A 56,720-nucleotide genomic window follows, 5' to 3' on the forward strand; every position below is an offset into this window, starting at 1 on the left:
ACCCCCACCCCCTCGTCTTCGGCACCCCTCACCGCCCAACAGATCGAGGATCAGCAATCGAACTCCGCCGCAGCAGCGAACGCCGACGCCGCCTATCGTGCGGGCGTGACCGGTCGCGGCGTCAAGATCGCGATCATCGACACAGGCATCACCCCAGGTCTGTCCGAATTCAGCGGCCGGATCGATCCTGCCAGCGCCGACATGGCCGGGACGCGCGGTCTGACCGATTCCAGTGGTCACGGCACGCTGATGGCGTCCGTGGCGCTGGCGGCACGTGACGGCCGCGGCATGCATGGCGTCGCTCCCGAAGCAATGCTCGTGTCTCTGAACGCTTCGGACCCGGCGACCTGTCGTTCCGCCACCGATTGCCCGGCCTCAGCCGAGTTGCTCATCCGCGCGATCGATGCGGCCATCAATGCGAAGGTCCGGGTCATCAACATCTCGGCGACCGCGGACGTGACGCACGAGACCCTCATCGCAGCCGTCCGCCGCGCGGCGGCTGCCGGCATCGTCACGGTGATCAGCGCAGGCAACAATGGTGGGGATGCACGCCAGCCGCTTCTCCTTTCGCGGTCATTCGCGGAGGCTGCTCCGGGATGGGTCATCATCGCAGGCGGTCACGATGTGTCTGGAGCTTTCGACTATCAGCTGGCGAACCGGGCCGGGAGCGGTCCTTCCGCCGCTTGGTACCTGACGGCATTGTCACGGGACGTCGTTATGACTGATAGAAGCGGGGCTCTTGCCCGCGACAGTGGCACTTCACCGGCCGCCGCTGCGATAAGTGGCGCGGTGGCACTGGTTGCACAAGCACGGCCGAATCTGACTGGAGCCCAGATCGTCACATTGCTGCTCGCTAACGCCACGGACGCCGGGACCCCGGGGCCCGATGCCGTATTCGGTAACGGGATCCTCAACGTTGCTGCGACCTTCGCCGCTCTACCACCAACTGAATGAAAATCCTGCCGGCGCACATAATCGAGGCAATCGGCGTTTACTTTCCCATCAACGAACGGGTCGCGAGACGGCGCAGGCGTTCTCGAAATCGATCGAGTTTCGAGAATGCGAGCAGTCTTGCACATCCCGCGCGGTGCAGGCGCTAAATACTGCTGCTAACGCCCCCCATCAAAGCCGTTGAAGCCTTCATCAGGAACCCAGCTCCACGTCGATCCTTCGACACACTTGCCAGACGCGCAATCCAACGTGCGACGCATCAAATTACGTATGGCGGTGACGTTCGAACAGGTTGCGCCGGGGTCATGCCTAAGAAGCACGGTTGGTGACGCGGACATTTGAGACTTGAGATGCAGATGGTCCGATAACCGGTCAATATCGACAATTTCTCCGTTATAAACAAATGTACCTCTCGCCTTTACAACGATGACATCTATTACCGGTTCGGCGCTATGAGGCTTTGTCGGCCAATTTAGGTCTTGGCCTTCGCATGATGGGTTTCGCGCAGAGGTCGGCTGAACGCGTTGTACTGGCGAACCTGCACTTACGGGAACCGCGCTCACCGATCCATTTTTCTGCGGAATGAACATCATACTGGTGCCGCCCGCCGTCACTGGCGTTCGTGTACCACTCTGCCATTCGACCATGTTGCACGCTGCCAACGCAGCTATTGAGCCGAGAATGAGGACTGCATGGCATCGGCGAGCGCAAGGTGTGTGCATTCACGTATCGTCACTCATAGATGTGACGGCTGCAAGGTGTTCTCGCTCCCTTCCCAAATGGGAAGGTCGGGTGAGATTCCGGGCCACCGACCGTCTGGGCCGCGCGCTTCCAAGACGAATTTCCCGAAATCTGTTCCCGATTGCCTTTTCCCGAAATGCGCCATCGGACATGGAGTTTCGGGAAAGGGCGGGTCGTCTGAAAACCGGCGTGAGCATCAGCGGGGGCAGCGCTGCGCTGCTTGGATGGCTCCACGCTGCCCCCGCTGCTACCAGACGGTGTCATTTCTATCTGGCGACGATTATGTCTTTTCTAAATTGCGGGAACAAGGAGTAAGGTCCGGTGGATCGCCTGCTGACTATCATGAAGCGCCTGCGCGACCCCCAAACGGGCTGCGAATGGGACGTTGCCCAGAGCTTCGAGAGCATCGCGCCCTATACGATCGAGGAAGCACATGAAGTCGCGGACGCGATTGCGCGTGGCGACATGGCGGACTTGAAGGACGAACTCGGCGATCTGCTCCTGCAAGTCGTCTTCCATGCCCAGATCGCCGCCGACCTCGGCCATTTCTCCTTCCCGGATGTCGTGACCGCGATCAGCGACAAGATGGAGCGACGCCATCCGCATATCTTCGGCGACGTCGCCGAAGGCGGTCATCATCTTTGGGAGCAGATCAAGGCCGAGGAGCGACGCGCCAAGGCGGCGAGCGGTACGCTCGACGGTGTGGCGCTCGGCCTACCTGCGCTCATGCGGGCCGAGAAGCTGCAAAACCGTGCCGCCAGGGTCGGCTTCGACTGGCCCGATCCGCATGGCGCGCGCGCCAAGATCGACGAGGAATTGCAGGAAATCGCCGAAGCGCCGCCGGAGACGCTCGAAGAGGAATTTGGCGATCTGCTGTTCGCCGTGGTCAACTGGGCGCGCCACCATGGCATCGACGCCGAGGCGGCGTTGCGTAACGGCAACCTCAAGTTCGAGCGTCGCTTTCGTGCAATGGAGCAGGAGGCCGGCGAAGGCTTTGCGGCGCTCGACCTGGAAGGCAAGGAAGCCCTGTGGCAGAGGGTCAAGCGCCGCGACGGGTGAACCGGTCATAATCGGGCGGCGACAGGCGAACGTCATAAACCGCCTGTTCGCCCTCGATCGCCTGATCCAGCACTTCGCCATGGGCATGCAGCCATGCCGCCCCCGCCCCGTCGCCTGCGTCGAGCGTCACGCGGTAGCGGCGGTGGCCGGAGGTCAGCGCCTGCGCAACCTGCTCGATCAGGCCATCGATGCCCTCCCCCGTCATCGCCGATACGGCAACGATGTTGGAACGCCGCTCGGCCTCCGCGAGGAGGTCGTCTCGCAGATCGCCTTCGACGAGATCCATCTTGTTCCACGCCTCGAAGCGCGGGGTTTCGGGATCGACACCGATCTCGGTTAGCACCGCCTCGACATCCGCTCGCTGGGCTTCGTTATCGGGATGCGCGATATCGCGGACATGGATCAGCAGGTCTGCGGACACCACCTCTTCCAGCGTCGCCTTGAACGCGGCGACCAACTGGGTCGGCAGGTCGGAAACGAAGCCCACCGTGTCCGACAGGATCGCCTTATCGATGCCCGGCAACTGGATCTGCCGCAAGGTCGGGTCGAGCGTCGCGAACAACAGGTCTTTCGCCATGACATGAGCGCCAGTCAGGCGATTGAAAAGTGTCGATTTTCCGGCGTTGGTATAGCCGACCAGCGCGATGATCGGCCAAGGTGCGCGCTGACGCCGATCGCGGTGGAGGCCCCGCGTCCGGCTGACTTGATCCAATTCGCGACGCAGGCGCGCCATGCGGTCGCGGATCATCCGGCGGTCGGCCTCGATCTGCGTTTCGCCGGGGCCGCCCAGGAAGCCGAAACCGCCGCGCTGACGCTCAAGGTGGGTCCAGCTACGAACCAATCGACCGGCCTGATAATCCAGATGCGCCAGTTCGACTTGCAACCGCCCCTCGGCGGTCGCGGCGCGCTCACCGAAAATCTCCAGGATCAAGCCGGTTCGGTCGATGACCTTGGCCTCCAGCGCGGTTTCGAGATTGCGCTGCTGAACGGGCGTAAGCGCTCCGTCGAACACGACGAGTTGCGCCTCCTCCATCCGGATCTGCTGGGCGACCTGTTCGACCTGGCCGCTGCCGATCAGGGTCGCGGGTTTGGGGGCCCTGACCCGCAGTGCGATGCGCTCGACCACATCCAGGCCGATCGCCATGGCCAGGCCAGCGGTCTCGTCCAGACGCGCATCGGCATCCCGCGCCGCATCGCCCTGATCCGGCAGGACGATGACGGTGCGGGCACCCCGCGTGAATTCACCGCGATCGCGATCGAAACCGGTACTCAATCCTCGGCCGATCCCGCCTGCTCTTCGGCCAGATTCAGCGGCCGGGCGGGCTGAATGGTCGAGACGGCATGCTTATAGACCAACTGCGCCATGCCCTCACGCTGGAGCAGCATGCAGAACAGGTCGAAGCCCGCAATCTGACCCTGCAGCATGACGCCGTTGATCAGGAACATGGTGACGGGGTCTTCCGATTTGCGCACCGCGTTGAGAAAGATTTCCTGCAACAGCGGGTTCTTGCGCTGCTGTTCGTTCACGCCGTCGACGATCGCGGCCACGTCCAGCGGACCGGACGGCATAATGGTGGAGATGGCATGCTTGTAGATCAGCTGCGACTGTCCGTCCCGGCGCAGCAGCACCGAGAAATTGTCGAACCAGGTCACGATGCCCTGGAGCTTCACACCCTTGACGAGGAACATGGTAACCGGCGCCTTGGAGCGGCGCAGCGCATTCAGAAAGAGGTCCTGAAGCGAACCTGATTTGTCGGCCATGGTCGAGCCCTTATTCTTGGCGGGTCCGTGCCCGCGAATAGCGCCGTTTCCCGGCGTCGGAACCGCGCCCGTGTGCCGGGCGCGGCCAATATCTATGGTTTCGAGGGGCATTCGTCCAGAGGCGAGCGCATGACCATTGCGTCACTCGTCGCGCGTCTCGCTGATCCCCAGCAGCTTCAGCTTGCGGTGGAGCGCGGACCGTTCCATCCCGATGAAGCTGGCGGTGCGGGAGATATTGCCCGAAAAACGCCGGATCTGGACGCGCAGATATTCGCGCTCCCAACTCTCACGCGCCTCGCGCAAGGGAGCCCCCATGATGGCGGTGGCGCCCCCGCCCCCCATATCGGCCCCCTCGCCCAGCACTTCGGCGGGCAACAGGTCCAGGTCGATGCGGCCGACGCGGTCGCCCGGTGCCAGGATGATGGTCCGCTCGACCACGTTGCGAAGCTGGCGGACATTGCCCGGCCAGTCATAGGATTGCATCGCGACCATCGCATCGGGCGCGATCTCGGGCGTGCGGACGCGGCGTTCGGTGGCGTAATGCGCCATGAAATGCTCGACCAGCGGCGGGATGTCTTCCCGCCGTTCGGACAGCGAAGGGATAGTCACCGGCACGACGTTGAGGCGATAATAGAGGTCCTCGCGGAACCGGCCCTCGGCGATCTCCTGCGTCAGGTCGCGCGCCGTGGCAGAGACGACGCGGACATCGACCTTCACCACCCGCGTACCGCCGACGCGCGTGAAGCTCTGGTCGGTCAATACGCGCAGGATACGCGCCTGGGTCGCGATCGGCATGTCCGCGATCTCGTCCAGGAACAAGGTGCCGCCATGCGCCTGTTCGAGCAGCCCGGTGCGGACGAGGTCCCCCCCCTCCTCTACCCCGAACAATTCCTCGTCGACGCGCTCGGGCGTCATGCGCGCCGCACTGACGACCACGAAGGGCGCGCTCGACCGGTTGCTCCAGCCGTGGAGCAGCCGCGCCGCGACTTCCTTGCCCACGCCCGCCGCGCCCATGATCAGCACGCGGCTTCCGGTCGCGGCAACACGCTTCAGGGTGGCGCGGATGCCGTTGATCGCGCTGGAGGAACCGGTGAGATCGGTTTCCCGCCCGGCACTGGCGCGCAGCGAGGCGTTCTCGCGCCGCAACCGCTCGGTCTCGGTCGCGCGCCCGACCATCAGCAACAGGCGTTCGGCCTCGAACGGCTTTTCGATGAAGTCCGCGGCCCCTTTCCGGATCGCCGCCACCGCCGTGTCGAGGTTGCCGTGGCCCGAAATGACCAGCACAGGGATCGAGGGGTCGCGCCGCTTGATCTCATCGAGCAGTTCCAGACCGTCGAGCTTCGAGCCCTGCAACCAGACGTCGAGCAGTACCAGCGACGGTCGCCGCACGGCCACAGCCTCCAGCGCGGCATCGCTGTCGGCGGCGACTCGGGCGTCATAGCCCTCATCCTCCAGCACGCCGGCGACCAGTTCGCGGATATCGAGTTCGTCATCGACGACGAGAATGTCCAAAGCCATGATTCTTTACGTCCGAGTACGAGTCAAAGCGGTGAGCTGGCCCTCCTCAGCCAGTTCGGGTTCGGCGCCACCCTGATCCAGCGCCGCCAGGGCGCCGGCATCGAACATCATCGAAACGATGGTGCCGCCGGTAGGATTGTCGGAAAAGCCGATCGTGCCGGCATGTTCCGCAATGATCTTGTTGACGATGGCGAGGCCCAGGCCGGTGCCGCGCGCGCGCGTCGTCATATAGGGCTCGATGATCCTGTCGCGTTCGGGCGGCAGGCCTACGCCGTTGTCGGCAACGGTAATCGTCACCATGCCCCCCTGCTGCCCGACGGTCAGCATGACATGGCCGCCCTTCATCCCGTCCGGCCGCGCCTCGATCGCCTCCACCGCATTCTTGACGATGTTGGTCAGCGCCTGGCTCATCTGCCGCCGGTCACAAACCATCATCGGCGCGGGCTCGTCCTGCTCCATTTCGAAGCGGATCTCGGGATGGGCGACCTCATGGAGGAACATCGCCTGGGCACAGATGTCCGCGATCGCTTCCTCGCGAAAGACCGGCTTGGGCATACGCGCGAAGGAGGAGAATTCGTCGACCATCCGGCGCAGGTCGCCAACCTGACGGACGATCGTCTCGGTCAGGCGGCCGAAGGTTTCGTCCTGCGGATCGATGACCTTGCCATAGCGGCGCTGGAGCCTCTCCGCCGCCAACTGGATGGGGGTCAGCGGGTTCTTGATCTCATGCGCGATGCGCCGTGCGACATCCGACCAGGCGGCCCGGCGCTGATCGAGCAATTGCTGCGTGATGTCGTCGAAGGTCAGGATCGGTCCGTCCGCCGTCTGCGCGATCCGCACCGCCAGGGTCCGCATGTCGCCGTGCAGCGCGACCTGCACCGTCGCCTCCCGCCGCCCCTGGTCGAGCAGTGCGTCCAGTTCGGGGGCAACCTCGATCAGGCGATGGCCGATCAACCCGCCCGGCTCCACGCCGAGCAGCATGTCGGCGGAGTTGTTGGCGATGCGGACCTGGCGATCGGCACCGATCGCGACGACGCCCGCCGAAACCCCCGCCATCACCGCCTCGATGAGCGCACGGCGATTGTCGAGCTGGGCGTTGGCGGTGACCAGTTCGGTATTCTGCTGTTCCAACTGGCCGGTCATCTGGTTGAACGCATTGGCCAGCGTGCCGACCTCGTCGCGGGTGCGGGGATCGGGCACGCGGGCGGTCAGGTCACCGCCCGCGATGCGCCGGGCCGCATCGACCAGTTCGCCCACCGGTCGCACCAGTCGATCGGCCACCGCCAGCGCGATCCACACCGCGATCCCGACGATCAGCAGGGCGACGAAGAACAAAGCGATGTTGAACTTCAGCTGGAGAGACCGGGCCCGGCCCTGCAACGCGCGATAGCCCTCGACCACATCTTCGGCGGCGAAATGCTGCTTGCTCAGGAACGCGGCGTTCACGCTGGTCCCGACGTAGAGCATGATCCCGCTGCTGTCCGGCAGGGGCGTGACGACCCAGACGCGTTGTTCGTTGATACCGACTTCGGGCCGGTTCGACCGGCTGGCCTGGCCCATCATTTCGGGCGTCACCAACTCTCGGAAGCTCGCATCGGTCGGCTGATTGAAGAAGTCGTAGAATTTGAAGCCCTGTTTGGGATCATAGGAGAAGAGGACCGCCTCCTCCATGTCGCGCACGATCGTCTGCTGGACCAGATAATCGTGGAAGTCGCGCCGGTTCTCGCGCAGCACCGGCAGGTTGCGCCCCAGGTCCTGCGACATGGCGCGCCCGGCAAAGACCCAGCGGTTGATGATCTGCTGCTGCGACTGGCGGGCGATGTCCATCGCGTCGCTGAACGCCTTGCGGGCGCGGTCGGAAATCCAGAATTCCGCCGACGACTGGAACATCACCGACGCTGTCACGACGGTCAGCAGGATGGGTACGCTGGCAGTGAGCGAGAAGATCGCCACCAGTCGGACATGAAGCCGCCCGCCCCCGCCGACCGCAGACTCCGCCGCGCGCCGCATGGCGACCCGCCGCCCGAGCAACATCAGCAACAATATGCCCGGCACCAGATTGAGTGCCAGCAAACCGGCGATGACCGGGGGCGCGATCAGACCCTGAGCGTCATGCCGCTGGTCGATGAACCAATAGGTTCCGGCGGCGATGGCAATCGCTCCAATGACGATCGCCACCTCCACCGCCGGTGTCACCGCGAAGCGGGATCGCGGCGGTTCGATGGGACCGGCAGGCTTCAGGGACGCCAACATCGTTGCAATCGTACAACGTGAAGCGTGACCTGCAAGCCACAATTCGTAAAAATTTCGTTAGTCAGTCCGCCGACTCGTCATCACCGCTGACCGGAATGCGAAGTGTGTCGAGGCGTTTGCGCAGGGTATTGCGATTGATCCCCATCGCGCGGGCGGTTCGCAACTGATTGCCGCCGTGTCGCGCCAGCATCGCTTCGATCAAGGGGCGTTCGACCTCGCCGATGATACGGTCATAAAGCGAGCCGTCATCCAGCGATGCGGGGCGCTCCACGGCAAGCCGCGCGAGATAGCTGCGGACCGCAGCCGCCAGATCGCCGCCATGCGCGTCGTCCGGACCATGAGGCGACTGACGCGCTTCGCCCATCATGGCGCGGATCGCCTCCGCATCGATCACCTCGTCGCGCGCCAGGACGGCGAGGCGCCGCATCATATTCTCCAGTTCGCGCACATTGCCGGGCCAGTCATGCGCCACCAGCACATCGACCGCCTGACTGTCGATCCGCCGCCTCGGCAGACCCTGCAACGCGGCGTTCTCCAGGAAATGCCGGGCCAGCAAGGGGATATCCTGTCGCCGCTCCCGCAGGGCGGGAAGTGCGATGGGGACGACGTTGAGACGGTAGAACAGGTCTTCGCGGAACTGGCCGGATACGACCTGTTGGCCGAGATCGCGGTTCGTCGCCGCGACGATGCGGACATCGGTACGGATCGTCCGCGCGCCGCCCACGGTGGTGAACTCGCCCGACTGGAGGACCCGCAGCAACCGGGTCTGCGCCTCCATCGGCATGTCGCCGATTTCGTCGAGGAACAGGGTACCGCCGGCCGCCTGCTCGAACCGGCCTGCATTGCGCTGTGCCGCGCCGGTGAACGCGCCGCGTTCATGGCCGAACAACTCGGCCTCGATCAATTCGCGCGGGATCGCGGCCATGTTGATCGCCAGGAACGGGGCCGCGCGGCGCGGGCCCAGATCGTGGATCGCCCGCGCGACCAGTTCCTTGCCGGTTCCCGACTCGCCGGAGATCAGCACGGTGAGGTCGGTCGCGACCACGCGCGCGATGATGCGATACACGCTTTGCATCGCCTGCGAGCGACCGATCAGCGGAAGCGCGCGATCGTCGTCCGGCAAGGCGTCCTCGACCAGCACCCCCCGCCGCGCCAGCGCCCCCGCCACCGCATTGGTCAGCGCGTCGAGGTCGAAGGGCTTCGGCAGATATTCATAGGCGCCCACCTCCGCCGCGCGCACCGCCGTGGTCAGGGTATTCTGCGCTGACAGGATGATGATGGGCAGGGTTGGAAAACGCTGGGCGACGCTTCGGATATGGTCGATCCCGTCACCGTCGGGCAGGATGACGTCCGTCACCAATATGTCCGGCGCGCCGCCCGCCAGCATCTTGTCGAGCCGGGCCAGCGTCTCCACCGTCGTGACCTCATGCCCCGCGCGGCGCAGCGCCTGCCCGACCACGGTGCGGATCGCGGCGTCGTCATCGACGACCAGGACATGGCTCATGCGGCGGCCCGGGGCAGCAACAGACGCAGGACGGTCATTTCGGGCGAGCCCTCTCTTGCATATTGAATGATGCCGCTCATGTCGCGGACCAGCTTGTCGACAAGGGCAAGGCCGAGCCCCTGCCCCTCGCGGCGGCTGGAGACGAAGGGATCGAACATGTGGTCCGCGATGTCCGGGGGCGCGCCCGGGCCATTGTCGATCACGCAGATTTCGATGGGCAGAGGCAGGCGGGTCCGTCCATCGTCCGTGCTGACCGACATGCCATGACGATAGGCGGTCGTCAGGATGATCCGGGGGTTGCGCACGGACCGAACCGCTTCGCGCGCGTTCTTCAACAGGTTGATGACGATCTGAAGCAAGGCGTCGCGATTGATCCGTGCGGGCGGCAACGAAGGGTCGAACCGCTCCTCGATCTGGATACCACGCGCGAAACCGGCCAGCGCCACCCCCCGCGCATGGGCGAGCAGCGGATAGATATTCTCCGATGCCAGCGGCAAGGGCCGGGTATCGCTGAAATCCTGCATCCGATCGATGAGCGCGGCGATGCGGTCCACCTCGGTCGTGATCAGCGTGGTCAACTCGCCACCGTTCAGGAGTTGCGCAGCGCCCCGAATGCCGGACAGTGGGTTCTTGATCTCGTGCGCGAGCATCGCGGCGGCGCCTATGGCGGCCCGCGCCCCGGCGCTGCGTTCCGAGGCATGGGCCAGACGGCGTGACTGGCCCGCACTGTGCAGGGTGATCGCTCGCCAGCCCGTATGATCGGGAATTTGCGCTTCGACAAAATCGACCCGGATCTTGTGGCCGCGCGGTGTCGCGATGACCGTGTCGTACACGGCGAAGCCATGCCCGTCGCGACTGCGAGGCGCATCGGGCGGGGGCAGGATCGCCGCCAGCGGCTGTCCGATCATCAACCGCTCGGACAGGTTCAACAGCTGTTCGGCAAGCCCGTTGGCATGGGCGATCCGATCCTCTGGATCGACGACCACGACCGCGACCGGCAGGGCGGCGAACAATGCCGCGAAACCCGGTCGGCCATGGCGCGTCGTATCAGGCCGCGGCTGCAAGCTCGATCTGCGGCATGTAGAAGTCGTACAGCATCGACTTGACGCGGTCGGCACTGGCTTCCTGATTGACCTTGTTGCGGAACTCGGCGGAGCCGTGAAGCCCGCGTGTGTACCAGCCGATATGCTTGCGGGCCATGTTGACGCCCGTCTCGGTACCATAATGGTCAAGCATCGCGTCATAATGTTCGGCAACGACACGATATTGTTCGCCCAGCGGCGGATCCTCGCGACGTTCGCCGGTTGCGAACCAGTGCATGACCTGCCCCAACAGCCAAGGGCGACCATAGGCGCCACGCCCGATCATCACACCGTCCGCGCCCGACTGGTCCAGCGCCATGTCGGCATCGTCCACCGAACAGATGTCGCCATTGGCGATGACGGGGATGGATACCGCATCCTTCACCTGGCGGATGAAGGCCCAGTCCGCCTGCCCCTTGTACATCTGGTTGCGGGTGCGACCATGGACGGTGATCATTTTCACGCCGATATCCTCGGCGATGCGCGACAATTCGGGGGCGTTCAGGCTGTCATGGCACCAGCCCATCCGCATTTTCAGCGTCACCGGCACATCCACCGCCTCCACCGTCGCACGAATGATCTCCGCCGCCAGTTTCAGGTCGCGCATCAAAGCCGAGCCCGCATCGCCGTTGACGACCTTGCGCACCGGACAGCCCATATTGATGTCGATGATCGCCGCGCCGCGATCGGCGTTCAGCCTGGCCGCCTCACCCATTTCATAGGGCGTGCAGCCGACCAGCTGCATCGACACCGGCTCCTCCAGCGGATGCCATGCGGCCTTCTGGATCGATTGACGCGTCTCGCGGATGGCGGCCTGACTGGCGATCATCTCGGTCACGTTCAAGCCCGAACCATAGCGGCGGACCAGCGTGCGAAACGGCATGTCGGTGACGCCGGTCATCGGCGCCAGAACGACGGGGCTGTCGATCGTCACCGGACCGACCTGAATGGGGGCGAGATTACGCATCATACTGCCTGAAAAATAAGCAGTCCCTCTACGCGAACATGCACCACGAGGCAAGATTGGCGGTACGGGCGAAAAGCCGCTAGGTCGCGGCCTTATGAGCGAGAATGGAAAGATCGCCGCATTGATCGTCGCGGCGGGTGGCGGCAGTCGGATGGGCGGCGGCATACCGAAACAGTTTCGCGATCTGGGCGGCCGTCCGATGCTGGCATGGAGCCATGCCGCCTTTGCCGCACATCCCGCGATTGGCCCCGTGCTGACCATGGTCGCGGCGGATCAGTTGGAGACGGTGCGCAACCTTCTGCCAAGCGCCTGGTGCGAGGCCGGTGGGGCCAGCCGCCGCGAATCGGTGGCGAACGGTTTGCGGCAACTCGCTCTCGCCGGGGTCGAGAAGGTGCTGATCCACGACGCCGCTCGCCCCTGCCTCTCGCACGACGTGATCGACCGCGTTCTGGCTGGGCTGGAAACGGCCGATGGCGCGATGCCGGTGCTGCCGGTCGCGGATACGCTGGCGCGGGAAAGCCTGCGGCCGGACGGCGTCCATCTGGGCGAAACCGTACCGCGTAACGGCGTCGTCCGGGTGCAGACCCCGCAGGGCTTTCACCTGCAATCGGTCATCGCCGCCCATGCTGCATGGCCCGCCGATGCCGAGGCGACCGACGATGCGCAGATGGTGCGACGGCTTGGCGGGCGCGTCGCTTTGGTGCAGGGCGATGCCATGCTCGAGAAAATCACCTATCCCGACGACTTGGCCGGCGCTGATATGCGACTGGCATGGGAAACCCGGACCGCGATGGGTTTCGACGTTCACCGTCTGGAAGATGGCGAGGAACTCTGGCTGGGCGGCGTGCTGATCCCGCATCATCAGGGGCTGTCGGGACATAGCGATGCCGATGTCGCGCTCCATGCGCTGACCGACGCGCTGCTCGGCACGATCGCGGCGGGCGACATCGGCACCCATTTTCCGCCGAGCGATCCGCAATGGAAGGGGGCCGAGTCGGGCCAGTTCCTGCAACATGCCGCCAAGCTGATCGCCGATAAGGGCGGGCGGATCGATTTCGTCGACCTGACCATCATCTGCGAAGCGCCCAAGATCGGCCCTCACCGCGCCGCCATGGTCGAACGGATCGCCGGCCTGCTGAACATCGAGCGGAGCCGGGTCAGCCTGAAGGCCACGACGACCGAACGCCTGGGCTTTACCGGACGCGGCGAAGGCATCGCGGCGCAGGCGATCGCCACCGTGCGCCTCCCCGGGGGAATGCCCGCATGAAGCGCCTGAGTCTGATCGTCGCGCTTGCGGCATTGATCGCTCCGGAGATCGCGAGCGCTCAGGCCCGCTCCTGCATCACCGCGCCCGAGGCGGAGGCGATGACGCTGGTCGCCATGCCCGACATATTGCGCGAAACCGGTCGGGTATGCGGAGCACGACTGCCCGCCACTAGCCTGATCCGGGGTGGCGGTACGCTGATCGCCAAATATGAGAGCGCGGCGGATCAGGCCTGGCCTGCCGCCCGCGCCGCGATCGTCAAACTGTCGGACCCGGCGATCGATACGCTGTTGCAGTCGGATTATGCCCGTCCGTTGCTGACCTCGCTGCTGGTGCCGTTCATCGTCGGGCGGATCGGGCTGGAGGATTGCGGGACGATCGACCGGCTGGTGACGCAGTTGGCCCCCCTGCCCCCGCGCAACATGGCGTCGGTCGTCGTGACCGCGCTGCAATATCTCAAGACAGAAAAGGCACGAGGGCGGCAGGTCGCCGTGCCCGATCTGCCGCTTTGCATGAACGGGAACCGCTGATGGACGTGCTGCTGCCCCGCGAATTGATCGCTCTGGCCGAACGGGTCGTGACCGAGAACCGCGCGGCGGGTCGCCGCGTCGCCTTGGCCGAAAGCTGCACCGGCGGGCTGGTGTCCGCCGCACTGACGGAAATTCCGGGATCGTCCGATGTGGTCGAGGCGGGTTTCGTCACCTATTCGAACCAGGCCAAGATCGCGATGCTCAAGGTCAATCCCGAGGTGATCGAGACGTTCGGGGCGGTATCGACGGCGACCGCCTGGGGCATGGCGCAGGGCGCGCTGGCGGCCAGCGAGGCTGATGTGGCGGTGGCTATCACGGGCGTGGCGGGCCCCGGCGGCGGTACGGCGAAAAAGCCGGTCGGTACCGTCGTCTTCGCCCGTGCGCTACGCGATGGCGACCCCGAGGATGTGAAGGCCGAGCGCCACGAATTCGGTGATATCGGGCGCGGCGCGATCCGGCTTCAGGCGGCGCTGTTGGCGCTGGAGTTGCTGCTGCCGTAAAGCTTGGCGGCGCGATCCTCGAACGCGCCGATCATGCGGCGGAGCGCGGTGCCGAACACCTGCCCCGCCAGCATCTCGAACACCCGGTTCTTAAACGCGAAGTCGACGGTGAAGTCGACCGCGCACCCCTGTTCCTCGGGCCGGAAACGCCAGTTGTTGCGCAGATATTTGAGCGGCCCGTCGAGATAGTCGACGTCGATCGATTCGGGGCGGGTCTTGGTCACGCGGCTGGTGAAGGTCTCGCGCAGCCCCTTGAAGCCGACGATCATGTCGGCCACCGTCTCGCTATCCGAGTCCGATCGGACGCGCATCGCGGAAACCCAGGGCAGGAACTCCGGATAGCGCGCCACATCGGCGACCAGATCGAACATCTGCTCCGGCGTGTAGGGCAGATGCCGTGTCTCGCTATGCTTGGGCATCAGCGCTTGGCTGCCAGCTTCGCCTCGCGCGCTGCCCGCAGCCGCTCGAAATCGTCGCCCGCATGATAGCTGGAACGCGTCAGCGGCGAGCTGGCGACCAGCAAAAAGCCCTTGGCGCGCGCGATCGAGGCATAGGCGTCGAACGCCTTGGGCGTGACGAACTCGGCGACCTTGGCATGGCGCGGCGTCGGCTGGAGATACTGGCCCATGGTCAGGAAATCGATGTCGGCCGAGCGCATGTCGTCCATCACCTGATGCACTTCCAGGCGCTCTTCGCCCAGGCCCAGCATCACGCCCGACTTGGTGAAGATCGACGGATCATGGCGCTTCACGCTCTCCAGCAGGCGCAGCGACGCATAATAGCGCGCGCCCGGCCGGATCGTCGGATAGAGCCGGGGAACGGTTTCCAGATTATGGTTGTAGACGTCAGGCCGCGCCTCGACGATCGACTCGATCGCCGCCTGCGCCTTGTTGCGGAAGTCGGGCGTCAGGATTTCGATCGTCGTGTTCGGCGTGGTGCGGCGCAGCGCCTCGATCACCTTCACGAACTGCGACGCGCCGCCATCGGGAAGGTCGTCGCGGTCGACCGAGGTGACGACGATATGATTGAGCCCCATCTGTGCGGCGGCATCCGCCACATTCTGCGGCTCCATCGCATCGACCTTGCGCGGCATGCCGGTCTTCACGTTGCAGAACGCGCAGGCGCGGGTGCAGGTGTCGCCCAGGATCATGACGGTCGCATGCTTCTTCGACCAGCATTCCCCGATGTTCGGGCAGGCCGCTTCCTCGCAGACGGTCGTCAGGCTCTTGGCCCGCATCAGCTCGCGCGTGGCGGCGAACCCGGCGCTGGTCGGAGCCTTGACGCGGATCCAGTCCGGCTTGCGCGCGCGCACCGGCGCGACCAACGGTGTCAACTCGTTCATGCCCCGCGAAATAGCGATGGTCCCCGCCGGACACAATGCCTGCGATGCGCGTCCAGGGTATCGCGCGACAGACACAATTTGATATGGAACCGAAACGGCCACGCTCGGGTTCGCCTGCTAGAGCATGATTTCCTGAACTGGATAAGAGAGAGCAATGACCGACTTTAACGACCTCGTGGATGGCTATCAGCGCTTTCGGACTTCCGATTGGCGTCGCCAGCGCGACCGCTGGGCCGAATTGAAGGAAGGCCAGAGCCCCAAGGTGATGGTGATCGCCTGCTCCGACAGCCGCGTCGATCCGGCCCAGATTTTCGACACGCTGCCCGGCGAAATCTTCGTCGTGCGCAACGTCGCCAACCTCGTGCCGCCGTTCGAGACGGGCGGTGGTCATCACGGCGTGTCGGCGGCGCTGGAATTCGCGGTGACGCAACTCGAAGTAACCGACGTCGTCGTCATGGGCCATGGCGCGTGCGGCGGCTGCAAGGCAGCGCTGACGCAAGGTTTCGCCCACGCCCCGCAGGGTGAAGGCGGCTTCGTTTCCGACTGGGTGAGCCTGCTCGACGGTGCCCGCGAAAAGGTCATCGCCAAGCATGGCGACGGTCCCGATGCGATGCGCGAGATGGAACTGGAGTCGGTCCGCACGTCGATCGCCAACCTGCGCACCTTCCCCTTCGTCACCAGTCGCGAGGAAGCGGGCAAGCTGACCCTGCGCGGCGCTTATTTCGCGATCGCCGACGGCGTGCTGCACATCATGGACGAGCAGGGCGAGTTCAAGCCCGCTACGCCGGCGCTGGCCGCGGCTTAAGGGAGTCGGGGGGGGGGGCGGGGCCGGCCCCCACACCAAAAAGATCCACATCCTTTTTCGGCTCGGCGGTCGAGCGGAGCGACAATTCACGCATCTGCTTGGTGCTGGGCAGGCTCGGGGCGCCCATCAGCAGGTCTTCCGCGCGCTGGTTCATCGGGAACAGCGAAATTTCGCGCAGGTTCTGAGCGCCGCAGATCAGCATGACGATACGATCGACACCCGCCGCCATGCCGCCGTGCGGCGGCGCGCCGTACTGGAAGGCGCGGTAGAGGCCGCCGAAGCGCTCCTCGACATCCGCCTTGGACAGGCCGACCTTCTCGAACGCCGCGACCATCAGTTCGGGCGACTGGTTGCGGATCGAACCCGAGGCGATCTCGAAACCGTTGCAGACCAGGTCATATTGGTACGCCTTGAGCGACAGCGGATCGGCGGAGTTGAGCGCCTCCATTCCGCCCTGCGGCATCGAGAACGGGTTGTGCGCAAACTCGACCTTCTTCTCGTCCTCGTCCCATTCGTAGAAGGGGAAGTCGACGATCCAGCACAGACGGAACGCGCCTTCTTCGATCAGGCCGAGCTGCTCGGCAACGCGGGTGCGCGCGAGCCCTGCCAGCTTGGTGGCCGCCTCGACCTTGCCCGCCGCAAAGAACAGGCCATCATCGGGACCAAGGCCTAGCGCGGCATAGATCGCCTCCATCCCCTCGGTGCCGTGGTTCTTGGCGATCGGGCCACCGAACTCGCCGCCCTTGCGGGTGACATAGCCAAGTCCCGCATGGCCCTCGGCACGAGCCCATTCGTTCATCTCGTCGAAGAACTTGCGGCTCTTCTCGGCGGTACCCGGCGCCGGGATCGCGCGGACCACGCCGCCCGAGCCGACGATCTTCTCGAACAGCCCGAAGCCCGAGCTGGTGAAATGCTCGGTGACATCGGTGATGATCAGCGGATTGCGCAGGTCGGGCTTGTCGTTGCCGTATTTCAGCATCGATTCCGAATAGGGGATGCGCGGGAACTGGCCGATCGGGGTGACGGTACGACCGTCGGCGAACTTCTCGAAGATGCCGCCGATCACCGGCTCCATCGTCTCCCACACCTCTTCCTGGGTGACGAAGCTCATCTCCAGGTCGAGCTGGTAGAATTCGCCCGGCAGACGGTCGGCGCGCGGGTCTTCGTCGCGGAAGCAGGGCGCGATCTGGAAATAGCGGTCGAAGCCCGCGACCATCAGCAACTGCTTATATTGCTGCGGCGCCTGGGGCAGCGCGTAAAACTTGCCCGGATGGATGCGGCTTGGCACCAAAAAGTCGCGCGCACCCTCGGGCGAGGAAGCGGTGAGGATCGGGGTCGAATATTCAGTGAAGCCCGCCGTCTCCATGCGACGCCGCATGTCGGAAATCACCTGAGTCCGGCGCACGATATTGGCGTGCAGCGTCTCGCGACGCAGGTCGAGGAAGCGGTAACGGAGGCGGATATCCTCGGGATATTCCTGCTCGCCCGCCACCGGCATCGGCAGTTCCTCGGCAGCGGAAAGGACGGTCGCGCCGCGCGCGAACACTTCGATCTCGCCCGTCGCGAGGTTGGGGTTCACGGTCCCCGCCGAGCGCGCCTTGACCACGCCGTCGATCGTCACGACCGACTCGACCCGAACGCTCTCCAGGATGGCGAGCGCGGGCGTGTCGCTGTCAGCGACGATCTGGGTGATGCCGTAATGGTCGCGCAGGTCGACGAACAGCACGCCGCCATGATCGCGCTTGCGATGGACCCAGCCGGACAGGCGGACCGTCTGGCCCACGGCTTCGGCCGTCAGCGCGGCACAGTTATGAGTACGATAGGCGTGCATGGCGAACATTCTCTGAACGTCTGGGAAAGCCCAGCCGCTTCCCCGCCTACCCCCCTTTTGTCAATCCCAATGTGCCCGAATGGGCCGCCCACGCGTTCCTCTTTGTCAACCCGCGCGGGCCGGGCTATGTGCAGGCGATGCACGTTCATCCGTTGATTACCGACAGCGCCACGCTCGCCAATCTCTGTGCCCGCCTGTCGCAAGCCGACTATGTCATGGTCGATACCGAATTCATGCGCGAGAGCACCTATTGGCCCGAGCTCTGCCTGATCCAGATCGCCGATACCGAGGAGGCCGCGGCGATCGATCCCAAGGCGCCGGGGCTCGACATGACGCCGCTGCTCGACTTGCTGGTCAACAATGACGCGGTGCTCAAGGTCTTTCATGCCGGTGGGCAGGATATCGAGATCATCTATAACCTGACCGGCAAGACCCCTCACCCGCTGTTCGACACGCAGATCGCGGCGATGGCGCTGGGGCAAGGCGAACAGATCGGCTATTCCAACTTGGTCGACAGCTGGCTGGGTATCCAGGTCGACAAGGGGGCACGCTTCACCGACTGGTCACGCCGCCCGCTCGACCAGCGCCAGGTCGATTATGCGATCGGCGACGTGACGCATTTGTCGGCGATCTTTCCCAAGATGCTGGAGCGGCTGCGCAAGACCGGGCGCGGGGCATGGCTGGATCAGGAAATGGAGCGGCTCGCCGATCCGTCGCACTATGCCAATGATCCCGACTGCGCCTGGAAGCGGGTGCGCGTATCGGGCCGCAAGCCGGACATGCTGGGCCGCCTGAAGGCGCTGGCCCGTTGGCGCGAGTTGGAGGCGCAGGCCAAGGACCTGCCGCGCGGCCGTATCGTCAAGGACGAGACGCTGGCCGATCTGGCGGGCCATCCGCCGCGCAAGCAGGCCGATCTGGCGAAGGTGCGCGGGTTGTCGGCGACATGGGCGAGCAACGATATCGGCGGTCGCCTGATGGATGCGCTGGAAAGTGCCGCGCCGCTGGGCGCCGACGAACTGCCCGCGCGCGACGATCGCAAGCCGGGCATGGGGCGTGAGGGTGCACTGGTCGCCGATCTGCTCAAGCTGCTGCTAAAAATCCGCGCGCGGGACATCGATGTGGCGCCGCGCCTTCTGGCGCGCGCCGACGATCTGGAAATGCTCGCGGCGGGGGTTCGCAGCGGCCTTTCGGTCCTGGAGGGCTGGCGATTCGAGCAGTTCGGCCGCGATGCGCTCGATCTGGTCGAGGGGCGGACCGGCTTCGTCGTCAAGGGCGGCAAGTTGAAGATGGTCCGCACCGCGGAGGAAGAATCATGATGCGCATCGCCGCCCTTGCCGTTTCGCTCGGCCTCGCCGCTTGTGTCCCTACCCCGAAGACGGAAACGATGACGGACAATTCGGGCTGTGGCGATGGCAAGGTTGCCAGGCTCGTCGGCAAGGTCTGGGCCGAATCGATGCGGGATCAGGTCATGAAGACCTCCGGCGCGCGCACTTTGCGGGTCATCGCGCCCGACACGATCGTCACGATGGACTTCCGACCCGACCGGCTGAACGTCGAGACCGACGCACAGGGTCGGATCATCCGCTTCAGGTGCGGTTGATCCGCTCCGCCGTCCTTCCCAAGGCCGTGGCCAATGCGGCGTGGCGGCGCTCGACCGCTTCGCCATAAAAGCCCCGATCCTCATCCCCCATGGCGAGCGCGAGCGTCGTGTCGCCCATGACCAGCCCGGTGCGCTCCAATGGCCCGGCCAGACCGCCGCTCAGCCGTTGACCCAGCCGCATCGCCAGGCCCCAGTTCGTCGCCTGTTTCAACTGTGCCGGGGTCGCCAGTTCCGTCAACGGCAAGGGCACGGCCAGCCCGCCACCCAGACTGGTGTGAAGCGCCTGTGCGAGCATGGCGCGCCCGGTCGCGTCGATCCCCACCCAATTGCCGTGCAGGGCGATCTCCACGCCGCGTTCTGCCCGAAATTCGGGATTGGCACGCCAGCCGACATCGGCGAGCAGACAGGCGGCATGACGAAGCCGGGCATCGGCCGCCGCTTCCTCCTCGAACAAGGGCGCGATCCAGCCGTCGAGCAGATCGCCATGCTCGGGGAAGCGGCCCAGCAACCGCCCCTCCTCCCGCGCCGCGACGATCAGCGGATCGAGCGAACGTGTCCGGGCGTCGAGCGCGCCGAACAACAACCCTTCCCGCAGACCGAAGGCGGAGACGACCGTGGTGCTGCTCCCCAGATGCTTGAGCAACACGCTGAGCAGCGCGGTCGCATCGCCCAGCGTGGCGGCGCGACTGGACGACAGGCCCTGCACTTCACGCAGGCGCGCCTTGCCGAGATGCGGAATGGTCCGCGACAGACGCAGGATATCGACCGGCGTCAGTTCGTAATGATGAAGCACCGGCAGGGGATAATCGGCCAGCGTCATGTCCAGCCGCGCCAGCGCGCGCCACGAGCCGCCGACCATATAGAAGGGCAGCCCCCTGCCCCGGCCTTCCCAACCCGCATCCTCGATCAGCCGGGCGATGTGCCGCTCGAACGCCTTGCCGCCGCGTTCGCGTAAGGCAGGAATGCGCAACACGCCCAACGGGAAGGATACGCGATCCTCGACATCCCCTTCCCGAACGCGAACCAGTTCAAGGCTGCCGCCACCGAGATCGCCGACAATGCCGTCCGCGTCGGGAATGGCCGACAAGACGCCCTCGCCCGCCGCCTTGGCCTCCTGCTCGCCCGACAGCAGTTCGACTTCTAGCCCCAGCGACTCGGCACAGGCGATCAACTCGCCGCCGTTGGCCGCATCGCGCACGGCCGCCGTCGCCACGGTGCGAAGGCTCGTCACCCCCATTTCCCGCGCCAGCATGGCGAAGCGCGCCAAGGCCACCTGCGCCTTGGCCAGGGCGGCGGGATCGATCGCCCCAGTGGCGGCCAGACCGCGTCCCAGCCCGGCCATCACCTTCTCGTTGAACAGGATCGCGGGCAGCCGTGCCGGTCCCTGATAGACGACCAGACGGACCGAGTTGGACCCGATGTCGATGATCGCCGTACGCGGCGCGCGAGGTTCCGCCATCGATCAGCGAAGCCGCGTCAACGTTGCCGCCGGAGCGACAGGGTCGGCACCGCCTTGCTGGTGTCGAGCGCGGCGCCGCGCCCGGATAGGGAAGGATTGGTCATGAAATACCGATGCAGGTTGAAGGGACGCTGGTCGCCCGGCTCTTCGCGGACATAGCTGCCGTCCGGCTCCAGTTCCCAGCTCTGTTCATTGTCCAGCAGATTGGCGACCATCACCTGGTCCAATATCTGGTCATGGACGGTCGGGTTCAGGATGGGCAGCATATATTCGACCCGCCGGTCGAAATTGCGCGGCATCCAGTCGGCGGAGGAGATGAAGACCTTGGCCGCGTCATGCGGCAGTGGTTTTCCGTCGCCGAACGCCCAGATGCGGCTATGCTCCAGGAAGCGGCCGACGACCGACTTGACCCGGATATTTTCGGACATGCCGGGAACGCCGGGGCGCAGGCAGCAGATGCCGCGTACGATCAGGTCGATCTCCACCCCCGCACCGCTCGCCTCATAGAGCTTTTCGATGACCTGCGGGTCGACCAGCGAGTTGACCTTCGCCCACAGGCTACCGGAACGACCGGCGCGGGCATGGGCGATCTCGGCATCGATCAAGGCCATCAAATTGTGGCGCAGGTCACGCGGTGACAGGCTCACCCGGTTCATGGCCGCCGGTTCGACATAGCCGGTGATATAGTTGAACATCTGCGCCGCATCGCGCCCGATGAGCGGGTCCGCGGTGAAGAAGCTGATATCGGTGTAGATGCGCGCGGTAATCGGGTGATAATTGCCGGTGCCGAAGTGGCAATAGGTGCGGAAGTCGTTCCCTTCGCGCCGCACCACCATCGACACCTTCGCATGGGTCTTCCAGTCGATGAAGCCATAGACGACCTGTACGCCCGCGCGTTCCAGGGCGGAGGCCCAGTAGAGATTCTGCTCTTCGTCGAACCGCGCCTTCAGTTCCACGATGGCGGTGACCGACTTGCCCGCCTCGGCAGCGGCGATCAGCGCGTTGATCACCGCCGACTGCTTGCCCGCGCGATAGAGCGTCTGCTTGATCGCCACCACATCGGGATCGGCGGCGGCCTGCTTCAGAAAGGCTATGACCACCTCGAACGTCTCGTACGGGTGGTGGACGACGATGTCCTTAGCCTTGATCGCGGCGAAGCAATCGCCCGCAAATTCGCGGATTCGCTCGGGAAAGCGCGGCGCATAGGGCGGGAATTTCAGGTCAGGCCGGTTCTCGTCGACCAGCATGTCGAGGTCGCCGATGCCCAGCAGATTGCCGCTCTCGGTGATGATCGCGTCGGCCCCGCCCAGTTCGTCACGCAGCACATCGGCCAACTCGTCCGGCATGCCCGTCTCCAGCTCCAGCCGGATCACCCGACCGCGCCGACGCCGCTTGATCGCATTGACGAAGTAACGGACCAGATCCTCGGCCTCTTCCTCGATCTCGATATCGCTGTCGCGCAGCACGCGGAAGGTCGCGGCACCGTTGACGACATAGCCGGGGAACAGCAGCCCGGAGAAGCGCCGCAGGATCGTCTCGATCGCGACATAGCGCGCGCCCTCTCCCGGCAAGCGGACGAAGCGCGGCATCGTCGCGGGGATCATCACCAACTCGCGAATCGGCGCCTTGTCCGACACGCGGGTCAGGTCGAAGATCATCGACAGACCCTTGTTGGGAATGAACGGAAAGGGGTGAGCCGGATCGAGCGCCTGGGGCGTCAGGATCGGGAAGATCTGCTCCCGGACATGGGTTTCCAGCCAGGCGCTGGCTTCCTGGTCGATCGCGTCACGCCGCAGGACGAAGATCCCCGCCTCGTCCAACAAGACGCGCAGGTCCCCCCATACTTCCTGCTGGCTGGCCATCAGGCGATCCGCCTCGGCGACGATACCGCTCAACTGTTGCGCCGGGGTCAGTCCGTCGACCGAGCGCTGCTCGACGTCTTGCGCCTGCTGTCCCTTCAGCCCCGCGACGCGGACCATGAAGAATTCGTCCAGATTCGATCCGGAGATCGACAGGAACCGCAGACGCTCCAGCAACGGATGCGCGCTGTTGCACGCTTCCTCCAGCACGCGGCGGTTGAACGCCAGCCAGGAGAGTTCGCGGTTGAAATACCGCCCGTTCGGCTCAGCCGCGAAATGGTCGTCGTCCGGTTCGGACATTTGCGCGATATGGGCTGGACGGGTCATCTTTGCTCGCTTGCGGCTTACGGCTCGGCGATCAGGCCAGCCGCAGTCAGGGTGGATCGTGCAAGGGGAATGGACAAGCGCGCACGCCGTTCCATCGCCCCCTGATCCAGCATATCCACTGCTCGGATGACAGAAAGGTGACTACGCTCGATCCGCAGCGTCAGCCACTCGATCAGATCGGGACGGGCATCCAGCCCGCGCCGCTGGAACAGCAGCTCGAACAGCGCCGCGACAAGCTCGTCGTCGGGCGCGGCGATCTCGGCCAGGCTGCTGTTGGCGAGGCGCGAGCGAAGGTCGGGCAGCTTGACCTGCCAGCGGGGCGGCGGCGCGTCCGCGACGATCAGCAGCGGCCGACGCTCCGCCTGGGCATTGTTCCAGGCGTGGAAGATCTGCACCTCCGGCATGCGTTCGGCATCGTCTATGATCGTGCCACCGCTGCGCGCGGCGAAGATGCGGGCGAGCAGCGACCGGCCCGACTTGCGCGGCCCGGTCAGGATCGCGGCCATGGTCGGCCACGCCTCCCACTGGTCGAGCATCCTGGCCGCCATCCGGTTCGAATCGGTCAGCAGAAACGCATCTGATCGGGGGTCCGCCGGCCATTGCAGCGGCAACGCCATCTGGTTCATCCGGTAATCGCATTATCCGAAGGGAGCGCGGGCGCGGGCACCTGAGCCGCGCGCCGGATGCGCAAGGTCGTGCCCGAGCCGGACACCTGCAATCCGCGTTGTTCCAGCGCACGACGAAGCTGCTCGGGATCACCGTCATAGGTGACGGCCATCAGCGATACGCCACCCAGCGCCAGGCTGGTCGTGCCTGCGCGCACGACGCCGGGAATGGAGCGGACAAGACTTTCTGCGTTCGCCACCGCACTGGCGCTGGGCGCGTCATATTGCAGCGTGACGGCGATCCCCGCACCCGTCGAGCCGATGACCGCATCCAGGCCCGAAATCGGTTCCTCGCCCGGCGACGTGTCGTCGATCACCGTTTCCTCGGGCTTGGGCGGCGGGTTCAGCGTCGCGTCGGGATGCAGCATCCCGCTGGCCAGGGCGCGCTGATAGATGCCGTCCAGGCGGGCCACGCCGGTATCGAGCAACTGGTTGATCGCGTCCGTGCTCCCGACCCGCAGCGTCACCGTGTCGATTAGGGCATTGTCGGGTCCATGCCGCGCCTCGAACACGCCGATCACCGGGCCACCGGGCCATTGGCGATAGAGATGAACGACGGGGATCAGGATGTCGGACGCACCATATTGGTCGAGGATCGTCCGCCACCAGCCGCGCGACCGCCGCCCGATTTGCCCGGCATTCAGCAGCAGCGGGTCCGAACCCGTGCCCGATGGCCGGATATAGTCGATCGAACTGTTGCCGGTGCGGAAACGCGCCCAGGCCTGTTGCCAGGGCGTCCGCGCCTCGAACATCTGCGGCGTGCCGCCCGACACCTGAAGCGGCAGGACCAGCATCGGCGGCGACCGGTCGGCATAGGCGGACACGCCCAGCACGCCCGCCGCCCGCACCCGATCGAACAGCACGCCCAGCCGCGCGACATAGCGATTCGGGCCGATCTGCTCATTCTCGACGACGATGCCGCTGACCAGCGAATCGAGCAGGCCATCGGACGCGCCGACGCCGCCACGCCCCAGCCGCTGCGCCAGTACGGCCCACGCCTTGCGCTGCGCGATCCGCCAGCCGCCCAGACGCGCGGCCTCCGCCGTCTTGCCCGACACGTCGACGGACACGCCGGTCACCTCATAGGCGCCGCCACTGTCGATCGGGGTGACGCCGCGCGCCTGCCCCTCGATCTGGGCAAGCACGGCACCGCCCCCGACGCCTAGGCCGGCAAGAGCGGCCAGACCGAACATCATGGAGGGCAATCGCAAACGCATCGCGGCCTTTTGGCGAAGCAGGCGTGGAAATCCAAGCGCGATATAGCTAACGGGCAAACATGACCGACAACAGCACGCCGTCCGCCACCCCGTCGCCCGCCGCTTCCGGCACGTCCTACACCTATGCCGATGCGGGGGTTTCGATCGCCGCGGGCAATGCGCTGGTCCGCGCGATCGGCCCGCTGGCCAAGGCGACGCGGCGGCCCGGGGCCGATGCGGACCTGGGAGGATTCGGCGGTTTCTTCGACCTCAAGGCGGCGGGTTTCACCGATCCCCTACTGGTCGCGGCGAATGACGGCGTGGGCACCAAGCTGAAGCTCGCCATCGAGCATGATCGCCACGACGGCGTCGGCATCGACCTGGTGGCCATGTGCGCCAACGACCTGGTGGTCCAGGGCGCGGAGCCCCTGTTCTTCCTCGATTATTACGCGACCGCCAAGCTGGAGGGCGATGTTCCCGAGCGAGTCATCGCTTCGATCGCCGAGGGCTGCCGCATTGCGGGCTGTGCACTGATCGGAGGCGAAACCGCCGAGATGCCCGGCATGTATGCGCCGGGCGATTACGATCTGGCCGGCTTCTGTGTCGGTGCGGTGGAGCGGACCCAGGTGCTGACCGGGGCGAGCATTGCGGACGGCGACGTGATCCTGGGCCTGGCTTCGTCGGGCGTCCATTCCAACGGCTTCTCGCTCGTCCGGCGGCTGGCGGCGGACAAGGGGTGGAAGCTCGATCGCCCCGCCCTGTTCGATCAGGAGCGGCTGCTGATCGAGGCGCTGATGGCCCCGACTCGCATCTATGTCCGCTCGCTGCTCCCCTCGCTCAAGGCGGGGACGATCAAGGGGCTGGCCCATATCACCGGCGGCGGGCTGCTCGAAAACATCCCGCGCGTCCTGCCCGCGGGGGCTCACGCAGTGGTCGATGCCGATGGCTGGGAACAGCCCCGCCTGATGGCCTTCCTCCAGGCCCAGGGCGGGATCGAGCCCGAGGAAATGGCCCGCACCTTCAATTGCGGGATCGGCATGGCGGTGATCGTGGCTGCCGACCAGGCCGAGGCGCTGGCCGAAACGCTTCGCGCGGCGGGCGAGACGGTCGTGACGATCGGCCGGGTCGAGGCGGGCGAACGCGGCTGCACCGTCAAGGGCTCGGCGGGCACCTGGAGCGCCAAGGCCGACTGGACGGCGACCCATGCGGCCTGACAAGCCGGTGCCTGACTTGCCTGTGAGGGTCGGCATCCTGATTTCGGGACGCGGCTCCAATATGCAGTCGCTCGTCGTTGCCTCGCAGGCGGAGGGTGCGGCCTATACCGTGGCGCTCGTCGCGTCCGACAAGCCCGAGGCGGCGGGGCTCGCCTGGGCCGCCGAGCAGGGCATCGCGACCTTCGCCCTGTCGCCCAAGGGAATCGGCAGGCCCGCTTATGAGGCCGCGATCGACGCCGCGCTTCGTGAGGCGGGCGTGGAGGTGATCGCACTGGCCGGTTATATGCGGCTCTTGTCGGGCGATTTCGTCGCGAAGTGGCGCGGACGGATCATCAACATCCATCCGTCGTTATTGCCGCTGTACAAGGGGCTGGACACCCATGCTCGCGCGATCGCGGCGGGCGACGACAAGGCGGGGTGCTCGGTGCATATCGTGACCGAGGAACTGGACGATGGCGATGTGCTGGGACAGGCGGAAGTGCCGATCCTGCCCGGCGACGACGCCGATGCCTTGGCGGCGCGCGTGTTGGTCGAGGAGCATCGTCTCTATCCTCGCGTCCTGACGGAGTTTGTGCGCCGATGACCGATCACCTGTCCCGCATCCGTGACATCGCCATGCTGTTGCCCGGTACGACCGAGGAAGCAAAGGATGGCGAAGCATGCTTCCTGGTTGAGGGAGAGGCGTTCGTTCGTGTGTCGACCGAAGCGGCCACGCTGCACGTCTGCACCGCCGATCCCAGCAACGAGCCCTGCTGGGCGGATATTCCGTTGAGCGGCGATGTCGACTGGACGCTGGTCGAGGATCGGATCGCGCGGAGTTGGGAATTGGTCGCGCCGACCGCTCTGCTGGAAGCGGGCGGACGATGAGCGACAAGGCCGGGGACGCATCGTCGCCCGGCGCGCGGTCGCGGCGGCGACTGTTGACGCTGGCGGAGTTCGTGGCGGTGGCGGGGCTGATGGTCGCCGCGCTGACCCTCTATCTCAACTGGTCGCAACGGCGGAGCGACGCGGCGGACAAGGCCGCCACCGCCAGTGCGCAGCGACATGAGCGTGGTCGGCTCGATCTGCTGGCCGATGTCGAACAGGGCGGACGCCGTATCGCGCTTCGCGATCCCCGCCATGACCTGTCGGACCTGACCATCGAATTTCCCAAGGGCTCCGGGATCGAGCGTCAGACGCCCCTCTCCGCCCCCGCCATCGAGGCGGCACCGATAGCGGCGCCGCTGCTGGCGCTGACCGATGGCGGGTCGGACGAACGCGAGGGGCGTTTGCCGGTGCTCATCACCGCACGTTACTGGGACGGCGATACCGCACGGACGGCGACGGGTCTCTATGACATTATCTGGCGGACCGAAGGACGCCTGCTACGCGGTCGCACGCTACGCCTGGAGGGATTGCGGCTGCGGGACCGGGTGGGCACACCCGCCAAGCTGGCGGCGGCATGGTCCAGTGCCCGACCCTGAACGATCAGATGGCGCGGGCGTAGATCACGTCGTCAAAAGCCGTGTCGCCGACCTGAAAGTGGCGCATGCCCGCCAGTTCGAAGCCTTCCCGCTCGTAAAAGGCGCGCGCGACATGGTTGATGCCCAGCACGCCCAATAGCATCCGCTTGCCTCCCAGGGCCCGTGCGTCATCGATCGCCCGAGCCATCAGGGCATGGCCCAGACCGGTGCCGCGCGCGGGCAGCAGCGTATAGATGCGGCGCAATTCGATATCGCGTTCGTAAGTCTCGACAGGAAGGTCGGGCTGGGTCAGCAGCGTATAGCCGACGGGCGCCGCGCCATCGCGATGTTCGGCCAGCGTCGCCAAGCATTGCGGATCGGCGATCCATCGGTCGAACTTGGTCGGCGAGCTGTTCGTCGAACAGTGGCGGACCATGTCGGGACCGGCGATGATCCCGACAAAGGTTTCCAGGAACGTCGCGGCTGCGACGAGCGACAAAGCGTGCGCATCGCCCGCCCTCGCCCGTCGCAGCCGCCATTCCATCAGCCGACGATCTCTTCCGGCTTGAAGAAATAGGCGATCTCGATCGCCGCATTCTCATCCGAGTCCGAACCATGGACGGTGTTGGCCTCGATCGACTCGGCCAGTTCCTTGCGGATCGTGCCGGGCTCGGCATTGGCGGGGTTGGTCGCGCCCATGATGTCGCGGTTGCGCTGCATGGCGTTCTCGCCCTCCAGCACCTGCACGACGACCGGGCCCGAGATCATGAACTCGACCAGATCGTTGAAGAAGGGACGCTCCTTGTGGACCGCGTAGAAGCCCTCGGCCTGCTCGCGGGTCATCTGGATGCGCTTCGAAGCGACGACGCGCAGGCCGGCTTCCTCCAGCATCTTGGTGACGGCGCCGGTCAGGTTGCGACGGGTCGCATCGGGCTTGATGATCGAAAAGGTACGGTTCGCGGCCATGATGGTCACGCAGCTCCTGATAGGGGGTTGGCTGGAAGTGGCGTCGCCCTAATCGGGGTATGCGCGCATTGCAACGCCTTATGCGGCAACGGGCGTCCCGGACAGGGCTGGGGCTGCCCGAACCGGCGGTGCCGGATAGCGAAAAGCCGCCAGCACCACGAAGGCACTGGCGGCTCTACAGATCGGATCGCTACCGATCCGGCTGGTCCCAGGGATCAGTTATAATAGCTGGAATAACGATCGTAATAACGGAGCTCGTCACCGGCACCCGCGCGACGCTGCGCCTTCAAATCGACCATGGTCATGAGGATACCGCCGATGCGCGCATCCGCCATCGACAGATGGTCCAGCGCCAGTCGAACCGCGGGAGCGGGCGTCTTGCGCCACCGGACCGCCAGCAGCGCGACATCCGCCATCGAGGCGATCGCGCGGGAGTCCGCGATCGCCAGCAACGGCGCGGTGTCGAGGATCACCAGATCGAAACGCTCACGGAGCAATTCGACCAGGTTCTGCATCGCACTGGACGCGATCAAGTCATAGCCGGTGTCGCCGGTGGTCGGACGCTGCGGCAACAGGAAGGCTCCGCTGGCGCTGTCGCGGACCAGCACCTGATCCAGCGTCGCCTCGCCACGCAGCAGGTCGGCGAGCCCGTACTGAATCGCACCTTCCATCTGGCGGCTGGTTGCCTGGCGACGCAGATCGCAATCGACCAGCACCGTCGTGATCCCCGCCAGCGCCGAGGAACGCGCCAGCGAGAAAGAGGTCGAGGTCTTGCCTTCCCCCGGCAGGGCCGAGGATATTGCGACGACCTTCACCGACTGCTCCTCGCGCCCGACCTTCAATGCCGTACGGATCGAGCGATAGGCCTCGGAGAAGACGCTGCCCGGATGCTCCACCAGATGATGGCTGATCGTCGCCGGGGTCGGCGACTTGATCCGGTTGCGGTCGAGCGTCCTCAGGTCGGGGATCGACGCCAATACCGGCAGGCCGAGCGCCCGCTCCACCTGGCGGCGCGTGGTGAAGCCATTTTCCGCCATTTCGAGCCCGGCAAGGACCAGCGCCCCCGCGAGCATCGCGGCGAGCAGGCCACCACCGCCATAGACGATCTTCTTGGGGCTGTCCGGCTTTTGCGGAACGAAGGCACGGGCAATGATATACGCCGCGCTACGCTCGGTGCCCTGGCGGGCGACCGCCTGCTGATAACGTTCGAGCAGCGCCTCGTAGAGGCCCTTCAGCGTCGTCGCCTTGCGTTCCAATTCGCCAAGACGGACCGAGGCGGCATTGCCCTCCAGCAGCTGCCCCTTCTGCGCACCCAGCGACGAGACGATCGAGGAGGTCCGGCGACGCGCTACATCCGCTTCGGCGGCGAGGCTCTGGCGGACCCGCGCGGTTTCGCTGGTGATCTGGCGACGCGTTTCGCGCAGCTTTTCGTTGATTTCGATGACCTGCGGATGGCGGTCGCCATAACGCTCGGACAGCGACGCCTGCTGCGCGCTTAAGGCCGCCTCTTCGGTACGGAGCTGCTGCAACACGGGCGACGTCACGGCGGACCCCGCGCCTGCGCTGCTCGCGCTGCGGGCGGTGTTGCGCGCTTCCGCCACCGCCTGTTGCGCCTGCGCGTCGGCCAGCTGCTGGTTCAGCACTGCGATCGACTGCTGCGCATTGGTGCTCTGGTTCTGGATATCGACCAGGTTGGTCGCGGCACGGAAACGGGCGACCTCGGTTTCGGCACCCTGCAATTCGCCGCGCGCGCTGGCGATGCGCGAGCTGAGCAGGGCGATTTCCTTGTTCCGCTCGTCACGCTTCTGGATCTGCTGACGGTTCAGATACTCGTCCATGACCGTGTTGACGATCTTTGCCGCCAGAACGGGATCGGTCGACGAAAAGCTGACGTCGATCGCATAGGAGGTGCCCGCACGCTTCGCCGACAATTGCCCGGTCAGCGCACCGATCGCGTTGTTCCGTGCGGTCGTCGGATCGAGCGGATCGGTGCCGACGAAGTTCGGGTTCTTTGCAAGGCCGAGCCGGTCGACGACGCGCCCCAGCGTTTCGGGTGACAGGATCTGCGCGACTTCGGTGTCGACCGAAGACGAGTCTGTTGTCAGCGGCTGCTGGCGCTGATCCTGCTGCGCGTTGACGATTTCCTCGTTGGTCCGCTCGATACCCACCTGCCCTTCGGCGCTGTAGCGCGGGGTGGCCATCTTGTAGCTGATCGCGGTGAGCACCAGGACGATCGCCATCGTGATCGCGATGGGAATGATACGCCGACGGACCGCATTCATGACCGCGCCGATATCGATGATCTTGGCCGAATCCTGTTCGACAGGCACCAGCGGGTTCATACTCGTATCTCCGTCCCGACCATTTGATATCCTGCGCCGTGGTTGGTCATCCGGCTGTGTACCGGTGTCTCCGACCTTGACGCAAGGTAATGCGCATCGTCCCCCGGAACGCCACCGATCCGTCATAGGACAGGCGCGCCCGTACAGCCGGCACCGTCTTCGGGCAAATTTTGCTGCACCGCAACTGTCCCATAAATGTTGGCTTTTGCGGGTTACGAAGCACCTGATATAGGCTACCGCCTCAAAGACACGCCGCATGTCGCGGGGTGTCGGGCGAACAGGATCGCCCTTTGCAATGGGAGGTTGCGAGATGGCTTTGAACGGCAAATCCGCAGACGGCCGATCAGGCCCTCGGGTTCTCGCGGTCGCATCGCAGGGCGGCCATTGGGAGCAGATGATGCTGCTCCGCAGCATGCTCGACACCCATGCGACCCGCTTCGCGACGACCGAGCCGGACCTGCTCGAAAAAGCGGGCATCACCGACGGGATCGTCCTGCCCGACTGCAACCGCAACGAACCCCTTCAAAGCCTCAAGTGCCTCATCCGGTCGTTCGGCACCGTATTCTCGCTACGTCCCGCCGTCATCATCTCCACCGGCGCGGCCCCTGGTTTCTTCTGTCTTCTCGCCGGACGTCTGATCGGCGCGCGAACCGTGTGGATCGACAGCGTCGCGAATGTCGAGCAACTGTCCAAAAGTGGGACATTGGCGCGTTTCGTCGCGACCGAATGGCTGACCCAATGGTCCCATCTCGCCAAGCCGAACGGGCCGCATCACGCGGGGGCCGTATTGTGATCTTCGTCACCGTCGGCACGCAACTGCCCTTCGACCGGCTGATCGAGGCGATCGACGCCATCGCCCCGACCCTGGACGAACCGATCTTCGCCCAGACCGGCAAGTCGACCTATGTCCCCCGCAATATCGAATGGAGTCCGCGCATCCGCCCGCTGGATGTCGACGCCTATTTCGGGCGCGCGCGGGTCGTGGTCGCCCATGCCGGTATCGGCACGATCCTGACCTGTCAGCGGGTCGGTCGCCCCGCCATTCTCTTCCCGCGCCTCGCCGCGCATGGCGAACATCGCAACGATCACCAGATGGCGACCGTGTCGCAGTTGGAGGGGCGGCCCGGCCTCTATGTCGCGCGGACCGCAGAGGAGCTTCACACGCTTCTTGCCAGCGATCTCGCGCCGCCCCCGGGTGGCGACGTGGTCCCGCCCGGGCGCCAGCGATTGATGCAGCATCTCGATTCGATCATCCGCAGCGCCGGGGCGCGGTAATGGCGAAGGGTGCCAAGGACATGGCCTTGACCCGGCGTGGATTGCTCCTGGGTGGCGGCGCGACGGCGCTGACGATGGGGAGGCCGAGCGCGGCGGCCGACGACCTCAGCCTGCGCAATCTCACGCGCGGGATCCGGTTCGGCGCGGCGATCGATATCGAGGATTTGCGCGACCCCGCCATGCGCGAATTGTTTCACCGCCATTGCTCGTCGCTGACCCCGCGCAATGCCTTGAAATGGGTGGGCACCGAAAAGCAGCCGGGCCATGTCCAGTTCAACGATGCGGACAAGATCGCCGCCTTCGCCAAGGAGATCGGTGCGGGCCTCTATGGCCATACGTTGGTCTGGTACCGCGTGCCCCGTTGGGTCGACGCGATCACCGATCCCGCCGAGCTTCGCGACGCGATGAACCGTCATATTGACGAGACGGTCGGCCATTTTCGCGGTCAGGTCTATGCCTGGGACGTGGTCAACGAAGTGATGGAATATGACTCCGCCCAGTGGCGACCGTCGGTCTTCTATCGCCTGCTCGGCAAGGACCATGTGCGCGAGGCGTTCGAGCGCGCGCACCGGGCCGATCCGAAGGCGACGCTCGTCATCAACGAAACCCATCTCGAAAAGGCGGGCGCCAATTACGATGCGCGGCGGGCGATGATGCTCGACATGTTGCGGGAATTGCGCGCCGCCAATGTCCCGGTCCATGCCATCGGCCTTCAGGCCCATTTCCGTCCCGGTTTCGACCGCCTCGACGCTCCCGCGCTGAGCGCCTTCCTGCGTGAGACCAAGCGGCTGGGTCTGGGCACCTACATCACGGAGATGGACGGGTCGTGCAAGTTCGCGCATCGTCTGCGCGATCCCGATCCCGACGTCTATGGCCGGACCTTCGCCGACCTCGTCCGTACCGTATCGGCCTCGGGCACGTTGCGCGGGGTGACGACCTGGGGTCTTCGCGAGAAGTTCAGCAAGGCCGAGGCGGCGCAGGGCCATGGCTGTCGCGCCCGCGCGCTGCTCTATGACGAGAATATGGTGCCCCTGCCCGCGCTCGATGCGCTGGCGGGCGCTTTGCGTCAGGCGGGGCCCGGCCGATGAGCGCCGCGCCGAGCCGTGACGGCAAGCGTGTCGCGATCTTCGTCGAGCGCTTTCTTCCACCCAGTCAGGCTTTCGTGCTGGCGCAGGCGCGCGGCTATGAACGCTATTCGCCCGAATTTCTGGTCGGCCAGCGCATGGGTGACGGCCATGGTGCGGGAACCGACCTGCCCGTTCATTCCATCGCAGATTCGCCGCTGATGACGGCGGGGTCGCTTTTGTTGAAGATCCCACGGATCGCGGCGCCTGCCCTGTTTCCCCCGCTGGCCCGTGCCGATCTGATCCATGCGCATTTCGGCAAGAATGGCTATGTCCTCTCCCCGCTCGCCCGAGCGATGGACAAGCCGTTGGTGACGACCTTCCACGGTTTCGACGCGACCTATCGCGGCGATCCGAAAAAGCCGGGCGGGTTCAACCAGGTCCGCTTCTTCGCCAAGGGGCGCGCGCAGATGGCGCGCGGCGGCGGCTATCATATCGCGGTTTCGGACTTCATCCGCGACCGGTTGCTCGACCTGGGCTTCCCGGCGGAGTCCATCCATCGCCATTATATCGGCGTCGATCGCGGCCTGTTCCGTCCCGATCCCAGCCCCCGCATCCCGGGCCGCGTCGTGTCGATCGCGCGCTTCGTCGAGTATAAGGGCTATCGTTACATGATCGATGCGCTGGCCCGCGTCGCGGCTCGGGGCGTTCCGGTCGATTATGTGATGATCGGCGACGGCCCCGAAGCGGCGGCGACGCTGGACTATGCCCGCGCCAACCTGCCCCGCGTGACCCATCATGCCCGCCTCAGCCAGGACGCGATCCGGGCCGAACTGGGCCAGGCCCAACTCTATCTGCACGGCAGCGTGACGCTGGACAACGGCCATGCCGAGGCATTCGGGATCGCCAATCTGGAGGCGCAGGCGGTGGGCACCCCGGTAGTGGCCTTCCGTTCAGGCGGCGTCGGCGAGGCGGTCGAGGAAGGGCGTACCGGACTGCTGGCGGAAGAGCGGGACGTTGCCGCAATGGCCGACGCCGTCGGTGGCCTGTTGTCGGACGACGACCGCTGGCGTGCTTTCCATCGGCGGGCCCCGGAATGGGTGGCGGAGCGTTTCGACCTGCATGCGCAGACCTGCCTGCTCGAAGACTATTACGACCGCGTCCTCGCGGATTATCGGAGGAACTGATCGTGGCACGCACCAGCGGAGCCAAGCCGCAATGGGGCCTCAACCGCCTCAAGAAGCTGCGCAACATCTTTGTGGAAGCCAAGCGCTTCTGGTATGTGCGGTTCTGGGGGATGGACATCCACCCCACCGCGCAATTCTCGCTGTCGGCCAAGTTCGACCGGACGAACCCGAAAGGGCTGCATATCGGCGAGGAGAGCTATGTCGCGTTCGACGCGGCGATCCTGACGCATGATCTGACGCGCGGCCTGTATCTGGACACCTGGATCGGGCGTCGCTGCTTCATCGGCGCGCGCAGCATCATCCTGCCGGGGATTCGGATCGGAGACGAATGCGTCATCGGCTCGGGATCGGTGGTGACGAAGGACGTTCCCCCCAATTCTCTGGTTGCCGGCAATCCCGCGCGCGTCATTCGCAGCAACCTGCGCATCGTCGCCCGTTATGGCCGGATCGGTGCCGACGAGGCGGTGACGGCGGATCAGCCGGAATGAAATTTCTTATGGGACAGCAATGGTTCGTCATCGCGGACATGCGCCCGCTTATGCTAATGCTGCATAGCGACATGTTTTTGAGGGCAAACGGGGAAGTGCAATGAAGCTGTCGGTCCTCATCAACAATTACAATTATGCCCGATATTTGCGCGCCTGCATCGACAGCGTGTTGTCGCAAAATGACCTGGGCGCGGAAATCATCGTGGTCGATGACGGATCGACCGACGAGTCCCGTTCGGTGATCGCCAGTTACGGCGATGCGGTGACGCCGGTGCTCAAGCCCAATGGCGGACAGGCTTCCAGCTTCAATGCGGGCTTTGCGGCCTCGACCGGCGACGTGCTGATGATGCTCGACGCGGACGATTTCTTTCTTCCCGGCAAACTGGCGCGCATCGCCGACATCTATGCCCAGCGACAGGTCGGCTGGTGTTTCGACCGCGTGACCAATGACGAAGGCGGGGCGGTTCCCGACGAGATCGCGATCACGCCGATCGACAAGCGCGAGACGATGCGCGCGGGTGGCTTCCCGACCCTGCCCGTTCCGACGTCCGGCCTGACCTTCCATCGGTCGATCCTGTCGCAGATCTTGCCGATGCCGCTGGCCGACGACGTCGTGCTGAGCGACAATTACCTGAAGTTCGCGGCGGCCTATCTGGCACCAGGCGTGCTGGTCGAGACCCCGCTGACCTTCCAGCGGCTGCACGAGAATAATCGCTACACCAACACTGATCGCGCCAAGTCGCTGAAGCCGCAGATCATGATGGCGACCGGCTTGCATCTGGCGCGTCGGTTCGACGGATTGGGCCGGATGGGCAAGAGCCTGGTCACCGGCGGCATAGCCGATGCGCATCTGGGCATTACCGACACGCTGGCCGAGATCGATCGCGTCGCACGCGAGGCACGCGGCATGGGCTGGACCCGGCAGAATCTGACGACGCAGGTCATCCGCAAGCGCATCACCGGCGCGGCCCGGTCGCTCCTGGGCCGGTGAGCGCCATGTCCGCCGACCGCGCCCCGATCCACATCACTTTGGGCGTCCTGACCTTTCGGCGACCGGAGGGGATCGACAAGCTGCTTCGCATCATGAGGAACCAGCATTGCGACCCCGCGCGACCCTGGCGGCTCAGCATCGTGGTCGTCGATAACGACGCGTCGGGCAGCAGCCGGGACGCGGTGATGGCCCATGCCGGTCACCCCGAATATGATCTTCATTATGTCGTCGAGCCGCAGCAGGGCATCCCCATCGCCCGTAATCGCGCGATGGACAGCGCGCCTGAGGGGACGGAGCTTTTCTGCTTCCTGGACGATGATGAATGGCCGGTCGATGGCTGGCTCGATTCGATGCTGCGGACCCGCGAGGCGACCGGCGCCAATTGCGTCTATGGACCGATCGAACCTGTTTTCGAGGGGCCGGTGGACGACTGGCTGCGTCGCAGCCGTCTTTATGACCGCAAACGCTATGCCGAGGGCGAGAGACTGAACTTCGCTGCATCGAACAACGTCATGTTCGATCTGGCGCGGTTTCGCGAACTCGATCTGCGCTTCGATGCGCGGATGCGCTTCACCGGCGGCAGCGACTATCTGTTCTTCAACCAGGCCTGGCGACGGGGCATCCGGATCCACTGGTCGGATCAGGCGCTCGTCTACGACATGTTCCCGGTCAACCGGCTGACCATGAAGTGGCAGCGGCAGCGCCAGTATCGGCTGGGTAACACCTTCGCCGTCGCGACCCGGATCGAGGGGTCGCGTGTTGAGAAGGCCAAGCAACTGGCCCGTGGCGTGGTTCGCATGGGCCTGGGCGCGGCGATGTCGCCCGCGATGCTGGTTTCGCCCTATTGGGGCGGACGGGCGATGGTCCACCTGCTGCGGGGGGCCGGGCTGACCATGGGCATATTGGGCCATTCCTATCAGGAATATGCGCCGTCGAAGCTGAAGGGATAAGTAGGGCCCTCTTCCCCATTCGGGACCCTATTAGGCAGGAATGCGATTTACCTCATTGGTCCGATGGACGGGAGAACAGCCGCAAGTCCGTTCCAAATCGGCCACGTCGATCGCGCTATTCGGCCAGAACCAAGGGGCCAAGCGAGGCCCTGCGTCCCCGCCGCATCCTCAATAGGCGTTGCGGTGGAGCAGAACCTGGAACGTCTGAAGCACGATCCGTATGTCGCGCCAGATCGACCAATGCTCCAGATATTCGAGATCGGCCTGAAGGCGGTTGCGCAAATCGTCCTCGATCAGGGTGGCGCCGCGATACCCCCGCACCTGCGCCAGACCGGTCAGGCCCGGCTTGACCGAGTGGCGCTGCCAATAGCGGCCATCGACTTCCCAGAACAGCTTCTCGGCCGCGCGTGAACCCAGCGCATGGGGGCGCGGGCCGACGATGCTCATATCGCCCTTCAGCACGTTGATGATCTGGGGAAGCTCGTCCATGCTTGTCATGCGGATGAACCGCCCGACGCGCGTGATGCGGTCGTCATCGCGCGAGGCGGAGCGATGCCCCGCCCCATCGCTGCCCTCGACATACATGCTGCGGAACTTGAGGATGTGGAACATCTCGTTCCCCCATCCGATGCGAACCTGTCGGAACAGGATCGGCCCCGGACTGTCCAGGCGAACGAGCAGGGCAATGATCCCCAGCACCGGCGCGAGCAGGAACAGTGCCAGTGCCGACACCGCGATATCGAACAGACGCTTCAGAAAGCGATCGAAAAGACCGAGCGGCCCGACCGCCACGATCATGGTCGGCGTCGCGGCACAGGAAGAGATGCCGAGCGGTGCGAGCTGGCTGAGTTCGGGTACGAAGATCTCGCTCTGGACACCCGTCCCCTTCAACGCATTCGCCCAGGCGATCCGCGTATCGGGCGCACATGCCACCACGACGCGATCGGCACTGGCGACCAACCGGGCGAGGCGGTCATACATGATCGGGTCGTGCAGATTGGGGTCGAAACGATCGCCGGTCTCGATGACCTGCGAAAACTCTCCCTGCGGAATCGGTGAACGGCCGTCGTGAAGCAGCATGACGGTAAAGGGGTTCCCGCCGATAAGCTGTGCCATATTTCGGACGAAGGCATAGCGGGCGGAGGCGATCAGCAGGGTCCCGATCAGCGCGCCCAAGGCTATGACGACGCGGGGAAAATCCTCGCTGGCCTGAAAAACGAAGGCCACCAGGATGACTGCGCAGACCGAGAGCAGCAGCGCCTTGGCACCTTGCGCTGCAGCATGGCGCGGATTGGTCAGGTTTTCCTGGTCGTAGGCGCGGATCGAGAAGGACGTCAGGAAGTAAACTGACAACAATGTCACAATCGCAAGCACCCAGCGGGTGTGACCCAGAAGGACGAAACGGAAATAGGCGGCTCCAGCAAAACCTGCCGCGACACAGATCAAATCTATCAGGATAAGGGTAATCAGCGCGCGAAAGCGCAATATCGAAGCTGGAATACTCAAGCGCCTTACCCTCTGCATCGGCGCCTTGCTATGGAATCTTCCCATATCCATGATAGCCGACCTGCCCTGATTTCTTTGAATGAGGCAGAATGTAGCCCCAAGGCCGCTGCGGGACTAGATATTTTGCGCCGCAGCAGCGTCTCACCATGGAATAGGTCGAAAAGCCTGAATTTTTGGCAACGTGCCGTTAATCAGGCGTCCACCATCGCTAAACCGGGGTGGACCCTCGCACGTTCGGAAAAGTCAAGATTGCATCGCACTGCAGCATCAATTAATTTCCTGGAGCGTGGGACAAGGGTTAAGTGCTTAACAATAAAAGTCCCGCGCTTGGGCAAATTGCCTGTCTTTCGCGTCATGAATGGGGTTGTGGTCGATCGACCGGGACGGCTAGTCGCAGTGACGTACCGGACCTGAACGGGCTCCACCCAAGGATATGGGGTTTGACGAATGAAGATCGCTGTTTTCGGCCTCGGCTATGTCGGCATGTCCAATGCCGTTCTTTTGGCGCAGCATAATCAGGTCGTTGCGGTCGACATATCGGAAGAGCGTGTGGCGCAGGTCAACGCGCGCGTCTCCCCGATCATCGACGCCGAGTTGGAGGAGTTCCTGACCAACCGCACGCTGAACCTGTCGGCGACCACCGATGCGGGTGAAGCGCTGGCGGCTGCGGACTATGTCATCGTGGCGACGCCGACCAACTATGACGTCGAGACGAACAAGTTCAACACCGGCTCGGTCGAGGCGGTGATCCAGCTGGCGAAGGAGCATGCGCCCGACGCGACCGTCATCGTCAAGTCGACCATCCCGGTCGGCTTCGTCGACGACGTCCGCGCGCGCCTGAACACGACGCAGGTGATCTTCAGCCCGGAATTCCTGCGCGAAGGCCGGGCGCTGTACGACAATCTCCATCCGTCGCGCGTGATCGTCGGCGAACGGTCTGAGCGGGCACGCATCTTCGCCGAACTGCTTGTCCAGGGTGCCGAGAAGAAGGACGCCCCCGTCCTGTTCACCGACGCACGCGAGGCCGAGGCGATCAAGCTGTTCGCCAACACCTATCTCGCCATGCGCGTCGCCTTCTTCAACGAACTCGACAGCTATGCGATCGCGGGCGGCATGGACACGCGCCAGATCATCGAGGGCGTCGGCCTCGACCCCCGCGTCGGCACGCATTACAACAATCCGAGCTTCGGCTATGGTGGCTATTGCCTTCCCAAGGATACCAAGCAGCTCCTCGCCAATTATTCGGAAGTGCCGCAGAACCTGATCCGCGCGATCGTGGACGCGAACCGCACCCGCAAGGATTTCCTGGCGGATCAGATCATCGCCCGCGCACCGCGCAAGATGGGCGTCTATCGCCTGACCATGAAGGCGGGATCGGACAATTTCCGCCAGTCCTCGATCCAGGGGATCATGAAGCGGGTCAAGGCCAAGGGCATCGAAGTGATCGTCTACGAGCCCGCGCTGGAGGAAGACCAGTTCTTCGGATCGCGCGTGATCCGCGATCTCGACGCGTTCAAGGCGGAGTCCGATGTCATCATCGCCAACCGCAACGCGCCCGAACTGGCCGATGTCCCCGAAAAGCTGTTCACACGCGATATCTTCGGCTCCGACTGACGGCGCTCGCTTCAGGCGACACATGGCAATGGCTCGGTTTTCGCAGGAAAACCGGGCCATTATCTTATGGCTCGACCGGCAAGCCCCACCGTGCTGCCTCCAAATTGAGCAGTTGATTTGCCACGCTCGCTGATTATGAGACGTTGCAACATACCCTTTCATCAAGGGGTAGTCGACACTTCCCTATCTGGAGCATCCATGTTCACTGCACTGGCCAGTTCGCGTCTTCGTATCTCCGCATTGGGCTTGGCAATGGCATGGTGTGCGACCCCCGCGCTGGCGGAACAGAAGGAGGGGGAGGCGCGCGAGGAGACCGAGACGCGCAGCGATATCGTGGTGCTCGGAACACGGAGCACGATCGACCGCACCCTGTCATCCGATCCGGCGACCGAGCGCATGTCGCAATCGAGCCGTTCGCTGGAGCAGGATGTGTTGCAGGCCGCCGGAACCTATCGGCTGAACGACGCGCTCGAACTCGTCAGCGGGTTCAGCCAGCAGAATAATCGCGGCGGCGTGCTCGACAATTTTGCGATCCGGGGCTTTCTGGGCACACCGGACGGCGGTGCGGAATTCTATGTCGACGGGTTCATCGCCAATCGCGGCATGGTGCCGCCGCGCGATCCGGCGACCGTCGAGCGGATCGAAGTACTGAAAGGCCCGGCGGGGGCGATCTTCGGCGACATCGATCCGGGTGGCCGTGTCAACATCGTGTCCAAGGTACCGCGCTTCGCGCCCGCCGCGCGCGCTACGATCACCTATGGCTCGTTCAATACCCGGCGGGCGGAGATCGACACCACCGGGCCGCTGTCCGACAGCCTGGCCGCCCGCATCGTCGTCGCGGCGGAGGATAGCGACGGGTGGCGCGACACGGTCACGCTGCGCCGCCGGGTCGTGTCGCCCTCGCTCACCTGGCGGCCCAGCGAGGCGGTACGGCTGACCTATCTGGCCGAGTTCATGCAGTTCGACACGCCCTTCGACCGGGGTATTCCGGCCGTCGGCAACGATGCGAACGCCCTGCCCCGCTCCAACTATTATGGCGAGCCGTCGAACGGCCTCACCCGCTTCCGCAACGAGCGGCATCAGGTGACGGGCCTCGCGCAACTGGGTGACGGCTGGACGCTCAATGGCGGCATCGTCTGGCGGACCGGATCGCTCAAGGGCTTCTCGGCGGATCAGTCGCGGATCGTTGGCACACAGGTCTGGCGGCAACGGCGGTCGCGCGACTTCGTGATCGACGATCTGGCCGCCCGGATGGAGCTGGCCGGGCGGATCGGGCGGCACCAGGTCAGCCTGGGCCTCAAGGGCTATCGCATGACCTATGGCGAGCGGTGGATGCGACGCAATCCCTCCGCCGCGTCGCCCTATGCGGTCGATCTCTACGACCCGGCATCGAGCTACGGCGGCACCGCCGCGCCGCTGCTGCCCTTCACCAACAATGATGAGAACCGTTGGGCGGGGACGGTCTATGTCCAGGACATGTGGGCGGTGACCGACCGGCTGACCCTGGTGGGCGGTGCCCGGGTCGATCCCTATCGGCAGAAGATCGTCAACAACCAGACCGGCGGCGTGAGCCGGATCGTCGAGCAGCCGGTCAAGTTCCGCGCGGGCGCCCGCTATGCCGTGGACGACCATGTTTCGGTCCATGCCAATTGGGGCGAGTCCTTCCTGCTCAACTCAGGGACCGGACGGACCGGGGAAGGTTTCCAGCCCGAGGAAGCGCGTGGCTATGAAGTCGGCATCGCCGGACGCTGGGCCGGACTGGATGTCGGAATGACCTGGTTCAACATCTCCAAGAGCAATATCCTGACGACCGATCCCGTCGATCCGGGCTTCAACGCCCCCGTGGGCCAGTTGAACAGCCGGGGGATCGAGGCGGATGCGTCGCTGCGCCTGGGCAATCGCTGGCAGGTCATCGCGAATTATAGCTGGGTCGATGCGCGCAACGACGACAAGAGCTTCGCCACGCCCGCCGTTCTCGGCGTGCCCGAACATTCGGGTACCGTCCTCGTCGTCCACCGCCTGCCCTTTGCCGGACGGGAATGGCAGTTGAGCGGCGGTGTCGCCTATGTCGGCGACCGGGCGGGATCGCTCGACGCCCAGCCGCTGGTCCTGCCCGAATATGCCAAGGCGAAGGCGGCCATCGAAGCGCCCGTGACCGACAGCTTGCGGTTCCGTTTGGAGGCCGACAATTTGTTCGACGCGCGCTATGCGGCCAGCTCCTACAGCCGGTTGTGGATCTATCCGGGTGCCCCCCGAACCGTTCGCGCGTCGCTGAGGCTGGAGATTTGAACAACGGCGCCAGCAACTTGGAATGTCGTGACGGAAAATTCACGCAACCGGAACGTGCCTTCACCGCTTGAGTTGACAGGCCATCGACCCGGCCAGGGGGCTGCTCCATCGCGATCGGTGAACCGCCGCCCCTTGGCCCACACGGCACCACAGCAATTGAAAGCGATCCGGCATGAAGACCAGCGGCAACACCATCCTGATGACCGGCGGCGGCAGCGGCATAGGCGAGGCGCTGGCCCATCGCTTCCACGATCGGGGCGATACCGTAATCATCGCCGGGCGGCGTCAGGACGCGCTGGACCGCGCCGCCGCCGGGCGTGAGCGTATCCATACCGCCGTCTTGGACGTCGAGGATGCCGAAGCGGTCGATGCGTTCGCTCGGAAGATCGTCAGAGATTTCCCCGCTCTGAACGTGCTGTTCAACAATGCCGGGATCATGAAGTTCGAGGACCTGACGCGACGTCGCGACCTGTCCGATGCCGAGGCGACCCTCGCGATCAACATTCTGGGCCCCATCCGCCTGACCAATGCGCTGATCGACCATCTTATCGGCGTTCCCGATGCCGCGATCGTCAACGTCACGTCCGGGCTTGCCTATGTGCCCCTCGTTGCCGCACCGACCTATTCGGCGACCAAGGCGGCCATCCATTCCTACACCGTGTCGCTGCGGACCCAGTTGGCGGGCAAGGTCGAGATCATCGAACTGGCCCCGCCGGGCGTTCAGACCGACCTGACGCCGGGGCAGGCCAACCGGCCCGGCTATATGCCGCTCGACGCCTTTGCCGACGCCGTGGCGGCGCAGTTCGCCCGGTCGCCAACGCCATCCGAGATCCTGGTCGATGAGGTCCAGTTCCTCCGCCAGGCCGAGCGCGAGGGACGCTTCGACGAGACGTTGAAGACCCTTACCGAACGCGCCGCCCAGCAGCGGGAGGCCGGCAACCGGTGACGCGGACCGCCGATGGCGCGCCACCGACGACACCGGATGGCCGTTACATCGTAGTCCGGGGACGGTTGTGGCGGACGAGCAATCCCCATCTGGGGGCAGAAGAACGGCAGGCGCTGGTCGACGACCTCATGGATGCGCGGCGCGCGGTGCGTGGCGCGATGCAAGGGGGCGACGACGCGGCCCTTCGCATCGCGCGCTCCAGGGTCCAGGCCGCGAAGACGGGCCTGGGCGAACGCGGGCCGGTCTGGTGGGACGATGGCAGCCCGGACCTGAATCGCCGGATGGCGCGGAACACCTGCTACGCGCCCTGGTATGCGAGCTTGGAGGAAGACCGATGAACGTCTTTCTGGATTTCGAGGCATCCTCGCTTTCCGACAAGAGCCACCCGATCGAAGTCGCCTGGATATTCGAGGATGGCCGGTCGGAAAGCCACCTGATCGCGCCTGGCCCGACCTGGGATGACTGGGATGACGCGGCGGAGCGTATCCACGGCATTTCGCGGACGACCTTAAGCAAGGACGGCGCGCCCCATGACATGGTCGCGCGCCGAATGCTGGACCAGCTTTCCCAGCATGATCTCTTTGCCAGCGCACCGTCCTGGGACGGAAAATGGCTCAGCCTGTTACTGCGCACGGCCGGGTTGCCCCGGCACGCCCTGCGACTGAAGGATACCGATGTCGCTTTGCGGGAGAGCGCGACGCGCATCCTGCGTGACGCGGTGCCGCCCGATCGGCTGGAGCCGGTGACGACGGATCTGATCGCATGGGCGACCGCCACCAAGCAAGCCATGCCGGAACATCGCGCGCTGGCCGATGCGGCGGAGGAGCGTGCCGTCTGGCAAAGGCTGGAGGAACGCGCGCGGGGGATCGCAAGCGGTTGGGCCTTCGGTCGGACGGGCCCGTAGTCGAACTTCCTCCAGGGTCGGTGCGCATACATATTGATTAGGCGGGCTTTTTCCGCTTTGCCCCGATAAGCCAGATCGGGGGAGCGGCGATATGCATGCAGCGGCAGGTTTCGAGTTGATCATCGCGATGTTTCTCGTGGTGATCGGTCTGCACTATCTCGCGCACCGCCTGTCATTGCCGCCCGCTGCCGCACTGATCCTGGGCGGCGGGGCCATCGCGTTCGTTCCGGGCCTGCCGAGCATCGCGATCGATCCCGAACTGGTGCTGGTCTTGTTTCTGCCGCCGCTACTGATGGACGGGGCGTGGTTCACCGCCATCGCCGCGTTTCGCCGCCATATGGCGGGTATATTGTCGCTGGCCGTCGGAGCCGTCTTCTTCACGACGGCAGTCGTCGCGGTAGTCGCCAGATTGCTCGTGCCCGATCTGCCATGGGCGGCCTGTGTCGCATTGGGTGCGATCCTCTCGCCCCCTGACGCGGTATCGGCGCGGGCCGTGCTTCAGCGCGTGCGGCTGCCGCGAAGGCTGTCGACCCTGTTGGAGGGGGAAAGCCTGTTGAACGATGCCGCAGGGCTCGTCCTGTTCCGCTTCGCGGTCGCCGCCGTGCTGACGGGGGCGTTCAGCCTGGGTACGGCGACCGGTAGTTTCTTCCTGCTGGTCATCGGCGGCGTCGCGGTCGGCGCGGCGATCGGGACGCTGTGGGTGCTGCTGCTCCGCCGTCTGGGCGACGACACGCTGATGATCGCAGCGACTTTGCTGGTATGCTGGAGCGCCTATATCGCTGGGGAGTTGCTCCACGTCTCCGGCGTGATCGCGGTGGTGACCGCCGGGCTGACCTGTGGCTGGCACCAGCATGTCGTCTTCAGTGCGAGCGTGCGCATCCGCGCGCTGGCCTTTTGGCAGGTGCTGGTTTTCCTGCTGGAAGCGGCGGTGTTCACGCTGATCGGCCTGTCCTTGCGCGGCTTGCTGGAGCGGGTCGGCGATCCGGCGGCGTTCCTCGAACGGATGGCGGGGCCCGTGCTGTGGATCGTGGCGGCGGTCATCGTGGCACGGTTCCTATGGATTTTCGGCATCGACGCGATCGTCGCGGCACTGCGCCGGATGGGATGGAGAAGTGCCCGCCCGCTCGGACCTCGTGCCGCGCTGGTGATGAGTTGGGCGGGGATGCGCGGCGTGGTGACGCTCGCCGTCGCCCTGTCCCTGCCCGAAACCATGCCCGCCCGCGACCTGATGCTGATGACCGCCTTCGTGGCCATCCTGGTCACGGTGCTGGTCCAGGGTACGTCGCTCGGTTGGATGATCCGGTGGGCGAAGCCGGCCGAGGACGAGGCATCCCGCCCGTCGCTCGATCTTCATGCCGCCGAACATGCGATGTTCCGGGCCCAGTTGGCGGCGGTGGAGCGCGAGGCGCATGACGCCGAAGGACAGGTCATCCATCCGCAATTGCTCCGCCGATATCGCACGCGCGCGACGGCGGGCGAGAATTTCGAAGGGACGGCGGAGGAGCGCACCGTCGCGATCGAAAGCCATTTCAACGTCATCATCGCCGCCGTGCAGGCGGGGCGCGCCGAACTGGTCCGTCTGCACCGCGCCGGGCGGATCGATGACGAGACGTTGCATGACCTGGAACATGACCTCGACCTGGAGGAACTGGGGGCGATCGCGGCGAAGGGATGAGGCGCGCGGGATCGTCCGACCTGCACTGGCGTTGATCCTGTCGTTCCACGACCCGGAGGTGAGCGATGGCCGACCGCATTCTGATCCTCTACGGCTCCTACCGCTCGGATCGACAAGGTATCCGTCTGGCGGATTTCCTTGTCCGCTCCTTCAACGAGCGCGGTGCGGAGCCTGAGTTGATCGACGCCAAGGCGATCGGCCTTCCGATGCTGGACCGCATGTACAAGGAATATCCGAAGGGTGAAGCGCCGGAGGCCATGGAGCGGCTGGCGAGCAAGATCCGCGACGCGGATGCCTTCGTCTTCGTAACCGGCGAATATAATTGGGGACAGCAGCCGGGCCTCAAGAACCTGACCGACCATTTCCTGGAGGAATGGTTCTGGCGCCCCGCCGCGATCGCCAGCTATTCGGCGGGGCGGCTGGCGGGGGCGCATGCCAGCGTGGCCTGGCATGGAACGCTGTCGGAGATGGGTATGGTGGTCGTCTCCAGCACGCTGAGCGTCGGCGGGATCGGCCAAACACTGGATGCGGAAGGAAAGCCGACCGGCGACGGCGGGGCCGCGCTGACCCGCGCCTTTCCGCGCTTCGCCGACGATCTGGCCTGGTGGGCCTCCGCCGCGCGCGAGCAACGCGCCCGGACGTCCCCGCCCTATTGATGCGTTGGACGGTAACGGGACAAAGGCTAAGTCGTATTTCAAATGGTTAGGGGGAATATGATGCGGGTGGCACGTACGATGATGGCGGCGGCCGGCGTCATGGCGACGCTCGCCGCAGCGCCCGTGTTCGCCGAAGATGACGAACCCCGCTTTTGCCCCACCCGCCCGAGCATCGGCGGCTCCAGTTGCACTACAGAGCCCGGTCGCGTCCATGTCGAGGTTTCGACCCTGGACTGGCAACGCGACGATCAACCCGACCAGCGGGAGGACCGGATCGTCACCGCCGATATCCTGACCCGTGTGGGCGTCGGCAAGAACACCGAGTTGCAACTCGACTGGGTGGGTTATGGCCGCGATCGCACGCGGGATAAGGCCGACGGCAGCATCGATAGCGTGACGGGCACGGGCGATCTGACCTTCGCGATCCGCCAGCATCTGGCCGGGCAGAAGGGCAAGGCCTTTTCCGCCGGTGTCCAGGCCTATGTGACCGCCCCTACCGGCCGCTATCCCGTCGGTGCGGGGACCTCGTCGACCGGCGTGATCGTGCCGGTCCAATATGACCTGACCGAGAAACTCGGTATCGCCTTGACCGGCGAGGCGGATGCCGCCGCCAATCAGTCGGGAATGGGTCGACACCTGGCCTATAGCGAGATCACCGGGCTGCGTTACAAATTCACCGAAAAGGTCACCGCGACCGCCGAGCTATCGCTGGAGCGCGACAACGAACCCGATCAGCACGAAACGATGGCCTTGGCCGCGCTGTCCGCTGCGTGGCGACCGACAAAGGTCATGCAATTGGACGTTCTGGCCGTCGCGGGCCTCAATCACGCCTCTCCCGGCCTGCGCCTCGTCACCGGCGGGGCGCTGCTCTTCTAGATCAGGTTGCTGCGAGCGTGCCGGTGGCGACGACCGGACCGGTCGGCACCGGCTTCGGCGATCCGCCTGGCGGCTCGATCGAAATGGCCAGCACGGCCCCGCTCCGAAGGTTCGCCCGCTCGCCGATGGGAAGCGCGATCCGCGTCGCTCCCGCCCGGTTCAGCAGCCCCAGCGACCGCGGCGTGCCATCCCGAATGATCCAGAGCTGTGCGGCCTTGTCCGGCGGTGCCAGCTCGGTCGCGGCGACCCGAATCTCACCCCGATCCGTATCGACCGTCGCGCCGGTCGGGGTGAGGCGCTTGTCGCTCGGCGCCAGCGCGGCGATCATGACGTTCGAGGATGGAGCCTCAGGCCGGGGAAGTGAAACCGGCTCCGGTCGCTGGAGCACGAGAAGCAGGAGGACAGCCGCAACCGCCATCGCCACGGCAACCGCCGCCCATAGCGGGCGCCGTGAGGCGGAAGGTGGCGGTGCCGCGATCCGATCTACGATATCCTGCGGTGCCTGGACCGGGCGATACTCGTCGAACAGATCGCCGAGGTGACGGCGCCACCAATCCACCTCCCGCCCAAAATCGCGATCCGATAGGGTGCGACGAAGCGCCTCCGCGCGTTCCTCGCCGTCGAGCAAACCCAGCACCAGTTCGGCGGCCATCATGTCGGGATCGGGCTCAGTCATCACCGACGCACCCCCGCAACTGCATCAGCCCGCGCCGGACCCAGCTCTTCATCGTACTGAGCGGCACTCCTTTGGCATCGGCCAGTTCGGCATAGGTCTTGCCGTCGAAAAAGGCGGTTCGGATAGCGTCCCTTTGCCGCCCCTCCAGCGCCTCCAGGCATTCGTGCAGACGCCGTGCGGTTTCGGTCCGTTCAGCGGTCAGGGCCTGGTCGGGTGTATCGTCCGCGATCTCCGCCGCCTCATCGATCGGCAACGTGGGACGCTTGCGCCGCGCCCGGACCCAATCGATCGAACGGTTGCGCGCGATCGTCGCGAGCCAGGCCATCGGGCTTGCGGGCCCCGGCTCATAGGCCCCGGCCCTTTTCCAGATCGTCGCATAGACATCGTGGAGGACATCCTCGGCCGCGCTGCGATCACCGCAGATGCGCAGGCATATGCCGAACAGCCTGGCCGACGTCATCCGGTAAAGGTCGCTCAGCGCGTCCCGGTCCTCCGACCCGATACGATCCAGCGCGTCGCATAATTTGACGCGCGCCTCGATAGGATCGGATGGGACAGGATGCACCCGAATTTGGTAGACATTCGGGATAGGTGGCGCAATCCGTCATGATGGCGAGGGAGATGGAAATGCGCGTGCTGGTCATCGGTTTGGGCGATATCGCGCGCAAAGCTTATCTGCCGATATTGAGCACCCGGCCCGACATCGAACTGCATCTGGTGACCCGCGACGCGCAGGTCCTCGACCATGCGGCCAAGGCCTTCCACGCCGCATCCTTGCATCACAGCCTTGCGGATGCGATCGATGGCGCGGCCTTCGACGCCGCCTTCGTTCACGCCGCAACCGAAGCGCATCCCGCGCTGGTCCGCACATTGCTGGAGCGTCGCATCCCGACATTCGTGGACAAGCCGCTCGCCGATAATCTGGCGGAGGCCGAGCGACTGGTGGCCCTGTCCGAGCGACAGCAGACGTTACTAAGCGTCGGCTTCAATCGCCGTTTCGCACCCAGCTATACCGAGCTCCGGGGATCGTCAGCGAACCTGATCGTCATGGAAAAGCACCGCCATAGACAGCCCGATACGCCGCGCCGGGTGATCTTCGACGACTTCATCCATGTCATTGATACGCTTCTCTTCCTGGCGCCGGGGGCGGTGGAACGACAGTCGATCGAAACCCAGGTGGACCGCGGTATGCTGACGGCGGTCACCCTGATGCTGGCGGGTCGGGACTTTACCGCGATCGGGTCCATGCACCGGGACAGCGGGCTGAACGAGGAGCGGCTGGATGCGATGGGGAACGGCATGCGGCGCTCGGTTCTCAACATTTCCGAGCAGGTCCATATGGATGGTACCGAATGCCGCCATCGCCGGGGGGACTGGACGCCGGTCGGGCAACAACGCGGATTCGAGGCGATGTGCACCGCCTTCCTGACGGCGGTGCGCGACGGCGGCCGAACCCAGGCGGATGCGATCATCGCCACCCACGCCCTATGCGAAGCCGTGACGCTGCACGCGGAGCGTTCGATCGAAAGGCCGCTAACCGCGTCGGGAACCGGGGCGCGGTAACAACTGGTCCAGCGCGTCGGCATTGTCCCGGCCCCAGCCGTACAGCAGCTCCACCGGCTCCACGAAGCGTCGGCCCAGTTCCGTCAGGCGGTACTCGACCATCGGCGGGATCGCGCTTTGGACGTGACGGCTGATCAGGCCGCTCGTTTCCATGTCGCGGACGGTCTGGGTCAGCATCTTCTTCGAGATGCCCGGCAGGCTGCGGAGCAATATGCCGGTCCGCGCCGCCCCCTGATGGCGGGCATGGAGGGTGTGCAGGACCATGCTCGTCCATTTGGTGGCAAAGAGTTCCAAGACGCGCCGGGGTGCGCAGTCTTCCCGCCATTCGTCGTCCGCCGTGCCTGGCTTCACATGGTTACTCCCTGGTACCCAGGGCACCAGATGGTGCCTTCTGGAACACCTGTCCAGCCATGCCTAACTCTCTGGCGACAAGGAGTTCTTCATGACGAAAACGGCATTGGTGGTGGGCGCGAGCGGTATCGTGGGCAGCGCGACGGCGAAACTGCTCGTGGAACAGGGTTGGGACGTTCACGGGCTCGCCCGTCGCCCTCGCGAACAGAACGGCGTCCGTCCGGTCGCAGCCGACCTGCAGGATGCGACCGCCACGGACGAGGCGTTACGCGACCTGAACCCCGATGCCGTCTTCATTACCACATGGCTGCGCCAGGACAGCGAGGCGGAGAATATCCGCGTGAACGGCGCCATGGTTCGCAACCTGCTCGACGGCCTCCCCAAGCCCAAGGGGCCACGCCATGTCGCGCTGGTCACCGGGCTCAAGCATTATCTCGGCCCGTTCGAAGCCTATGGGAAGGGCACGCTGCCGCAGACGCCTTTCCGCGAGGAACAGGGGCGGCTGGACGTCGAGAATTTCTATTATGCGCAGGAGGACGAGGTCTTCGCCGCCGCCGCCCGCGACGGTTTTACCTGGAGCGTCCACCGGCCCCATACGGTCATTGGGCTGGCCGTGGGCAATGCGATGAACATGGGGACGACGCTCGCCGTCTATGCGACGCTATGCCGCGAGACGGGGCGGCCCTTCACCTTTCCGGGCTCCGCAGCGCAGTGGTCCGGGCTGACCGACATGACCGACGCCGGACAACTCGCCCGCCATCTCCTCTGGGCAACCGAGACGGAAGCAGCACATGACGAAGCATTCAATGTCGTCAATGGCGATGTCTTTCGGTGGCAATGGATGTGGGGCCGTATCGCCGAGTGGTTCGGGGTCACGCCTGCCCCCTTCGACGGCACGGTCCGTCCTCTGGAACAGCAGATGGCGGACGACGCGGCGCTCTGGCGTCGGATCGCCGAACGCAATGGGCTGGTCGAGCAGGATCTTAACCGGCTGGCCTCGCCATGGCACACCGACGCGGACCTCGGCCGCCCGATCGAAGTGGTGACCGACATGAGCAAGAGCCGTCGCCTGGGCTTCGCCGATTATCGACCGACCGACGATGCGTTCTACGCCCTTTTCGAGCAACTCCGCCAAAATCGCCTGATCCCCTGAACCATCGAGGTCCACTGCCGAACCCGACTTGACGCATATCAATCATTTAAATGTCGGGCGAAGTCGGGGTTCGCGCGTTGACGGGATGATCCCGATCAATAGCGAAAGACAGCAGCATGGCGAATAAGAGCAGCAAGGGCGATGCCGGAAAGCTCAAGGGCGAAACGCCCGCCAAGGCCCCGCCCCTCCCCGCCGGTGCCGAGATGCCGACCCATTATGCCGAACCCCAGGGGCATGGCGGGGAAACGCATCAGACGACCGAGGACCCCGCACGGACGATGACCACGCAGCAGGGCGTGCCGGTTGCCGATGACCAGAACAGCCTGCGCGCCGGTGAGCGCGGCCCGACGCTGCTCGAAGACTTCATCCTGCGTGAGAAGATCTTCCACTTCGATCATGAGCGCATTCCCGAGCGCGTCGTCCATGCGCGCGGCTATGGCGCGCACGGCGTGTTCGAGCTGACCGACAGCCTGGCCGACTATACCCGTGCCGATGTGCTGAGCGAGGTGGGGCAGCAGACCGAGGTCTTCGTCCGCTTCTCGACCGTGGCGGGCAACAAGGGGTCGATGGACCTCGCCCGCGACGTGCGGGGCTTTGCCGTCAAATTCTACACGAAGCAGGGCAACTGGGATATCGTTGGCAACAATATCCCGGTGTTCTTCATCCAGGACCCGATCAAGTTTCCGGACCTCGTCCACGCCGTGAAGCAGGAACCCGACCGCGCCTTTCCCCAGGCGCAGTCGGCGCATGACAATTACTGGGACTTTGCGAGCCTCAGCCCCGAGGCGTGGCACATGGTGATGTGGCAGATGTCCGACCGGACGATCCCCCGCTCCTTCCGCACGATGGAGGGCTTTGGCGTCCACAGCTTCCGGTTGGTCAACGCCGAGGGCAAGTCGACCTTCGTCAAATTCCACTGGAAACCGCGCCAGGGACTGCAATCGGTCCTGTGGAACGAGGCGGTCAAGATCAACGGCGCCGATCCCGATTTCCACCGCCGCGACCTGTGGCAGGCGATCGAGGGCGGCGACTTCCCGCAATGGGATCTGGGCGTGCAGCTGTTCGATCAGGAAACGGCCGACAAGCTGCCCTTCGACCACCTCGATTCGACCAAGCTGATCCCGGAAGAGGATGTTCCCGTCCGCATCATCGGGACGCTGACCCTCAACCGAAATGTGGACAATTTCTTCGCCAGCACCGAACAGGTCGCCTTCTGCACCCAGAATGTCGTGCCGGGCATCGACTTCTCGGACGATCCGCTACTGCACGGGCGCAACTTCTCCTATCTCGATACGCAGTTGAAGCGACTGGGCGGGCCGAACTTCACCCATATCCCGGTCAATGCGCCGCGCTGTCCGGTGATGAATTTCCAGCAAGACGGCCATATGGCGATGCACAATCCCAAGGGGCGCGCCAATTACGAGCCCAATAGCTGGGGTCCGGACGGCGGCCCGCGTGAAAATCCGACCATCGGCTATCGCAGCTACCCCGCCGAGGTGCAGGGCACCAAGCAGCGTATCCGGGCGGAGACCTTCTCCGACCATTATAGCCAGGCACGTCAGTTCTTCGTCAGCCAGTTACCGATCGAACAGAAGCATATCGGCGACGCCCTGGTATTCGAACTTTCGAAGGTCGAGCGCGTCGATATCCGCGCCCGTGCCGTCTCCCACCTGCGGCTGATCGACGAAGGTCTGGCGGCGACCGTGGCGGATGGCCTGGGGCTCGACCTGCCGGAACCCGCCAAGGCGGCCAAGCCGACCCTCGAACTTTCGCCATCGCCCAAGCTGAGCATCGTCGGCAACGGTCCGAACGACTTCAAGGGGCGCAAGATGGGCATTTTGCTGACCGACGGGTCGAGTGCCGAACTGTTCGCCGGGCTGACCAAGGCGCTCGACGCCGTGGGCGGTCTGTGGGAGGTCGTGGCGCCCAAGATCGGTGGCGTGACGCTGGACGACGGGACCAGCGTCGCGGCCAAGCAGAAGATCGATGGCGGCCCCTCGGTGCTGTACGACGCAGTGGCCGTCCTGCCGTCCTCGGCCGGAGTGACGATGCTGGCCAAGGATGCGACCGCCAAGGACTTCGTCGCGGACGCCTTCGCGCATTGCAAGTTCATCGGTCACAGTGCCGATGCAGAGGCGCTGTTCCAGGCCGCCGGAGTGACGGACCGCGATGAGGGCTTCATCGCCCTCACCAAGGCGAAGGAGGCCAAGGCATTCGTCGCGAAATGCGGCGAGTTGCGCTTCTGGCCGCGTGAACTGGAGGTCGATCTGGACGCCGCGTCGCTGAACGTCAGCGCCTGACGCTCGCCAGGGACAGGATCCCGGCCCGCCGCCGGGATCCTGTCCGCACTTACGTCGCGATCCGCACGTCCCGGTAGCGCGGATTGAGCAGATGGAAGATCAGCAGTGCGACCAGATAGGCCATGCCGCACGCGATGAAGAAGGGCTGATAGCTGCCCACCCGGTCGAGGAGGACGCCCAGCGCCTTCGACGCGATGAACCCGCCTGTCGCGCCGGCGAACCCGCCAAGGCCGATCAGTGTCCCTTGCGCATAACGCGGGAACTGATCGCCGGGCAGTGCGAACAAATTGGTCGAAAACCCCTGATGCGCGGCACAGGCCAGACCGATCATCGCCACCGCGATCCAGATGCTGCTGGCCTGCGCCGCGAACATGACCGGCAGTGCGAACAGCGCGCAGACGAACATCGCCCGCTTGCGGGCCCGACCGGTCGCGATCCCCTGCTTGAGCAGGCGTGAAGAATACCAGCCGCCGACGATCGCCCCGACATCGGCCATGATGTAAATGGCGACCAGCGGCGGCCCGAAGCTCTTCAGGTCATAGCCATAGCGGCTGTGGAAAAAGTCCGGCAGCCAGAAGAGGAATGTCCACCACACCGGATCGATCAGGAAGCGCCCGGTCATATAGGACCAGGCTTCCCGGTGCCGCATGACGGTCAGGAACCCCGCGCGGCCCGTGGTTTCGACCGGCTCCGCCTCGATCCAGGCGCGTTCCTCGGGCGTGATCCGCGGATGGGCGTGCGGCGGATGGTAGAGCCGCCACCAGGCGGTCAGCCAGACGAGGTTGAACAGCCCCGTGATGATGAACGCCCAGCGCCAGTCGAGCACCAGATCGGCGATGAGGAAACCGATCAGCAGCGGCGTGACCACCGCCCCGACATTCGCCCCGGCGTTGAAGATACCGATCGCAAAGGCACGCTCCTTCTTCGGAAACCATTGCGACGCGGCGGCCAGCGCGGAGGGAAAGGTGCCCGCCTCGCCAAAGGCCAGCGGAATGCGGGCGATGGCGAAACCGGTGGTCGAGGTGACCAGCGTCTGGGCGAAATGCCCGACCGTCCACGCCCCCATCGCCACCAGATACCCCGCACGCGGCCCGATCCGATCGATCAGCCAGCCGAACAACAGGAAGCCGAAGCCATAGGCGACCTGGAAATAGCCCGTGATGTCGCCATAGCCGCTATTGGTCCAGCCATAGAGCGCGGTAAGCTGCGGCTTGAGCACCCCCAGCACCAACCGGTCGATATAGCTGAGCACCACCGCCGCGAAGAGCAGGCCGCAAATGACCCATCGTACGCGACCGCGCGGCGGCGGGACGGCTTGGGCGGCGGTGTCGGGCGCCGTCTCGGCCGCTTGGGTCAGGTCGCTCATATTACCAGCTCCACAGCGTGCCGTCTTCCAGGCGGTTCACCGGCAGATAGGCGCGCTTATAGGGATAGGTCGCCGCCAGTTCCTCGTCGATCTCGACCCCCAGGCCCGGCGCGTCGCCAGGATGCATCATGCCGTCCTCGAACCGGTAATGATGCGGGAAGACCGCATCCGTCTCCTCGGTATGGGGCATATGCTCCTGAATGCCGAAATTGGGCACCGACAGGCCGAAGTGCAGCGCCGCCGCCATCGTGACGGGCGACAGATCGGTCGCGCCGTGACAGCCGGTGCGGACCTGATACAAATCGGCCAGCGCCGCGATCCGCCGCAAATGGGTCAGGCCACCCGCATGGACCACGGTCGCGCGGATATAGTCGATCAACTGGTTTTCGATCAGATGCTTGGCATCCCAGATCGAATTGAACACCTCGCCCACCGCGATCGGCGTGGTGGTATGCTGGCGGATCAGGCGGAAGGCGTCCTGGTTCTCGGCAGGGGTCGCATCCTCGATCCAGAAGGGACGATAGGGCTCCAGATCCTTACCCAGTCGCCCGGCCTCGATCGGGGTCAGCCGGTGGTGGACATCGTGAAGCAGATGCACGTCCCAACCCAAAGCCTCACGCGCGGCGGCGAACAGTTCGGGGACGATCCGGAGATATTTCTCGGTCGACCAGACGCTCTCGCTCGGCAGATCGGCATCGGCGGGTTCGTAGCGCTGCCCCGCCTTGGCGACGCCATAGGTCGAAGCAAGCCCCGGCACCCCGCATTGCAGACGGATCGCGCGATAACCCTCGTCCCGGTGACGGATTGCGGTGGCGATCGTATCCTCGATAGTGGTGCCGTTGGCGTGGCAATAGACGAGGCACGCCTCGCGCGATGCGCCGCCAAGGAGTTGATAGACCGGCATGCCGGCGAGTTTGCCCTTGATATCCCACAGCGCCATGTCGACCGCCGCGATCGCCGTCATCGTTACCGGGCCGCGCCGCCAATAGGCACCCTTGTAGAGATACTGCCAGATATCCTCGATCCGATGCGCGTCGCGGCCGATCAGGCAGGGAATGACATGATCCTGGAGATAGCTGGCCACCGCGAGTTCACGTCCGTTGAGCGTCGCGTCGCCCAGACCAGTGGTGCCGTCGTCGCATTCGATCTTCAGCGTGACGAAATTGCGCCCCGGCGAAGTCACGATCAGGCGGGCGGCAACAATTTTGGGCATGAACGGTCCTTCAGGCAATATCGATGACGACGGCGATGGCGTCGCCGCGAGCGGCATCGAGAAACCCATGGGCGGACGAGGCGCGAAGGGCGTGCGCGGGGGCATTCATCGCCACCACCCGGTGGGGCAGGTCCGGTTTATGGGCCATCGCACCCTCTCCTCTGTCCAAAAGTCGTTCAATCGACTTGCCAATTGGTCTGATAGCGGTACCGTGATGATCAAGCGCCAGCTTGTCAATCGGCGGTGCAGCGGGAGAGAATGGCATGAACCGGATACGTCTATTGCTGGGAGCGCTGTCTATCCCGCTGGCAACGCTACCGGTTTCTGCGCGTGCGGATGATGGCTATGCCCTTTGGCTGCGCCCAGCCCCTTCATCGGTCAGACAGATAAATATAAAGCGGTTAGGCGATACGCCCACCCTCCGCCTGGCGGAGTCGGAGCTTCGACGCGACATTTCGGCCGTTACACCGCCCATTGTCATCGGAACCACGTCGGCTTC

The 56,720-nt window shown here is 65.0% G+C and carries 55 protein-coding genes (1 of these 55 running past the window's edge); 31 read left to right on the plus strand and 24 right to left on the minus strand.

What is annotated here, in order from left to right; translation table 11 throughout:
* Together SM191_RS12625 and mazG are read left to right on the plus strand one after the other, a co-directional pair.
* A partial coding sequence (locus tag SM191_RS12625) for a S8 family serine peptidase (RefSeq protein ID WP_341506505.1) occupies window positions 1-954 on the plus strand: 954 nt, incomplete at its 5' end.
* Window positions 955-2,034: 1,080 nt separating this feature from the next.
* Entirely contained in the window at window positions 2,035-2,751 is a 717-nt protein-coding gene (gene mazG, locus SM191_RS12630) for a nucleoside triphosphate pyrophosphohydrolase (protein ID WP_341506552.1), read from the plus strand.
* Here the strand turns inward: mazG and hflX are convergent.
* The 7 genes from hflX to dusB form a co-directional block, all read right to left on the minus strand.
* The gene (gene hflX, locus SM191_RS12635; RefSeq protein ID WP_341506506.1) at window positions 2,732-4,024 is read right to left on the minus strand and encodes a GTPase HflX; all 1,293 of its coding nucleotides are present in this window, start codon (window positions 4,022-4,024) and stop codon (window positions 2,732-2,734) included. The genes mazG and hflX overlap by 20 nt on opposite strands.
* The gene (gene hfq, locus SM191_RS12640; protein WP_341506507.1) at window positions 4,021-4,623 is read right to left on the minus strand and encodes an RNA chaperone Hfq; all 603 of its coding nucleotides are present in this window, start codon (window positions 4,621-4,623) and stop codon (window positions 4,021-4,023) included. Before hfq ends, hflX begins: the two co-directional genes overlap by 4 nt.
* 30 nt (window positions 4,624-4,653) lie before the next feature.
* Entirely contained in the window at window positions 4,654-6,030 is a 1,377-nt protein-coding gene (gene ntrX, locus SM191_RS12645) for a nitrogen assimilation response regulator NtrX (protein WP_267433375.1), read from the minus strand.
* Window positions 6,031-6,036: 6 nt separating this feature from the next.
* On the minus strand, window positions 6,037-8,283 hold the full coding sequence (locus SM191_RS12650) for a sensor histidine kinase NtrY-like (protein ID WP_341506508.1): 2,247 nt from the start codon (window positions 8,281-8,283) through the stop codon (window positions 6,037-6,039).
* 61 nt (window positions 8,284-8,344) lie between these two features.
* Window positions 8,345-9,787, minus strand: coding sequence for a nitrogen regulation protein NR(I) (gene ntrC / locus SM191_RS12655; RefSeq protein ID WP_341506509.1), 1,443 nt, complete (start codon window positions 9,785-9,787; stop codon window positions 8,345-8,347).
* Window positions 9,784-10,851, minus strand: a complete 1,068-nt coding sequence (locus SM191_RS12660) for a two-component system sensor histidine kinase NtrB (protein WP_341506510.1) — start codon at window positions 10,849-10,851, stop codon at window positions 9,784-9,786. The genes ntrC and SM191_RS12660 overlap by 4 nt, the downstream gene beginning before the upstream one ends.
* Window positions 10,835-11,839, minus strand: coding sequence for a tRNA dihydrouridine synthase DusB (dusB, locus tag SM191_RS12665; RefSeq protein WP_445949854.1), 1,005 nt, complete (start codon window positions 11,837-11,839; stop codon window positions 10,835-10,837). The genes SM191_RS12660 and dusB overlap by 17 nt, the downstream gene beginning before the upstream one ends.
* Before the next feature lie 91 nt (window positions 11,840-11,930).
* Here dusB and SM191_RS12670 point away from each other — a divergent pair, with 91 nt between their 5' ends.
* From SM191_RS12670 to SM191_RS12680, 3 genes are read left to right on the plus strand one after another with little or no spacing between them, the layout of a single operon-like run.
* Window positions 11,931-13,103, plus strand: a complete 1,173-nt coding sequence (locus SM191_RS12670) for a bifunctional 2-C-methyl-D-erythritol 4-phosphate cytidylyltransferase/2-C-methyl-D-erythritol 2,4-cyclodiphosphate synthase (RefSeq protein ID WP_341506512.1) — start codon at window positions 11,931-11,933, stop codon at window positions 13,101-13,103.
* Entirely contained in the window at window positions 13,100-13,630 is a 531-nt protein-coding gene (locus SM191_RS12675) for a hypothetical protein (protein ID WP_341506513.1), read from the plus strand. Before SM191_RS12670 ends, SM191_RS12675 begins: the two co-directional genes overlap by 4 nt.
* Complete coding sequence (locus SM191_RS12680; RefSeq protein ID WP_267433381.1) at window positions 13,630-14,130, plus strand: CinA family protein; 501 nt, start codon at window positions 13,630-13,632, stop codon at window positions 14,128-14,130. The genes SM191_RS12675 and SM191_RS12680 overlap by 1 nt, the downstream gene beginning before the upstream one ends.
* On the opposite strand, the gene SM191_RS12685 is transcribed toward SM191_RS12680, so the two are convergent.
* The gene (locus SM191_RS12685) at window positions 14,091-14,549 is read right to left on the minus strand and encodes a type II toxin-antitoxin system RatA family toxin (protein WP_341506514.1); all 459 of its coding nucleotides are present in this window, start codon (window positions 14,547-14,549) and stop codon (window positions 14,091-14,093) included. The two genes, SM191_RS12680 and SM191_RS12685, sit on opposite strands and share 40 nt — an antisense overlap.
* A complete protein-coding gene (lipA, locus tag SM191_RS12690) occupies window positions 14,549-15,472 on the minus strand; it encodes a lipoyl synthase (protein WP_230480649.1) in 924 nt (307 codons plus the stop codon). The genes SM191_RS12685 and lipA overlap by 1 nt, the downstream gene beginning before the upstream one ends.
* 154 nt (window positions 15,473-15,626) lie before the next feature.
* Between lipA and SM191_RS12695 the strand changes: the two genes are divergently transcribed.
* Window positions 15,627-16,277 carry a carbonic anhydrase gene (locus SM191_RS12695; protein ID WP_267433383.1) on the plus strand — a complete coding sequence of 217 codons (651 nt, stop codon included), beginning with the start codon at window positions 15,627-15,629 and terminating at the stop codon, window positions 16,275-16,277.
* Here SM191_RS12695 and aspS read toward each other — a convergent pair.
* Complete coding sequence (aspS, locus tag SM191_RS12700) at window positions 16,252-18,108, minus strand: aspartate--tRNA ligase (protein WP_341506515.1); 1,857 nt, start codon at window positions 18,106-18,108, stop codon at window positions 16,252-16,254. The genes SM191_RS12695 and aspS overlap by 26 nt on opposite strands.
* Before the next feature lie 137 nt (window positions 18,109-18,245).
* On the opposite strand from aspS, the gene rnd reads away from it, so the two are divergent.
* Window positions 18,246-19,424 carry a ribonuclease D gene (rnd, locus tag SM191_RS12705; RefSeq protein WP_341506553.1) on the plus strand — a complete coding sequence of 393 codons (1,179 nt, stop codon included), beginning with the start codon at window positions 18,246-18,248 and terminating at the stop codon, window positions 19,422-19,424.
* On the plus strand, window positions 19,421-19,708 hold the full coding sequence (locus SM191_RS12710; protein WP_341506516.1) for an I78 family peptidase inhibitor: 288 nt from the start codon (window positions 19,421-19,423) through the stop codon (window positions 19,706-19,708). Before rnd ends, SM191_RS12710 begins: the two co-directional genes overlap by 4 nt.
* Here the strand turns inward: SM191_RS12710 and SM191_RS12715 are convergent.
* Genes SM191_RS12715 through SM191_RS12730 form a run of 4 tightly spaced genes read right to left on the minus strand, consistent with a single transcriptional unit; the run spans window position 19,695 to window position 25,235 of the window.
* Window positions 19,695-21,167, minus strand: coding sequence for a Ppx/GppA family phosphatase (locus tag SM191_RS12715; RefSeq protein ID WP_341506517.1), 1,473 nt, complete (start codon window positions 21,165-21,167; stop codon window positions 19,695-19,697). The two genes, SM191_RS12710 and SM191_RS12715, sit on opposite strands and share 14 nt — an antisense overlap.
* Window positions 21,168-21,184: 17 nt before the next feature.
* Entirely contained in the window at window positions 21,185-23,353 is a 2,169-nt protein-coding gene (locus SM191_RS12720; RefSeq protein WP_373461771.1) for an RNA degradosome polyphosphate kinase, read from the minus strand.
* A 17-nt stretch (window positions 23,354-23,370) separates the two neighbouring features.
* The gene (locus tag SM191_RS12725; protein WP_341506518.1) at window positions 23,371-23,979 is read right to left on the minus strand and encodes an HdaA/DnaA family protein; all 609 of its coding nucleotides are present in this window, start codon (window positions 23,977-23,979) and stop codon (window positions 23,371-23,373) included.
* A complete protein-coding gene (locus SM191_RS12730; protein WP_341506519.1) occupies window positions 23,976-25,235 on the minus strand; it encodes a heavy-metal-associated domain-containing protein in 1,260 nt (419 codons plus the stop codon). The genes SM191_RS12725 and SM191_RS12730 overlap by 4 nt, the downstream gene beginning before the upstream one ends.
* Window positions 25,236-25,294: 59 nt before the next feature.
* On the opposite strand from SM191_RS12730, the gene purM reads away from it, so the two are divergent.
* The 4 genes from purM to SM191_RS12750 are packed head-to-tail and all read left to right on the plus strand — an operon-like array spanning window position 25,295 to window position 27,891.
* Entirely contained in the window at window positions 25,295-26,428 is a 1,134-nt protein-coding gene (purM, locus tag SM191_RS12735) for a phosphoribosylformylglycinamidine cyclo-ligase (RefSeq protein WP_341506520.1), read from the plus strand.
* Window positions 26,418-27,011 (plus strand): phosphoribosylglycinamide formyltransferase, encoded by a 594-nt coding sequence (purN, locus tag SM191_RS12740; protein WP_445949855.1) that lies wholly within the window; start codon window positions 26,418-26,420, stop codon window positions 27,009-27,011. Before purM ends, purN begins: the two co-directional genes overlap by 11 nt.
* Window positions 27,008-27,295: an MmcQ/YjbR family DNA-binding protein gene (locus tag SM191_RS12745; protein WP_341506522.1), complete on the plus strand. Its 288-nt coding sequence runs from the start codon at window positions 27,008-27,010 to the stop codon at window positions 27,293-27,295. Before purN ends, SM191_RS12745 begins: the two co-directional genes overlap by 4 nt.
* On the plus strand, window positions 27,292-27,891 hold the full coding sequence (locus tag SM191_RS12750) for a hypothetical protein (RefSeq protein WP_341506523.1): 600 nt from the start codon (window positions 27,292-27,294) through the stop codon (window positions 27,889-27,891). Before SM191_RS12745 ends, SM191_RS12750 begins: the two co-directional genes overlap by 4 nt.
* 4 nt (window positions 27,892-27,895) lie before the next feature.
* Here the strand turns inward: SM191_RS12750 and SM191_RS12755 are convergent, their stop codons facing one another.
* The 3 genes from SM191_RS12755 to SM191_RS12765 form a co-directional block, all read right to left on the minus strand.
* A complete protein-coding gene (locus SM191_RS12755) occupies window positions 27,896-28,414 on the minus strand; it encodes a GNAT family N-acetyltransferase (protein ID WP_341506524.1) in 519 nt (172 codons plus the stop codon).
* Entirely contained in the window at window positions 28,414-28,836 is a 423-nt protein-coding gene (gene ndk / locus SM191_RS12760; RefSeq protein WP_042482585.1) for a nucleoside-diphosphate kinase, read from the minus strand. The genes SM191_RS12755 and ndk overlap by 1 nt, the downstream gene beginning before the upstream one ends.
* A gap of 215 nt (window positions 28,837-29,051) precedes the next feature.
* A complete protein-coding gene (locus SM191_RS12765; protein WP_307000513.1) occupies window positions 29,052-31,178 on the minus strand; it encodes a GumC family protein in 2,127 nt (708 codons plus the stop codon).
* A 397-nt stretch (window positions 31,179-31,575) separates the two neighbouring features.
* On the opposite strand from SM191_RS12765, the gene SM191_RS12770 reads away from it, so the two are divergent.
* The 7 genes from SM191_RS12770 to SM191_RS12800 all read left to right on the plus strand — a co-directional run bounded on the left by SM191_RS12770 (window position 31,576) and on the right by SM191_RS12800 (window position 37,133).
* Entirely contained in the window at window positions 31,576-31,971 is a 396-nt protein-coding gene (locus SM191_RS12770; protein ID WP_341506525.1) for a glucuronosyltransferase, read from the plus strand.
* Window positions 31,968-32,453 carry a glycosyltransferase gene (locus tag SM191_RS12775; protein ID WP_307000508.1) on the plus strand — a complete coding sequence of 162 codons (486 nt, stop codon included), beginning with the start codon at window positions 31,968-31,970 and terminating at the stop codon, window positions 32,451-32,453. The genes SM191_RS12770 and SM191_RS12775 overlap by 4 nt, the downstream gene beginning before the upstream one ends.
* A 20-nt stretch (window positions 32,454-32,473) precedes the next feature.
* On the plus strand, window positions 32,474-33,541 hold the full coding sequence (locus SM191_RS12780; protein WP_341506526.1) for an endo-1,4-beta-xylanase: 1,068 nt from the start codon (window positions 32,474-32,476) through the stop codon (window positions 33,539-33,541).
* Window positions 33,538-34,704 carry a glycosyltransferase gene (locus tag SM191_RS12785; protein ID WP_341506527.1) on the plus strand — a complete coding sequence of 389 codons (1,167 nt, stop codon included), beginning with the start codon at window positions 33,538-33,540 and terminating at the stop codon, window positions 34,702-34,704. The genes SM191_RS12780 and SM191_RS12785 overlap by 4 nt, the downstream gene beginning before the upstream one ends.
* Window positions 34,705-34,706: 2 nt before the next feature.
* Window positions 34,707-35,192, plus strand: coding sequence for an acyltransferase (locus tag SM191_RS12790; protein ID WP_307000505.1), 486 nt, complete (start codon window positions 34,707-34,709; stop codon window positions 35,190-35,192).
* A gap of 100 nt (window positions 35,193-35,292) precedes the next feature.
* The gene (locus SM191_RS12795; protein WP_341506528.1) at window positions 35,293-36,183 is read left to right on the plus strand and encodes a glycosyltransferase family 2 protein; all 891 of its coding nucleotides are present in this window, start codon (window positions 35,293-35,295) and stop codon (window positions 36,181-36,183) included.
* A 5-nt stretch (window positions 36,184-36,188) separates the two neighbouring features.
* Window positions 36,189-37,133: a glycosyltransferase family 2 protein gene (locus SM191_RS12800; protein WP_341506529.1), complete on the plus strand. Its 945-nt coding sequence runs from the start codon at window positions 36,189-36,191 to the stop codon at window positions 37,131-37,133.
* Between the two features lie 168 nt (window positions 37,134-37,301).
* On the opposite strand, the gene SM191_RS12805 is transcribed toward SM191_RS12800, so the two are convergent.
* The gene (locus SM191_RS12805; RefSeq protein WP_341506530.1) at window positions 37,302-38,489 is read right to left on the minus strand and encodes a sugar transferase; all 1,188 of its coding nucleotides are present in this window, start codon (window positions 38,487-38,489) and stop codon (window positions 37,302-37,304) included.
* A gap of 597 nt (window positions 38,490-39,086) precedes the next feature.
* Here SM191_RS12805 and SM191_RS12810 point away from each other — a divergent pair.
* The 8 genes from SM191_RS12810 (at window position 39,087) to SM191_RS12845 (ending at window position 47,599) form a co-directional block, all read left to right on the plus strand.
* The gene (locus SM191_RS12810) at window positions 39,087-40,253 is read left to right on the plus strand and encodes a nucleotide sugar dehydrogenase (RefSeq protein ID WP_341506531.1); all 1,167 of its coding nucleotides are present in this window, start codon (window positions 39,087-39,089) and stop codon (window positions 40,251-40,253) included.
* A 198-nt stretch (window positions 40,254-40,451) separates the two neighbouring features.
* Entirely contained in the window at window positions 40,452-42,542 is a 2,091-nt protein-coding gene (locus tag SM191_RS12815; RefSeq protein WP_341506532.1) for a TonB-dependent siderophore receptor, read from the plus strand.
* 172 nt (window positions 42,543-42,714) lie between these two features.
* A complete protein-coding gene (locus tag SM191_RS12820) occupies window positions 42,715-43,488 on the plus strand; it encodes an SDR family oxidoreductase (RefSeq protein WP_341506533.1) in 774 nt (257 codons plus the stop codon).
* Window positions 43,485-43,826 carry a hypothetical protein gene (locus SM191_RS12825; protein ID WP_341506534.1) on the plus strand — a complete coding sequence of 114 codons (342 nt, stop codon included), beginning with the start codon at window positions 43,485-43,487 and terminating at the stop codon, window positions 43,824-43,826. The genes SM191_RS12820 and SM191_RS12825 overlap by 4 nt, the downstream gene beginning before the upstream one ends.
* Complete coding sequence (locus tag SM191_RS12830) at window positions 43,823-44,392, plus strand: 3'-5' exonuclease (RefSeq protein ID WP_341506535.1); 570 nt, start codon at window positions 43,823-43,825, stop codon at window positions 44,390-44,392. Before SM191_RS12825 ends, SM191_RS12830 begins: the two co-directional genes overlap by 4 nt.
* Window positions 44,393-44,483: 91 nt before the next feature.
* Window positions 44,484-46,067, plus strand: coding sequence for a Na+/H+ antiporter (locus SM191_RS12835; protein ID WP_341506536.1), 1,584 nt, complete (start codon window positions 44,484-44,486; stop codon window positions 46,065-46,067).
* 65 nt (window positions 46,068-46,132) lie between these two features.
* Window positions 46,133-46,723, plus strand: coding sequence for an NADPH-dependent FMN reductase (locus SM191_RS12840; protein WP_341506537.1), 591 nt, complete (start codon window positions 46,133-46,135; stop codon window positions 46,721-46,723).
* A gap of 66 nt (window positions 46,724-46,789) precedes the next feature.
* Window positions 46,790-47,599, plus strand: coding sequence for a transporter (locus tag SM191_RS12845; protein WP_341506538.1), 810 nt, complete (start codon window positions 46,790-46,792; stop codon window positions 47,597-47,599).
* A 1-nt stretch (window position 47,600) separates the two neighbouring features.
* Here the strand turns inward: SM191_RS12845 and SM191_RS12850 are convergent, their stop codons facing one another.
* Together SM191_RS12850 and SM191_RS12855 are read right to left on the minus strand one after the other, a co-directional pair.
* Window positions 47,601-48,275 (minus strand): anti-sigma factor, encoded by a 675-nt coding sequence (locus tag SM191_RS12850; protein ID WP_341506539.1) that lies wholly within the window; start codon window positions 48,273-48,275, stop codon window positions 47,601-47,603.
* Entirely contained in the window at window positions 48,268-48,840 is a 573-nt protein-coding gene (locus SM191_RS12855; protein ID WP_341506540.1) for a sigma-70 family RNA polymerase sigma factor, read from the minus strand. Before SM191_RS12855 ends, SM191_RS12850 begins: the two co-directional genes overlap by 8 nt.
* 62 nt (window positions 48,841-48,902) lie before the next feature.
* On the opposite strand from SM191_RS12855, the gene SM191_RS12860 reads away from it, so the two are divergent.
* Window positions 48,903-49,838 carry a Gfo/Idh/MocA family protein gene (locus SM191_RS12860; RefSeq protein ID WP_341506541.1) on the plus strand — a complete coding sequence of 312 codons (936 nt, stop codon included), beginning with the start codon at window positions 48,903-48,905 and terminating at the stop codon, window positions 49,836-49,838.
* On the opposite strand, the gene SM191_RS12865 is transcribed toward SM191_RS12860, so the two are convergent.
* On the minus strand, window positions 49,809-50,189 hold the full coding sequence (locus tag SM191_RS12865; protein ID WP_307000483.1) for a winged helix-turn-helix transcriptional regulator: 381 nt from the start codon (window positions 50,187-50,189) through the stop codon (window positions 49,809-49,811). The two genes, SM191_RS12860 and SM191_RS12865, sit on opposite strands and share 30 nt — an antisense overlap.
* Before the next feature lie 91 nt (window positions 50,190-50,280).
* Here SM191_RS12865 and SM191_RS12870 point away from each other — a divergent pair, with 91 nt between their 5' ends.
* Window positions 50,281-51,342, plus strand: a complete 1,062-nt coding sequence (locus SM191_RS12870) for an SDR family oxidoreductase (RefSeq protein ID WP_341506542.1) — start codon at window positions 50,281-50,283, stop codon at window positions 51,340-51,342.
* A gap of 116 nt (window positions 51,343-51,458) precedes the next feature.
* Complete coding sequence (locus SM191_RS12875) at window positions 51,459-53,642, plus strand: catalase (RefSeq protein ID WP_341506543.1); 2,184 nt, start codon at window positions 51,459-51,461, stop codon at window positions 53,640-53,642.
* 49 nt (window positions 53,643-53,691) lie between these two features.
* Here SM191_RS12875 and SM191_RS12880 read toward each other — a convergent pair whose 3' ends face one another.
* Genes SM191_RS12880 through SM191_RS12890 form a run of 3 tightly spaced genes read right to left on the minus strand, consistent with a single transcriptional unit; the run spans window position 53,692 to window position 56,369 of the window.
* A complete protein-coding gene (locus SM191_RS12880) occupies window positions 53,692-55,008 on the minus strand; it encodes an MFS transporter (protein WP_341506544.1) in 1,317 nt (438 codons plus the stop codon).
* 1 nt (window position 55,009) lies between these two features.
* Window positions 55,010-56,221 (minus strand): D-mannonate dehydratase ManD, encoded by a 1,212-nt coding sequence (manD, locus tag SM191_RS12885; protein ID WP_267433416.1) that lies wholly within the window; start codon window positions 56,219-56,221, stop codon window positions 55,010-55,012.
* Between the two features lie 10 nt (window positions 56,222-56,231).
* Entirely contained in the window at window positions 56,232-56,369 is a 138-nt protein-coding gene (locus SM191_RS12890) for a hypothetical protein (RefSeq protein ID WP_307000473.1), read from the minus strand.
* A 115-nt stretch (window positions 56,370-56,484) separates the two neighbouring features.
* On the opposite strand from SM191_RS12890, the gene SM191_RS12895 reads away from it, so the two are divergent.
* Window positions 56,485-56,720: the 5' portion of an alpha-glucuronidase family glycosyl hydrolase gene (locus SM191_RS12895; protein WP_341506545.1), read on the plus strand. Its footprint extends 1,858 nt past the window's final position; 236 of the gene's 2,094 nt are visible here — the first part of the coding sequence; its start codon is at window positions 56,485-56,487; its stop codon lies off the right edge, out of view.

It is taken from the genome of Sphingomonas sp. 2378, assembly GCF_038084995.1.
In the GTDB taxonomy this organism is placed as follows: Bacteria; Pseudomonadota; Alphaproteobacteria; order Sphingomonadales; family Sphingomonadaceae; genus Sphingomonas.

What these genes read in the sequence shown, in the direction of transcription:
- mazG (WP_341506552.1), top strand. Translation starts at nt 2,035, where the DNA reads ATGAAGCGCCTGCGCGACCCCCAAACGGGCTGCGAATGGGACGTTGCC.
- hfq (WP_341506507.1), bottom strand. Translation starts at nt 4,623, where the DNA reads ATGCCCCTCGAAACCATAGATATTGGCCGCGCCCGGCACACGGGCGCG.
- ntrX (WP_267433375.1), bottom strand. Translation starts at nt 6,030, where the DNA reads ATGGCTTTGGACATTCTCGTCGTCGATGACGAACTCGATATCCGCGAA.
- SM191_RS12650 (WP_341506508.1), bottom strand. Translation starts at nt 8,283, where the DNA reads ATGTTGGCGTCCCTGAAGCCTGCCGGTCCCATCGAACCGCCGCGATCC.
- ntrC (WP_341506509.1), bottom strand. Translation starts at nt 9,787, where the DNA reads ATGAGCCATGTCCTGGTCGTCGATGACGACGCCGCGATCCGCACCGTG.
- dusB (WP_445949854.1), bottom strand. Translation starts at nt 11,839, where the DNA reads ATGATGCGTAATCTCGCCCCCATTCAGGTCGGTCCGGTGACGATCGAC.
- SM191_RS12670 (WP_341506512.1), top strand. Translation starts at nt 11,931, where the DNA reads ATGAGCGAGAATGGAAAGATCGCCGCATTGATCGTCGCGGCGGGTGGC.
- SM191_RS12675 (WP_341506513.1), top strand. Translation starts at nt 13,100, where the DNA reads ATGAAGCGCCTGAGTCTGATCGTCGCGCTTGCGGCATTGATCGCTCCG.
- SM191_RS12680 (WP_267433381.1), top strand. Translation starts at nt 13,630, where the DNA reads ATGGACGTGCTGCTGCCCCGCGAATTGATCGCTCTGGCCGAACGGGTC.
- SM191_RS12685 (WP_341506514.1), bottom strand. Translation starts at nt 14,549, where the DNA reads ATGCCCAAGCATAGCGAGACACGGCATCTGCCCTACACGCCGGAGCAG.
- lipA (WP_230480649.1), bottom strand. Translation starts at nt 15,472, where the DNA reads ATGAACGAGTTGACACCGTTGGTCGCGCCGGTGCGCGCGCGCAAGCCG.
- SM191_RS12695 (WP_267433383.1), top strand. Translation starts at nt 15,627, where the DNA reads ATGACCGACTTTAACGACCTCGTGGATGGCTATCAGCGCTTTCGGACT.
- aspS (WP_341506515.1), bottom strand. Translation starts at nt 18,108, where the DNA reads ATGCACGCCTATCGTACTCATAACTGTGCCGCGCTGACGGCCGAAGCC.
- rnd (WP_341506553.1), top strand. Translation starts at nt 18,246, where the DNA reads ATGCACGTTCATCCGTTGATTACCGACAGCGCCACGCTCGCCAATCTC.
- SM191_RS12710 (WP_341506516.1), top strand. Translation starts at nt 19,421, where the DNA reads ATGATGCGCATCGCCGCCCTTGCCGTTTCGCTCGGCCTCGCCGCTTGT.
- SM191_RS12715 (WP_341506517.1), bottom strand. Translation starts at nt 21,167, where the DNA reads ATGGCGGAACCTCGCGCGCCGCGTACGGCGATCATCGACATCGGGTCC.
- SM191_RS12720 (WP_373461771.1), bottom strand. Translation starts at nt 23,353, where the DNA reads ATGACCCGTCCAGCCCATATCGCGCAAATGTCCGAACCGGACGACGAC.
- SM191_RS12725 (WP_341506518.1), bottom strand. Translation starts at nt 23,979, where the DNA reads ATGAACCAGATGGCGTTGCCGCTGCAATGGCCGGCGGACCCCCGATCA.
- SM191_RS12730 (WP_341506519.1), bottom strand. Translation starts at nt 25,235, where the DNA reads ATGCGTTTGCGATTGCCCTCCATGATGTTCGGTCTGGCCGCTCTTGCC.
- purM (WP_341506520.1), top strand. Translation starts at nt 25,295, where the DNA reads ATGACCGACAACAGCACGCCGTCCGCCACCCCGTCGCCCGCCGCTTCC.
- purN (WP_445949855.1), top strand. Translation starts at nt 26,418, where the DNA reads ATGCGGCCTGACAAGCCGGTGCCTGACTTGCCTGTGAGGGTCGGCATC.
- SM191_RS12745 (WP_341506522.1), top strand. Translation starts at nt 27,008, where the DNA reads ATGACCGATCACCTGTCCCGCATCCGTGACATCGCCATGCTGTTGCCC.
- SM191_RS12750 (WP_341506523.1), top strand. Translation starts at nt 27,292, where the DNA reads ATGAGCGACAAGGCCGGGGACGCATCGTCGCCCGGCGCGCGGTCGCGG.
- SM191_RS12755 (WP_341506524.1), bottom strand. Translation starts at nt 28,414, where the DNA reads ATGGAATGGCGGCTGCGACGGGCGAGGGCGGGCGATGCGCACGCTTTG.
- ndk (WP_042482585.1), bottom strand. Translation starts at nt 28,836, where the DNA reads ATGGCCGCGAACCGTACCTTTTCGATCATCAAGCCCGATGCGACCCGT.
- SM191_RS12765 (WP_307000513.1), bottom strand. Translation starts at nt 31,178, where the DNA reads ATGAACCCGCTGGTGCCTGTCGAACAGGATTCGGCCAAGATCATCGAT.
- SM191_RS12770 (WP_341506525.1), top strand. Translation starts at nt 31,576, where the DNA reads ATGCTGCTCCGCAGCATGCTCGACACCCATGCGACCCGCTTCGCGACG.
- SM191_RS12780 (WP_341506526.1), top strand. Translation starts at nt 32,474, where the DNA reads ATGGCCTTGACCCGGCGTGGATTGCTCCTGGGTGGCGGCGCGACGGCG.
- SM191_RS12785 (WP_341506527.1), top strand. Translation starts at nt 33,538, where the DNA reads ATGAGCGCCGCGCCGAGCCGTGACGGCAAGCGTGTCGCGATCTTCGTC.
- SM191_RS12795 (WP_341506528.1), top strand. Translation starts at nt 35,293, where the DNA reads ATGAAGCTGTCGGTCCTCATCAACAATTACAATTATGCCCGATATTTG.
- SM191_RS12800 (WP_341506529.1), top strand. Translation starts at nt 36,189, where the DNA reads ATGTCCGCCGACCGCGCCCCGATCCACATCACTTTGGGCGTCCTGACC.
- SM191_RS12810 (WP_341506531.1), top strand. Translation starts at nt 39,087, where the DNA reads ATGAAGATCGCTGTTTTCGGCCTCGGCTATGTCGGCATGTCCAATGCC.
- SM191_RS12815 (WP_341506532.1), top strand. Translation starts at nt 40,452, where the DNA reads ATGTTCACTGCACTGGCCAGTTCGCGTCTTCGTATCTCCGCATTGGGC.
- SM191_RS12820 (WP_341506533.1), top strand. Translation starts at nt 42,715, where the DNA reads ATGAAGACCAGCGGCAACACCATCCTGATGACCGGCGGCGGCAGCGGC.
- SM191_RS12830 (WP_341506535.1), top strand. Translation starts at nt 43,823, where the DNA reads ATGAACGTCTTTCTGGATTTCGAGGCATCCTCGCTTTCCGACAAGAGC.
- SM191_RS12835 (WP_341506536.1), top strand. Translation starts at nt 44,484, where the DNA reads ATGCATGCAGCGGCAGGTTTCGAGTTGATCATCGCGATGTTTCTCGTG.
- SM191_RS12840 (WP_341506537.1), top strand. Translation starts at nt 46,133, where the DNA reads ATGGCCGACCGCATTCTGATCCTCTACGGCTCCTACCGCTCGGATCGA.
- SM191_RS12850 (WP_341506539.1), bottom strand. Translation starts at nt 48,275, where the DNA reads ATGACTGAGCCCGATCCCGACATGATGGCCGCCGAACTGGTGCTGGGT.
- SM191_RS12860 (WP_341506541.1), top strand. Translation starts at nt 48,903, where the DNA reads ATGCGCGTGCTGGTCATCGGTTTGGGCGATATCGCGCGCAAAGCTTAT.
- SM191_RS12870 (WP_341506542.1), top strand. Translation starts at nt 50,281, where the DNA reads ATGACGAAAACGGCATTGGTGGTGGGCGCGAGCGGTATCGTGGGCAGC.
- SM191_RS12875 (WP_341506543.1), top strand. Translation starts at nt 51,459, where the DNA reads ATGGCGAATAAGAGCAGCAAGGGCGATGCCGGAAAGCTCAAGGGCGAA.
- SM191_RS12880 (WP_341506544.1), bottom strand. Translation starts at nt 55,008, where the DNA reads ATGAGCGACCTGACCCAAGCGGCCGAGACGGCGCCCGACACCGCCGCC.
- manD (WP_267433416.1), bottom strand. Translation starts at nt 56,221, where the DNA reads ATGCCCAAAATTGTTGCCGCCCGCCTGATCGTGACTTCGCCGGGGCGC.
- SM191_RS12890 (WP_307000473.1), bottom strand. Translation starts at nt 56,369, where the DNA reads ATGGCCCATAAACCGGACCTGCCCCACCGGGTGGTGGCGATGAATGCC.